The organism is Aeromonas sp. R3-1 (assembly GCF_040908345.1).
Taxonomy (GTDB): Bacteria; Pseudomonadota; Gammaproteobacteria; order Enterobacterales; family Aeromonadaceae; genus Aeromonas; species Aeromonas veronii.
Genome location: NZ_JBFODN010000090.1, coordinates 1 through 47,886, shown reverse-complemented (window position 1 = coordinate 47,886; position 47,886 = coordinate 1). Strand labels below are relative to the sequence as shown.

43 protein-coding genes are annotated in these 47,886 nt (G+C 58.4%); 18 read left to right on the top strand and 25 right to left on the bottom strand.

Going from position 1 to position 47,886, the window contains the following annotated elements:
• From yfaE to ubiG, 5 genes are all read right to left on the bottom strand, one after another.
• Positions 1–287 (bottom strand): class I ribonucleotide reductase maintenance protein YfaE (yfaE, locus tag AB5Y85_RS06050; protein WP_368221273.1); only part of this gene is annotated, 287 nt, incomplete at its 3' end.
• Positions 284–1,417 (bottom strand): class Ia ribonucleoside-diphosphate reductase subunit beta, encoded by a 1,134-nt coding sequence (gene nrdB / locus AB5Y85_RS06045; RefSeq protein WP_257686978.1) that lies wholly within the window; start codon positions 1,415–1,417, stop codon positions 284–286. The genes yfaE and nrdB, both read right to left, overlap by 4 nt.
• Before the next feature lie 80 nt (positions 1,418–1,497).
• Positions 1,498–3,765: a class 1a ribonucleoside-diphosphate reductase subunit alpha gene (gene nrdA, locus AB5Y85_RS06040; protein WP_019838757.1), complete on the bottom strand. Its 2,268-nt coding sequence runs from the start codon at positions 3,763–3,765 to the stop codon at positions 1,498–1,500.
• 605 nt (positions 3,766–4,370) lie between these two features.
• Entirely contained in the window at positions 4,371–5,066 is a 696-nt protein-coding gene (locus AB5Y85_RS06035) for an HAD family hydrolase (protein ID WP_368221272.1), read from the bottom strand.
• Positions 5,066–5,782: a bifunctional 2-polyprenyl-6-hydroxyphenol methylase/3-demethylubiquinol 3-O-methyltransferase UbiG gene (gene ubiG / locus AB5Y85_RS06030; protein WP_151285996.1), complete on the bottom strand. Its 717-nt coding sequence runs from the start codon at positions 5,780–5,782 to the stop codon at positions 5,066–5,068. Before ubiG ends, AB5Y85_RS06035 begins: the two co-directional genes overlap by 1 nt.
• A 198-nt stretch (positions 5,783–5,980) precedes the next feature.
• Between ubiG and gyrA the strand changes: the two genes are divergently transcribed.
• Positions 5,981–8,752: a DNA topoisomerase (ATP-hydrolyzing) subunit A gene (gene gyrA / locus AB5Y85_RS06025; protein WP_368221271.1), complete on the top strand. Its 2,772-nt coding sequence runs from the start codon at positions 5,981–5,983 to the stop codon at positions 8,750–8,752.
• A gap of 107 nt (positions 8,753–8,859) precedes the next feature.
• Here the strand turns inward: gyrA and AB5Y85_RS06020 are convergent, their stop codons facing one another.
• Complete coding sequence (locus AB5Y85_RS06020) at positions 8,860–10,257, bottom strand: alpha-amylase family protein (protein ID WP_368221270.1); 1,398 nt, start codon at positions 10,255–10,257, stop codon at positions 8,860–8,862.
• A gap of 262 nt (positions 10,258–10,519) precedes the next feature.
• Here AB5Y85_RS06020 and AB5Y85_RS06015 point away from each other — a divergent pair, with 262 nt between their 5' ends.
• Positions 10,520–10,675, top strand: a complete 156-nt coding sequence (locus tag AB5Y85_RS06015) for a hypothetical protein (RefSeq protein ID WP_005336695.1) — start codon at positions 10,520–10,522, stop codon at positions 10,673–10,675.
• Positions 10,676–10,854: 179 nt separating this feature from the next.
• Here AB5Y85_RS06015 and AB5Y85_RS06010 read toward each other — a convergent pair whose 3' ends face one another.
• Complete coding sequence (locus AB5Y85_RS06010) at positions 10,855–11,910, bottom strand: PA0069 family radical SAM protein (RefSeq protein ID WP_257686975.1); 1,056 nt, start codon at positions 11,908–11,910, stop codon at positions 10,855–10,857.
• Positions 11,911–12,083: 173 nt separating this feature from the next.
• On the opposite strand from AB5Y85_RS06010, the gene AB5Y85_RS06005 reads away from it, so the two are divergent.
• The 14 genes from AB5Y85_RS06005 to AB5Y85_RS05940 all read left to right on the top strand — a co-directional run bounded on the left by AB5Y85_RS06005 (position 12,084) and on the right by AB5Y85_RS05940 (position 29,035).
• Positions 12,084–12,671, top strand: a complete 588-nt coding sequence (locus AB5Y85_RS06005) for a tetratricopeptide repeat protein (RefSeq protein WP_257686974.1) — start codon at positions 12,084–12,086, stop codon at positions 12,669–12,671.
• A gap of 232 nt (positions 12,672–12,903) precedes the next feature.
• Complete coding sequence (thrS, locus tag AB5Y85_RS06000) at positions 12,904–14,832, top strand: threonine--tRNA ligase (RefSeq protein WP_005336690.1); 1,929 nt, start codon at positions 12,904–12,906, stop codon at positions 14,830–14,832.
• A 21-nt stretch (positions 14,833–14,853) separates the two neighbouring features.
• Complete coding sequence (gene infC, locus AB5Y85_RS05995) at positions 14,854–15,384, top strand: translation initiation factor IF-3 (protein WP_196783562.1); 531 nt, start codon at positions 14,854–14,856, stop codon at positions 15,382–15,384.
• 86 nt (positions 15,385–15,470) lie between these two features.
• Positions 15,471–15,668, top strand: coding sequence for a 50S ribosomal protein L35 (rpmI, locus tag AB5Y85_RS05990; protein WP_005336688.1), 198 nt, complete (start codon positions 15,471–15,473; stop codon positions 15,666–15,668).
• Positions 15,669–15,683: 15 nt separating this feature from the next.
• The gene (rplT, locus tag AB5Y85_RS05985; RefSeq protein ID WP_005336687.1) at positions 15,684–16,040 is read left to right on the top strand and encodes a 50S ribosomal protein L20; all 357 of its coding nucleotides are present in this window, start codon (positions 15,684–15,686) and stop codon (positions 16,038–16,040) included.
• Positions 16,041–16,419: 379 nt separating this feature from the next.
• Positions 16,420–17,403 (top strand): phenylalanine--tRNA ligase subunit alpha, encoded by a 984-nt coding sequence (gene pheS, locus AB5Y85_RS05980; protein WP_047434976.1) that lies wholly within the window; start codon positions 16,420–16,422, stop codon positions 17,401–17,403.
• A 12-nt stretch (positions 17,404–17,415) separates the two neighbouring features.
• A complete protein-coding gene (pheT, locus tag AB5Y85_RS05975; RefSeq protein WP_257686973.1) occupies positions 17,416–19,803 on the top strand; it encodes a phenylalanine--tRNA ligase subunit beta in 2,388 nt (795 codons plus the stop codon).
• 3 nt (positions 19,804–19,806) lie between these two features.
• Complete coding sequence (gene ihfA / locus AB5Y85_RS05970) at positions 19,807–20,103, top strand: integration host factor subunit alpha (RefSeq protein ID WP_005300715.1); 297 nt, start codon at positions 19,807–19,809, stop codon at positions 20,101–20,103.
• A 15-nt stretch (positions 20,104–20,118) separates the two neighbouring features.
• Positions 20,119–24,108 carry a transporter substrate-binding domain-containing protein gene (locus tag AB5Y85_RS05965; RefSeq protein WP_257686972.1) on the top strand — a complete coding sequence of 1,330 codons (3,990 nt, stop codon included), beginning with the start codon at positions 20,119–20,121 and terminating at the stop codon, positions 24,106–24,108.
• Positions 24,095–25,339: a response regulator gene (locus AB5Y85_RS05960; RefSeq protein ID WP_069527574.1), complete on the top strand. Its 1,245-nt coding sequence runs from the start codon at positions 24,095–24,097 to the stop codon at positions 25,337–25,339. The genes AB5Y85_RS05965 and AB5Y85_RS05960 overlap by 14 nt, the downstream gene beginning before the upstream one ends.
• A gap of 3 nt (positions 25,340–25,342) precedes the next feature.
• Positions 25,343–25,984, top strand: coding sequence for a GNAT family N-acetyltransferase (locus AB5Y85_RS05955; RefSeq protein ID WP_257686971.1), 642 nt, complete (start codon positions 25,343–25,345; stop codon positions 25,982–25,984).
• Positions 25,985–26,044: 60 nt separating this feature from the next.
• The gene (gene cobB / locus AB5Y85_RS05950) at positions 26,045–26,818 is read left to right on the top strand and encodes a Sir2 family NAD+-dependent deacetylase (protein WP_257686970.1); all 774 of its coding nucleotides are present in this window, start codon (positions 26,045–26,047) and stop codon (positions 26,816–26,818) included.
• A 91-nt stretch (positions 26,819–26,909) separates the two neighbouring features.
• Positions 26,910–27,386, top strand: coding sequence for a hypothetical protein (locus tag AB5Y85_RS05945; RefSeq protein ID WP_257686969.1), 477 nt, complete (start codon positions 26,910–26,912; stop codon positions 27,384–27,386).
• Positions 27,386–29,035, top strand: a complete 1,650-nt coding sequence (locus AB5Y85_RS05940; protein WP_257686968.1) for a diguanylate cyclase — start codon at positions 27,386–27,388, stop codon at positions 29,033–29,035. Before AB5Y85_RS05945 ends, AB5Y85_RS05940 begins: the two co-directional genes overlap by 1 nt.
• Before the next feature lie 87 nt (positions 29,036–29,122).
• On the opposite strand, the gene AB5Y85_RS05935 is transcribed toward AB5Y85_RS05940, so the two are convergent.
• From AB5Y85_RS05935 to potA, 13 genes are all read right to left on the bottom strand, one after another.
• Positions 29,123–30,127 carry a substrate-binding domain-containing protein gene (locus AB5Y85_RS05935; RefSeq protein WP_257686967.1) on the bottom strand — a complete coding sequence of 335 codons (1,005 nt, stop codon included), beginning with the start codon at positions 30,125–30,127 and terminating at the stop codon, positions 29,123–29,125.
• A complete protein-coding gene (rbsK, locus tag AB5Y85_RS05930; protein WP_257686966.1) occupies positions 30,127–31,059 on the bottom strand; it encodes a ribokinase in 933 nt (310 codons plus the stop codon). Before rbsK ends, AB5Y85_RS05935 begins: the two co-directional genes overlap by 1 nt.
• A gap of 108 nt (positions 31,060–31,167) precedes the next feature.
• Positions 31,168–32,043, bottom strand: coding sequence for a ribose ABC transporter substrate-binding protein RbsB (gene rbsB / locus AB5Y85_RS05925; protein WP_005351947.1), 876 nt, complete (start codon positions 32,041–32,043; stop codon positions 31,168–31,170).
• Between the two features lie 30 nt (positions 32,044–32,073).
• Positions 32,074–33,042 carry a ribose ABC transporter permease gene (rbsC, locus tag AB5Y85_RS05920; RefSeq protein WP_005336670.1) on the bottom strand — a complete coding sequence of 323 codons (969 nt, stop codon included), beginning with the start codon at positions 33,040–33,042 and terminating at the stop codon, positions 32,074–32,076.
• Complete coding sequence (gene rbsA, locus AB5Y85_RS05915) at positions 33,039–34,568, bottom strand: ribose ABC transporter ATP-binding protein RbsA (RefSeq protein ID WP_257686965.1); 1,530 nt, start codon at positions 34,566–34,568, stop codon at positions 33,039–33,041. Before rbsA ends, rbsC begins: the two co-directional genes overlap by 4 nt.
• Positions 34,569–34,604: 36 nt before the next feature.
• Positions 34,605–35,024, bottom strand: a complete 420-nt coding sequence (gene rbsD / locus AB5Y85_RS05910; protein ID WP_257686964.1) for a D-ribose pyranase — start codon at positions 35,022–35,024, stop codon at positions 34,605–34,607.
• Positions 35,025–35,257: 233 nt separating this feature from the next.
• A complete protein-coding gene (locus tag AB5Y85_RS05905) occupies positions 35,258–35,875 on the bottom strand; it encodes a glutathione S-transferase family protein (protein ID WP_257686963.1) in 618 nt (205 codons plus the stop codon).
• A gap of 247 nt (positions 35,876–36,122) precedes the next feature.
• Positions 36,123–37,241 (bottom strand): hypothetical protein, encoded by a 1,119-nt coding sequence (locus AB5Y85_RS05900; protein WP_257686962.1) that lies wholly within the window; start codon positions 37,239–37,241, stop codon positions 36,123–36,125.
• Between the two features lie 69 nt (positions 37,242–37,310).
• Positions 37,311–37,820, bottom strand: a complete 510-nt coding sequence (locus AB5Y85_RS05895; protein WP_257686961.1) for a hypothetical protein — start codon at positions 37,818–37,820, stop codon at positions 37,311–37,313.
• 449 nt (positions 37,821–38,269) lie between these two features.
• The gene (locus tag AB5Y85_RS05890; protein ID WP_257686960.1) at positions 38,270–39,337 is read right to left on the bottom strand and encodes an extracellular solute-binding protein; all 1,068 of its coding nucleotides are present in this window, start codon (positions 39,335–39,337) and stop codon (positions 38,270–38,272) included.
• Positions 39,338–39,418: 81 nt separating this feature from the next.
• Positions 39,419–40,189, bottom strand: coding sequence for a spermidine/putrescine ABC transporter permease PotC (gene potC, locus AB5Y85_RS05885; RefSeq protein WP_005336644.1), 771 nt, complete (start codon positions 40,187–40,189; stop codon positions 39,419–39,421).
• Positions 40,186–41,073, bottom strand: coding sequence for a spermidine/putrescine ABC transporter permease PotB (gene potB, locus AB5Y85_RS05880; RefSeq protein WP_257686959.1), 888 nt, complete (start codon positions 41,071–41,073; stop codon positions 40,186–40,188). Before potB ends, potC begins: the two co-directional genes overlap by 4 nt.
• Positions 41,060–42,163 carry a spermidine/putrescine ABC transporter ATP-binding protein PotA gene (gene potA, locus AB5Y85_RS05875; protein WP_257686958.1) on the bottom strand — a complete coding sequence of 368 codons (1,104 nt, stop codon included), beginning with the start codon at positions 42,161–42,163 and terminating at the stop codon, positions 41,060–41,062. The genes potB and potA overlap by 14 nt, the downstream gene beginning before the upstream one ends.
• 201 nt (positions 42,164–42,364) lie before the next feature.
• Between potA and AB5Y85_RS05870 the strand changes: the two genes are divergently transcribed.
• Positions 42,365–43,102, top strand: a complete 738-nt coding sequence (locus AB5Y85_RS05870; RefSeq protein ID WP_005351939.1) for a hypothetical protein — start codon at positions 42,365–42,367, stop codon at positions 43,100–43,102.
• Between the two features lie 16 nt (positions 43,103–43,118).
• Positions 43,119–43,805 carry a DUF2987 domain-containing protein gene (locus tag AB5Y85_RS05865; protein WP_206876929.1) on the top strand — a complete coding sequence of 229 codons (687 nt, stop codon included), beginning with the start codon at positions 43,119–43,121 and terminating at the stop codon, positions 43,803–43,805.
• A 103-nt stretch (positions 43,806–43,908) separates the two neighbouring features.
• Here the strand turns inward: AB5Y85_RS05865 and ttcA are convergent, their stop codons facing one another.
• From ttcA to ccoS, 5 genes are all read right to left on the bottom strand, one after another.
• The gene (ttcA, locus tag AB5Y85_RS05860; RefSeq protein ID WP_257686957.1) at positions 43,909–44,817 is read right to left on the bottom strand and encodes a tRNA 2-thiocytidine(32) synthetase TtcA; all 909 of its coding nucleotides are present in this window, start codon (positions 44,815–44,817) and stop codon (positions 43,909–43,911) included.
• Positions 44,818–44,891: 74 nt separating this feature from the next.
• The gene (uspE, locus tag AB5Y85_RS05855; RefSeq protein WP_129504042.1) at positions 44,892–45,839 is read right to left on the bottom strand and encodes a universal stress protein UspE; all 948 of its coding nucleotides are present in this window, start codon (positions 45,837–45,839) and stop codon (positions 44,892–44,894) included.
• A 151-nt stretch (positions 45,840–45,990) separates the two neighbouring features.
• Positions 45,991–46,746 carry an FNR family transcription factor gene (locus AB5Y85_RS05850; protein ID WP_005351934.1) on the bottom strand — a complete coding sequence of 252 codons (756 nt, stop codon included), beginning with the start codon at positions 46,744–46,746 and terminating at the stop codon, positions 45,991–45,993.
• Positions 46,747–46,814: 68 nt separating this feature from the next.
• Positions 46,815–47,501, bottom strand: coding sequence for a sulfite exporter TauE/SafE family protein (locus tag AB5Y85_RS05845; protein WP_005336631.1), 687 nt, complete (start codon positions 47,499–47,501; stop codon positions 46,815–46,817).
• Positions 47,485–47,673 carry a cbb3-type cytochrome oxidase assembly protein CcoS gene (ccoS, locus tag AB5Y85_RS05840; protein ID WP_005336630.1) on the bottom strand — a complete coding sequence of 63 codons (189 nt, stop codon included), beginning with the start codon at positions 47,671–47,673 and terminating at the stop codon, positions 47,485–47,487. Before ccoS ends, AB5Y85_RS05845 begins: the two co-directional genes overlap by 17 nt.
• Positions 47,674–47,886: the final 213 nt, after the last annotated feature.

Below are 47,886 nucleotides of genomic sequence, written 5' to 3'. Positions count from 1 at the left end.
GGTTTGCAGCAGCAGGGGAGGCACTCCCCTTGGGCGACGAATGCCAAGGGCACCGCAGGATAGTGCACCTTGCCAGCCATCAGCGGAGTGCGGCAGGCGCCGCAATAGCCGCTGCGACACTGGAATTCCACATGATGACCGTGGCGCTCCAGGGTCTCCAACACGCTTTCGCCGGGATGGGCGTGCAGCACGGCACCATCTCGGGTATGTACCCGTGGTGCCACGACCGCATGCTGTTCAGCAGGCGCGTGCGGGGCAGGGGTCAGCGTGTTGGTGGCGTCACTCACAGCTCGAAATCACCCAGGTCATCGGCATTGACTTCGCTGTCGATCTGACCGACCAGATAGGAGCTGACCTCTACCTCTTGCGGGGCGACCTGCACGTTGTCGGATGACAGCCAGGTGTTGATCCAGGGGATCGGGTTCTGCTTGGTGCCGGCAAAGGCTGGCTGCAGGCCGACCGCGCTCATGCGCAAGTTGGTGATGTACTCCACGTACTGGCAGAGGATGTCCTTGTTCAGGCCGATCATGGAGCCGTCCTGGAACAGGTACTCGGCCCACTCCTTCTCCTGAATGGCTGCTTCCTTGAAGATCTCGAAGCAGGCCTGTTCGCACTCGGCGGCGATCTCGGCCATCTCCGGGTCATCCTGGCCGGTGCGCATCAGGTTCAGCATGTGCTGGGTGCCGGTGAGGTGCAGCGCTTCGTCGCGGGCGATCATCTTGATGATCTTGGCGTTGCCTTCCATCAGTTCACGCTCGGCGAAGGCAAAGGAGCAGGCGAAGCTGACGTAGAAGCGAATTGCTTCCAGCGCGTTGACACTCATCAGGCACAGATAGAGCTTCTTCTTGAGCTCGCGCAAGGTGATGGTCACCTCGCGGCCAGCGACGGTGTGGGTCCCTTCACCATGCAGGTTGAAGAGGGCGGTTGCTTCGATCAGATCGTCGTAGAAGTGGCTGATGGAGCCAGCGCGCTTCAAGATCTGCTCGTTGGTCACGATGTCGTCGAACACCTGGGCGGGGGTGTTGACGATATTGCGGATGATATGGGTGTAGGAGCGAGAGTGGATGGTCTCGGAGAAGGCCCAGGTCTCAATCCAGGTTTCCAGCTCCGGAATGGAGACTAGCGGCAGCAGGGCCACGTTGGGGCTGCGACCCTGAATGGAGTCCAGCAGGGTCTGGTACTTCAGGTTGGAGATGAAGATGTGCTGCTCGTGCGGTGGCAGGGCCTGATAGTCGATGCGATCACGGGAGACATCCACCTCTTCCGGGCGCCAGAAGAAGGAGAGCTGCTTCTCGATCAGCCGCTCGAACACTTCGTGCTTTTGTTGATCATAACGGGCTACGTTGACCGATTGGCCAAAAAACATCGGCTCTTTGAGCTGGTCGTTTTGGGTTTGGCAGAAAGTTGAATAGGCCATGGTTACCAGAATATGTGAATAGAGAAAACAGGAGAGCGGGAGCTTCATGCTCCCGCCCGGTTATCAGTTCTTGCCGTGACTTAGATTTTGCAAGCCCCGCCAGCGCAACCGTCATCTTGCAGGTCGGTCTGGGCATCGTCTGCACCATCACGGGTGTTGTGATAGTACAGGGTCTTGAGGCCGTATTTGTAGGCGGTCAGCAAGTCCTTGAGCAGCTGTTTCATCGGGACCTTGTTGCCTTCGAAACGGGCAGGGTCGTAGTTGGTGTTGGCGGAGATCGCCTGATCCACAAACTTCTGCATGATACCGACCAGCTGCAGGTAGCCGTCAACGCTCGGTTGCTTCCAGAGCAATTCGTATTGATCTTTCAGGCGATCATACTCGGGCACCACCTGTTTGAGAATGCCGTCTTTGGAGGCCTTGACCGACACCAGACCGCGCGGTGGCTCGATACCGTTGGTGGCGTTGGAGATCTGGCTGGAGGTCTCGCTCGGCATCAGGGCGGTCAGGGTGGAGTTACGCAAGCCCACGGACTTGATCTCTTCACGCAGGCTTTCCCAATCCAGATGCAGCGGCTCGTTGCACAGCGCATCCAGATCCTTCTTGTAGGTGTCGATGGGCAGGATACCTTGCGCGTAGGTGGTCTCGCCAAACAGCGGGCAGGGGCCGAACTCGCGGGCCAGCTGCACGGAGGCTTTCAGCAGGTAGTACTGAATGGCCTCGAAGGTACGGTGAGTCAGGGCCAGACCGGAGCCATCGGAGTAACGGGCACCGTTTTTGGCCAGGTAGTAGGCGTAGTTGATGACGCCGATCCCCAGGGTACGACGACCCATGCTGCCCTTCTTGGCGGCGGCGATCGGGTAGTCCTGATAGTCGAGCAGGGCGTCGAGGGCACGCACGGCCAGATCGGCCATCTCTTCCAGATCTTCCAGCTTCTCGATGGCACCGAGGTTGAAGGCGGAGAGGGTGCACAGGGCGATTTCGCCACTCTCGTCGTCGATGTTGTTGAGCGGCTTGGTCGGCAGCGCAATCTCGAGGCAGAGGTTGGACTGGCGTACCGGCGCCACGCTCGGGTCGAACGGGCTGTGTGTGTTGCAGTGATCGACGTTCTGGATGTAGATGCGACCGGTACCGGCACGCTCTTGCATCATCAAGGAGAAGAGGTCTACCGCTTTCAGGGTCTTCTTGCGAATGGCCGGATCTTGCTCGTACTTGACGTAGAGCTCTTCAAACTTGTCCTGATCGGCAAAGAAGGCATCGTACAGACCCGGCGCATCGGACGGGGAGAACAGGGTGATGTCACCGCCCTTGATGAGGCGCTGGTACATCAGCTTGTTGATCTGCACGCCGTAGTCCATGTGACGAACACGGTTCTCTTCCACGCCGCGGTTGTTCTTCAGAACCAGCAGGCTTTCCACTTCGGTATGCCACAGCGGGTAGAACAGGGTGGCCGCACCGCCGCGCACGCCGCCCTGGGAGCAGCACTTCACGGCAGTCTGGAAGTATTTGTAGAAGGGGATGCAACCGGTGTGGAACGCTTCGCCGCCACGGATGGGGCTGCCCAGACCGCGGATGCGACCGGCGTTGATGCCGATACCGGCGCGCTGGGAAACGTAACGCACGATGGAGCTGGCGGTGGCGTTGATGGAATCCAGGCTGTCGTCGCACTCGATCAGCACGCAGGAGCTGAACTGGCGGGTCGGTGTACGCACGCCGCTCATGATTGGGGTCGGCAGGGAGATCTTGAAGGTCGAGACCGCATCATAGAAGCGCTTGATGTAGTCCAGACGGGTATCTTTCGGATACTTGGAGAAGAGGCAGGCCGCAACCAGCATATAGAGGAACTGCGGGCTCTCGTAGATCTCGCCGGTAACGCGGTTCTGGACCAGATATTTGCCTTCCAGCTGTTTGACTGCCGCGTAGGAGAAATCCATGTCGCGCCAGTGATCCAGATGGGTGTTCAGCTCTTCGAATTCGGCCTGGGTGTAGTCTTCCAGCAGGTGCTTGTCGTACTTGCCCATGTCCACCAGACGAGCCACGTGCTGGTAGAGGTGGGGCGGTTCGAACTGGCCGTAGGCTTTCTTGCGCAGGTGGAAGATGGCCAGACGGGCGGCCATGTACTGGTAGTCCGGGGTCTGCTCGGAGATGAGATCAGCCGTCGCCTTGATGATGGTTTCGTGAATGTCGGCGGTACGGATACCGTCATAGAACTGGATGTGGGATTTGAGCTCTACCTGGGAGACCGACACGTTGTCGAGCCCTTCGGCGGCCCAGTCCAGCACGCGGTGAATTTTATCCAGATCGATGGGTTCTTTGTGTCCGTTACGCTTCGTCACAAACAAGTTCATTGGCTGATGACCTTCAGTTGATTCCCGAAAAACCATCGCATAATGGCGCTACCCAGGCTCCGGCGGTGTGCGGGAGTTGGGTAGAGATTGTGCGATGAATCACAAGATGTAGTGTTATTTTAAGTTCGAGCTACAAGATAGTGAGGTCAGCCAGCCATTGCAATGTGTGGATAAGTGACGAGCTGTGGATAAATTGTGAGTCTTGCCCCATCAGTTAGTGACCGCTCACAGTGAGCGGGTTTTCATTCGTCCGCTCCGCTAAATGCAAGTCTCGCGATCGAAGATGGAAAATTTAAATAACTTTTTTTGCTTGCGAAACGGGGGGCTTTTTACTAGCAAACGGCGGCTGATTATCCCTTATGCAACAAGGGTCAAAAGCTGTCCAGTTGTCGCAGCCGCGGGTTCAGCGTGGCAAGGGCTTTGCATCAGATGACGGTGGTTTGTGGCCGCTTTGTGACGGCTGCGAGCTTGTCAAATGGGTATCCAACAGGCAGAAAGCTGCCTTTATTATCCATGAATAGACGAGTGATGGTGACGCAGGACGCGGGAGCGTAAAGGAAGAGATGCAAGGGCGAAGAGTCTCTTCGCCCCGTTATCGCTGCGCGTTACGCCTTGGCCGTCAACTCATAGCGCAGCCAGTGGTGCAGGGCCTGCACGGTATCAAACTGCAGATCGGCGCCCCACTGGGCGGGATCTTCCTCATCATTGAGATAGCCCCAGCCAGCGACCGCGGTGCGCATGCCAGCATTGCGGCCCGCTTCGATATCCCGCACATGATCCCCCACATAGAGGCAGTGAGCTGCTTCGACCCCCAGCTTCTCACAAGCAAAGAACATGGGGGTGGGGTCGGGCTTGCGTACCGGCAGGGTATCGGCACTGACAGTGACGCCGCAGCTGGCAAGCTCTGGCAGGGCTGCCAGCAGTGGCTCGGTGAGAAAGCCCGGCTTGTTGGTGACGATGCCCCAGGGGATCTGTTTTTCATCCAGCCACTCGATAAGGTCCACCATTCCCTCATAGGGGCGGGTACCGACGCAGAGATTGGCCGCGTAGTAGTCGAGCAGGGCATTGCGCAGGCGCGTGGCCCCCAGCTCCTCAAGCAGTTCATCGCCGAGGCCCGCTTTCAGCAGCCCGAGTGCCCCGTGGGAGGTGGTCTGACGAATGATGTCGTCAGAGAGCGGCGCAAAGCCTTCGCTGATCAGTACATGGTTGACGGCGGCCCCCAGATCCGGGGCTGTGTCGAGCAGGGTGCCATCCAGATCGAACAGCACGCAACGAAGAGGCAGCTGGTGAGAGAAGCTCATCAACCGTGCTCCGGGCGGACAAACTCCACCATATAGTTGACGTCGACATTCTTGCCGAGCTTGAAACTGTTGGAGAGCGGTGCATAGTGCACCCCGCTCATATCCCGCACCAGCAGGCCAGCTGCTTCACCCATGCGACACAGTTCGGCCGGGGTGATGAATTTTTTGTGATCGTGGGTACCCTTGGGCACCATCTTCATCAGGTATTCGGCCCCGATGATCATCATCAGATAGGATTTGGGGTTGCGGTTGATGGTGGAGACGAACACCCGGCCGCCCGGGCGCACCAGGGTGGCGATGGCGCGCAGCACGGAGGCGGGATCCGGCACATGCTCCAGCATCTCCATGCAGGTGACCACGTCATACTGGCCGGGGGCTTCTTCAGCGTGTGCTTCGGCAGTGATCTGGCGATATTCTAGCTCGACCCCCTGCTCAAGGGCGTGCAAGCGGGCGACGCCGAGGGGCTCCTTGCCCATGTCGATGCCGGTGACCCTGGCACCACGGCGGGCCATGCTCTCGGAGAGGATGCCGCCACCACATCCGATATCGAGCATGCGCTTGCCAAACAGACCGCCACTTTTGTCGGTGATCCAGTCAAGGCGTACCGGATTGATTTGATGCAGGGGTTTGAATTCACCTTCCATGTCCCACCAGCGGGAGGCGATGGCTTCAAACTTGGCGATTTCTGTCAGATCGACATTGGCATCACTGTTCATTTTTCGAAGATCCTGTGGCAGGGCGCCCGCTTCTGAGTCATGGGCGCAATCTATTGTCCTGGCGGGCATTATAACGGACGGACTTTGTCACACCAGCCCGATCTGATACCCGATTTGTGGCTTAAGGTATTTGGCTCAGTGTGTTACCATGTCGCGCTGTTTAAGCCAAAGAACAACTAATTAGGGATAAGGCTTTCTATGAGCGATCTGGCCAGAGAGATCACGCCGGTCAACATCGAAGAAGAGCTCAAGAGTTCCTATCTTGATTACGCCATGAGCGTGATCGTAGGACGAGCTCTGCCGGATGTGCGTGATGGCTTGAAACCGGTTCACCGCCGCGTTCTGTTTGCTATGAACGAGTTGGGGAACGACTGGAACAAGCCCTATAAAAAATCGGCCCGTGTGGTCGGTGACGTAATCGGTAAATATCACCCGCACGGCGATGTCGCTGTGTATGACACCATTGTCCGGATGGCGCAGGATTTCTCCATGCGTTACATGCTGGTCGATGGTCAGGGCAACTTCGGTTCAGTCGACGGCGACAGCGCCGCGGCGATGCGTTATACCGAAGTGCGGATGGCCCGCATCTCCCACGAGCTGCTGGCCGATCTGGACAAAGAGACCGTGGACTGGGTGCCGAACTATGACGGCACCGAGATGATCCCGGCGGTCATGCCTACCAAGGTTCCCAACCTGCTGGTCAACGGCTCCTCCGGTATTGCGGTGGGCATGGCGACCAACATTCCGCCTCACAACCTCACCGAGATTGTCAATGGCTGTCTGGCGCTGATCGAAAATGGCGACCTCACCATTGACGAGCTGATGACCTACATCACCGGCCCGGATTTCCCCACCGGCGGCATTATCAACGGTCGTTCCGGCATCGTGCAGGCGTACCGTACCGGTCGTGGCTCCATCTATGTGCGGGCCAAAGCTGAAGTGGAAGTGGACGAGAAGACCAGTCGCGAGACCATCATCGTTCACGAGATCCCCTATCAGGTGAACAAGGCTCGACTGATCGAGAAGATCGCCGAGCTGGTCAAAGAGAAGAAGATCGAGGGCATCAGTGCCCTGCGCGATGAGTCTGACAAAGACGGCATGCGCATCGTTATCGAGATCAAGCGCGGCGAGTCCGGCGAGATCGTGCTGAACAATCTCTACAAGCACACCCAGATGCAGACTACGTTCGGCATCAACATGGTGGCGCTCGATAACAACCAGCCCAAGGTGATGAACCTTAAAGAGATCCTGGATGCGTTCCTGCTGCACCGCCGTGAAGTGGTGACTCGCCGGACCGTGTTCGAACTGCGCAAGGCGCGGGATCGGGCACACATTTTGGAAGGTCTGGCGGTTGCGCTGGCCAACATTGATCCCATCATCGAGCTGATCCGCCACAGCGCGACCCCGGCCGACGCGAAAGCGGGCCTGGTTGCCAAGGGCTGGGAACTCGGCAACGTGGCCGCCATGCTGGAAAAAGCGGGCGACGACGCGGCACGGCCAGAGTGGCTGGAGCCTGAGTTTGGTATCCGTGAAGGTCAATACTTCCTGACCGAACAGCAAGCCCAGGCCATCCTTGACCTGCGTCTGCACAAGCTGACCGGCCTCGAGCACGAGAAGATCCTGGAAGAGTACCAATCTCTGCTGGATCTGATCGCCGAGCTGCTGCACATCCTGGCGAGCCCGGCTCGTCTGATGGAAGTGATCCGCGATGAACTGCTGGCCGTGCGTGAGCAGTATGGTGACGAGCGTCGCACCGAGATCAGCATGTCCAGTGCCGAGATCAACATCGAAGATCTGATCACCCCGGAAGACGTGGTGGTCACCCTGTCTCACCAGGGCTATGTGAAGTATCAGCCGCTCTCCGACTACGAGGCCCAGCGCCGCGGTGGTCGTGGCAAGTCGGCCACCCGGATCAAGGAAGAGGACTTTGTGGAGCGTCTGCTGGTGGCCAACACCCATGACACCATTCTGTGCTTCTCCACCCGTGGCAAGGTCTACTGGCTCAAGGTTTACCAGCTGCCGGAAGCGTCCCGTGGCGCCCGTGGTCGTCCGATCATCAACCTGCTGCCGCTGGAAGAGGGTGAGCGTATCACCGCTATCCTGCCGGTGAAGGAGTATGATGCCGAGAAGTATGTGTTCTTTGCCACCGCCAACGGTACCGTGAAGAAGACCAGCCTCTCCGACTTCAGCCGTCCGCTCTCCTCCGGTATTCGTGCCATCAACCTTAAAGAGGGTGATGAGCTGATCGGGGTGGATATCACCGATGGCAGCAACGAGATCATGCTCTTCTCCGACGCGGGCAAAGTCGTTCGCTTCGCCGAAGGCAGCGGTCGTTCGGAAACAGATCGCGCCGATGCGGATGTCAGCGATGACGTTGAAACCGACGACGATGCCGGCAACGACGATGATGGTAGCGACAACGGCGAAGGCACCGAAAGCAAGGGTACCTTCAAGGGTGTGCGTCCGATGGGTCGTACCGCAGCCGGTGTCCGTGGCATCAAGCTGGGCGCCGGTGACAAGGTGGTTTCCCTCATCGTTCCGCGCGGCGAAGGTGCCATCCTCACCGCCACCGAGAACGGTTACGGCAAGCGGACTGCGTTGGCCGAATACCCGACCAAGAGCCGTGGTACCCAGGGTGTTATCTCCATCAAGGTGGATGAGCGCAATGGCAAGGTGATCGATGCGATCCAGGTCGAAGATACCGACCAGATCATGCTGATCACCAACGGCGGTACTCTGGTGCGTACCCGTGTTGCAGAGGTGAGCGTCATTGGCCGTAACACCGGCGGTGTCCGTCTGATCCGTACCGGTGAAGACGAGACCGTGGTTGGCCTGCAGCGCATTGCCGAGAGCGACGAAGACGAGAACGACGCGCTGGCCGTTGACGGTGAGGTATCTGAAGGTACCGATACCGCGACCGGCACTGATGCAGTCGATGCAGTCGATGCAGGGGAAGCGGGCGACGAGTAATCGTCACCTGTTACCCGAGTAAAGTCTCTGATCAAAAAGAGCGACCTTGGTGGTCGCTCTTTTTATTTGTCTGCTTTTTATGACTCTCCGCTGATCTTAAGGCTGGATCACTCCTGCAGCCACATTTTGGCGCTGCGGGCGGGAATGGCGACCCGTACCCACTGGCTCTGCACGTTGACCACGGCCCCTTGGTCGAGCACGTCCCGATAGTTGCGATACCAGTTCATCTCGAACCTGGCGGTATCGAGCCAGTACTCCTGCTCATAGTCGCACTTGTTGATACCGACCAGCCCCTGTTTGCCCCGTTTGAACAGCACGAAGCAGTCACCGCTGCCGACCAGCTGCATGGGTTGACCCTGCACCGCATTGTGGAAGCGGATCATCCCCTTGAGATCGGCTCGCTGGTAGTAATCCTGCCAGCGCAGTCCATCCTTGGCCTGGGTCTCGCCGTGATCCGAATAGACCAGCGGCGAGCCGCCATCGCGGCCGAGCAGGTAGGCGTAGGCCAGCTTCTCGTCAGTCTGGCTTAAGATCTGATAGCGGAAGCCGTCGTTGGTGGGAATGTCGTGGGTCACGGTAAAGGTGACGGCGCGACTGCCCGGCAGCGCCTGACCATAGGCGCCCGGATCCGCCAGCAGGTTCATGCTGCCACCGTAACTGAAGGCACCACGCAGGGAGGCAAACAGCGGAAAGTCATAGGCTCCCTGGCCGCTGCTGTCGAGGTAGGGTTTGAGGAAGCGCTCGTAATCGGTACTGCCAGCACCCCCTGTGGTGATCACCTCACCAAACACGTGCATCCCCTGTTTGATTTCGGGGGTGAACACGGCATTGATCTGGTAATCGCTCATGTGTTTGACCGCATCGACCCGAAAACCCTTGATCCCCATCCCCTTGAGCGCCTTGAGATAGGCCTGTTGCTGGCTTACCACCCAGTTGTTGGGATCCAGATCCGGCAGCCCCTTGTCACCGGCACCGCCACAGAGACGCCAATACTGGACATGACCCGGATCGCTCCAGTCGCTGATGCACCCTTCGGGATGAAAATCCTGACCGGAGAGGTAGTTTTGCCCCAGATCGCCAAACAGTTTCTGGCGCTCGAAATAGGCCGGGTTGCTGGCGTAGCTTTGCAGCAGCTCGTTGCCGGGATAGTTGAGATCGCTGCGTTTCCAGCTTTCGTTGGCCATGTGGTTGAGCACCACATCGGCATAGACGGCGATACCTCGCGCCTTCATGGCGGCGATCAGCTGTTCGAGATCCTGCTTGTTGCCAAGAGGGGAGTCGACAAGACGCAGATCCTGCGGCTGGTAACGAGCCCACCACTCGTTGCCTGATGACTTGAGAGATGGCGAGATGAGTACCTGTTTGTAACCGGCCGACTTGATAAGGTCGGCTTTGGCGGTCACTTCACTGTACTTCCAGTTGAAGGCGTGCAGTATGACGTCGGCGTGCGCCAAGGGGGCGATCAGCATGCCTGCGATCGCCCATATTCCCGCTGTGTGTTTCATTATTGTGTCCCTGTTTTTATAGATGCCTGAATGGGCAACCCAGCTTTGGTGGGAACAGAGTGAGCTGCAATCCACAACCTGCAGATTTGTGACCGCTTTCAGGATGATTTCGCCGAATATGTGAACTGTTTCGGCTTTTCCTCGCCACCGCCAGTTGCCTTTTTACAACTGATTTTTTTGTCATTTCCCTGTCATTCCCAGCTGCTATCCTGCCGGGCGAGTGGTGCGTTGTTGCTATCACCTTCACCGTCAGGAGCTGCATATGACCAGTTGGATCACGTGGGAAATTTGGTGGAGCCGGGTATGGGGCGAATCAGAGGTGCCGCAGTATGAAGAGGATGAGCACGAAGTGGCTCATGAACCCTCGCGACTGCCGGTTGAAATGGTGCAACAGGGTCGGGATCAGCGCGCAGGCTAAGGCGTTAGCCTTCTCTTTAGCGGGTAGCGCTTTCTTGTGGCGACATGGCTACTTCGTTGGCCAATTTGGAAAATTGGGAAAGTGGGGTTTCCACAGGATGTGTCGCGGCAGGTCTTCCTTTCGACCTCTTGGAAGGCAAGGGTTGTGCATCTGATGTATGCAGGGCGTAAAAAGGGGGATTAGAAGAGCGACAGCTGCTCCCCGGGGCGGATAAACCCATCCAGCCTGAGCTGAATATGGCGTTTGCCCAGATCAAGGCGCTTGCTGATAAGGCGAAAGCGCTGGGCCAGCAGATCGGCAAAATGCCCCTCACCGCGCATGCGGGTGCCGAAGGCGGTACTGTTGAGCCCGCCACCGCGGCTGGCTCGCAACTGATTCAAAATAGCCTCCTTCTGGCCCGGATAGTGGGTATCGAGCCAGTCACCAAATAGCGGCGCCAGCTCGTGGGGCCGCCGTAGCAGGATGTAATCGGCGCAGCTGGCGCCAGAATCGGCAGCCGATTTGATGATCTGCTCCAGCTCCGGTTCATTGAGCCGTGGGATCATGGGGGCGGCCAATACCCCCACCTGTACACCAGCGTTGGCCAGCTTCTCGATCACTTTCAAGCGGCCGATGCCCGTGCTGGCGCGGGGCTCCAGCTGTCGGCGCAGGGTTTCGTTCAAGGTCGTCACCGACACCATCACCTGACACAGTCCCTCTCTGGCCAGCTCGGTCAACAGATCGAGGTCGCGCAAGATCATGGCGCTCTTTGTAATGAGCCCGACCGGATGGCGGTGGGCCAGCATCACTTCCAGCAACTGCCGGGTGAGGCGATAGCGCTGCTCGATGGGTTGATAGGGGTCGGTATTGGCGCCAATGAAGATGGTCTGTGGCTGATAGGCCGGTTTGGCAAACTCCCGGCGCAGCAGGTCGGCTGCATTGCGTTTGGCAAACAGCTTGCTCTCGAAATCGAGGCCAGGGGAGAGCTCCAGATAGGCGTGACTGGGTCTGGCATAGCAGTAGATGCAGCCGTGTTCGCACCCCTGATAGGGGTTGATGGAGCGACCAAAGGGGACATCCGGCGAGCTGTTGTAGCTGATGATGCTGCGTGCATCGATCTCCCGCACCTCGGTGCCAGGCACAGAAGGAGTAAAGGTGGCATCCCAATCGGACGATTGCCAGCCGTCATCAACCGCTTCGACAAGGGGGCCGCTAAAACGGTGATCGATATTGTGGGGGCTGCCTCGTCCTGCCATGGTGTGCACCTATACTGTTTATACATACAGTTATTTTGCAGGTGCACCGGATAAATGACAACAACTGCTGATCGACTGGGTGCAAAAAGGGTTGTTGTAGGGATCTCTTGCTTGATCGCAATGCTACATTTCGTTTACATAAACTAAATGAGAACTGGATCACGGAAATCATCATGAGACTCACCACTTCCCGCTGGCTGTTTATCTGTCTGCTTGCCCTCGTTATCTGGCGTCTGCTTCCGCTCTCCACCGAGCAGGAGATGGCTGCCGCCAACCGTGCCTGGCGTACCGGTCACTTTGATGAGGCGACCCGGATCTGGTCGCCACTGGCCGATCAAGGCCAACCTCGGGCACAGGCACTCATGGGCTGGAGCCATGAAGTGGGGCAGGGGAGCGAGCAGGATATCCATCAGGCCATCAGCCTCTATCGCCAGTCGGCGCAGGCAGGGGATCCCTTCGGCCAATATCGGTTGGCAGAGCTCTATCTGCGCGGTGTTGGGGTCAAGCGAGATCTGCGCCAAGCCTTTCACTGGATGGATCAGGCTGCCCGCAATGGCGATGTCCCGGCCATGCTGAAAGTCGGTGTACTTCATCTGATGGGGGTCAGCGGCAGGGTCGATTTGCCTCAGGCGAAACAGTGGCTCTTTCTGGCGGCACAAAAGGGCAACAAGCTGGCGCTTCAGGTGCTGCAAGAGCTGGCGCTGGCAGAGGAGGGGAGCAGTGACTTTGACTTCAACTGGCAATCCCAGCTTGGTGAATAGTCGGTAGGCGACTCATTTGACTGTAGAAAATATCTGCAAATCCGATACAGCACGCCCGACTTCTGGTAGCATGGGGCCGTTTTGGCTTGGTTTGTCACGTTAGACATGTGGTTTACGTGTCAGGCCGTCTTCGCAAAGTGCTGTGGAGAACCAAAACATCACCTTTTTGAATCTCTTTTCCATCCCGCATGTGACCTTTGGTAGGGGTCACCACTGTATAAGGAAACACATAATGCCAATCATTACTCTGCCTGACGGCAGCCAACGTCAATTTGCCCACTCTGTTTCCGTCATGGATGTGGCTGCGGACATCGGTCCCGGTCTCGCCAAGGCGTGCATTGCCGGTCGGGTAAACGGTGAACTGGTAGATGCGTGCGAGCTGATCGAAGCCGATGCTGCGCTGGCCATCATCACCGCCAAAGACGAAGAAGGTCTGGACATCCTGCGCCACTCCTGCGCCCACTTGCTGGGTCATGCTATCAAGCAACTCTGGCCCCAGACCAAGATGGCCATCGGTCCTGTCATCGACAACGGCTTCTACTATGACGTTGATCTTGACCGTACACTGACCGATGAAGATCTGGCTGCCCTGGAAGAGCGCATGCTGGCGCTGGTAGCCAAGGATTACGACGTCATCAAGAAGAAAGTCTCCTGGCAAGAAGCGCGCGATGTATTCGAGGCGCGCGGCGAGTCTTACAAAGTCGAAATCCTGGATCAGAACATTGCCCGTGATGACCAGCCAGGTCTCTATCATCACGAAGAGTACATCGACATGTGTCGCGGCCCGCATGTGCCCAACATGCGTCACTGCCACCACTTCAAGTTGCTGAAGATGTCCGGCGCCTACTGGCGTGGCGACTCCAACAACAAGATGCTGCAGCGTATCTACGGTACCGCCTGGGCTGACAAGAAGCAGCTCAAGGCCTATCTGCAGCGCCTGGAAGAGGCCGCCAAGCGCGACCACCGCAAGATCGGCAAGCAGCTCGACCTGTATCACATGCAGGAAGAAGCACCCGGTATGGTGTTCTGGCACAACGATGGCTGGACCATCTTCCGTGAGCTGGAAACCTTTATCCGCGGCAAGCTCAAAGAGTACGACTATCAGGAAGTGAAAGGTCCGTTCATGATGGACCGCGTCCTGTGGGAGCGTTCAGGTCACTGGGAGAAATACGCCCAGGCCATGTTCACTACCCAGTCCGAAAACCGCGAGTACGCCATCAAGCCGATGAACTGCCCGGGTCACGTCCAGATCTTCAACCAGGGTCTGAAGTCCTACCGCGATCTGCCGCTGCGTATGGCCGAGTTTGGTTCCTGCCACCGCAACGAGCCGTCCGGTTCCCTGCACGGTCTGATGCGGGTGCGCGGTTTCACTCAGGATGACGCTCACATCTTCTGTACCGAAGAGCAGATCATGGAAGAGGTCTCCGGCTGTATTCGTATGGTCTATGACGTCTACGGTACCTTTGGCTTCGAGAACATCGTGGTCAAGCTCTCCACTCGTCCCGAGCAGCGTATCGGCTCCGATGAGATGTGGGATCGCGCCGAGAAAGCGCTGGCCGAAGCGCTGGAGCTCAACGGTCTGAAGTACGATCTGCAGCCGGGTGAAGGGGCATTCTACGGTCCCAAGATTGAATTTACCCTGCACGATTGCCTTGATCGTGCGTGGCAATGTGGTACCGTGCAGCTCGACTTTGCCCTGCCTGGTCGTCTGGGTGCCACTTATGTGGGCGAAAACAACGATCGCCATGTACCTGTGATGATCCACCGGGCCATCCTGGGTTCTATCGAGCGCTTCATCGGTATTCTGACTGAAGAGTACGCCGGTCTGTTCCCGACCTGGTTGGCACCGACTCAGGCTGTGGTCATGAATATCACGGACAATCAGGCCGATTATGCGGTGAAAGTAGCCAAAGCATTGAATGATGCGGGCCTTCGCGCAAAAGCGGACTTGAGAAATGAGAAGATTGGCTTTAAAATCCGCGAGCATACTTTGAAGCGAGTACCTTTCATGCTGGTCTGCGGCGATAAAGAAGTTGAAGCCGGTAAGATTGCAGTACGGACTCGTAAAGGGGCTGACCTGGGCACTTATCCTGTTGAAGAGTTCATCGCTCTGTTGACCCAGGAAGTTCAGACCCGCGGACAAAAGAAAGTGGAGGAATAAGCTATAAAAGGCGGAAAAAAACTGGGCAAGCAACCGCAAGCCCGCGCTCACCGGATCAATGAAGAGATCCGTCTGAAAGAAGTTCGTCTGACTGGTCTGGATGGTGAAGCCATTGGCATTACCTCCATTCAGGATGCTCTGAACTTGGCCGCAGAGGCCGGAGTTGATCTGGTAGAGATCAGTCCAAATGCTGAGCCGCCCGTTTGCCGGATCATGGATTACGGCAAATTCCTCTACGAAAAGAGCAAAACAACCAAAGAACAGAAGAAAAAGCAGAAAGTCGTCCAGGTTAAGGAAATCAAATTCCGTCCTGGCACTGACGAAGGCGACTATCAGGTAAAACTACGCAACCTGGTTCGCTTTCTGGAAGACGGGGACAAGGCTAAGGTCACCCTGCGCTTCCGTGGTCGTGAAATGGCCCACCAGGATCTTGGTATCAAGGTTCTGGAGCGCGTCAAGAACGATCTGGAAGAGTTGGCCGTAGTCGAGTCGTTCCCGAAAGTCGAAGGCCGTCAAGCTGTGATGGTCCTCGCACCTAAGAAGAAATCTTAAGGCCCACAAGAAATTGACTCATGGGGCTTGCCCCATGAGTTGGTTCGCCTTGCGATTTTGTTGTCACTCACAATGCGGAGTATGAAATGCCGAAGATGAAAACCAACCGGGGTGCTGCAAAGCGCTTCAAGAAGACTGGCTCGGGTCGCTTCAAGTGCAAGCACAACCACCTGCGTCACATCCTGACCAAGAAGAGCAGCAAGCGTAAGCGTCAGCTGGGGCCGAAATTCATGGTTTCTGCTGCCGACCACAAACGTGTTGTCGCTTGTCTGCCGTACGCATAAGGGGGGATGTGAAAAATGCCAAGAGTTAAACGTGGTGTGACTGCTCGAGCTCGTCACAAGAAAGTAATGAAAGCCGCCAAAGGTTACTACGGCGCCCGTTCCCGTGTTTACCGCGTAGCGGTACAAGCGGTAACCAAAGCTGGTCAGTATGCCTACCGTGACCGTCGCCAGAAAAAGCGTCAGTTCCGTCAGCTGTGGATTGCGCGTATCAACGCTGCAGCCCGTCAGAACGGTCTGTCCTACAGCCGTCTGATCAACGGTCTGAAGAAGGCTTCTATCGAGATCGATCGTAAGATCCTGTCCGATATCGCCGTTCACGACAAAATGGCTTTCACCGCCCTGGTTGAAAAAGCTAAAGCAGCTCTGGTTTAATCCAGTTCTGTTATAAACGCTAAAAGGAGGCTCAGGCCTCCTTTTTTGTGTTTGTCATTCACGGTTTCACATTACTTTTCCCTTTCTCCCATCCATATTCTGTCCACTGTTTTACACGCGCTACAGTTTTCTCCATACAAGGCGATATGTGCGAGATGACCTGTTAAACAAATGGCTTATATGCCAACAAACTAGGTGTTTGTTCTAATATTTCAGGAGTGGCGGTGAGTCGATGAGACTCGCTTGATATAACAAAATGATTTGTAGGGAGAAAAGCCCACCTTAACTATGGTCAGCGAAGGGGCTTTTTTTGTATTATTCCCCTCTTGACCTTATTTAGCCTAAAGGCTCCTGTACCGGGAGTGGTGACGAGGAAGACATGCAACAGCTTGAAGAAGTAGTCGGCCAAGCCAGAGCCGAAATTGAGGGCGTGAGCGATATCGCGACCCTCGACGAAATCCGGGTCAAATATCTGGGTAAAAAGGGCTTTTTTACCGAGCAGATGAAGGGCCTGGGCGCCTTGTCTGCCGAAGAGCGTCCCGCCGCGGGCGCCGTGATCAACCAGGCCAAACAGCAGGTTCAGGATGCGCTGAACGAGCGTCGTGAAGCACTCGAAGTCGCCGTGCTGAACCAGAAGCTGGCTGCCGAGACCATCGACGTCAGCCTGCCGGGCCGCCGCATCGAGAATGGCGGTCTGCACCCGGTAACCCGCACCATCGAGCGCATCGAGCGCCTGTTTGGCGAGATGGGCTTCAAGGTTGCCCGTGGTCCCGAGATTGAAGATGGCTTTCACAACTTCGATGCGCTGAATATTCCGGCTCATCACCCGGCGCGTACCGATCACGATACCTTCTACTTCAATCCTGATCTGATGCTGCGTACCCACACCTCTGGTGTGCAGATCCGCACCATGGAGCATCAGCAGCCGCCGATCCGCATCATTGCACCGGGCCGCGTCTATCGTAACGACTACGACATGACCCACACCCCGATGTTCCATCAGGTTGAAGGCCTGCTGGTTGACGAGCATGCCAGCTTTACCGAGCTGAAGGGCATTCTGCACGACTTCCTGCGCAACTACTTCGAGGAAGACCTGACCATTCGCTTCCGTCCTTCCTACTTCCCGTTCACCGAGCCGAGCGCCGAAGTAGACGTGATGGGCAAGAACGGCAAGTGGCTGGAAGTGCTGGGCTGCGGCATGGTGCACCCGAACGTACTGCGTTCGGTCGGCATCGATCCGGAAAGATACTCCGGCTTTGCCTTCGGCATGGGCGTTGAGCGCCTGACCATGCTGCGTTACGGGGTCAACGACCTGCGTGCCTTCTTCGAAAACGACCTGCGCTTCCTCAAGCAGTTCAAGTAAGGGCGAGAGAACATGAAATTCAGTAAATCCTGGGTGATGGAGTGGGTCCGCACCGAGTTGAGTGACAATGCACTGGCCGAGCAGATCACCATGGCCGGTCTGGAAGTTGACGCCGTGGAAGCGGTGGCTGGCCAGTTCAACAATGTGGTGGTGGGTGAAGTGGTCGAGTGCGCCCAGCATCCGGACGCCGACAAGCTGCGGGTGACCAAGGTCAACGTGGGCGAGGCCGAGCTGCTGGACATCGTCTGCGGTGCGCCGAACTGCCGTCAGGGCCTCAAAGTGTGTGTGGCCAAAGTAGGGGCGACCCTGCCGGGTGATTTCACCATCAAGAAAGCCAAGCTGCGTGGCCAGCCGTCTCACGGCATGCTCTGCTCTTTCAGTGAGCTGGGTATCGACGTTGAAGCCGATGGCATCATCGAGCTGCCGGCAGATGCCCCCATCGGTACCGATATTCGCGACTACCTCAATCTGAACGACGTCTCCATCGACGTGGATCTGACCCCGAACCGTGCCGATTGCCTCGGTATCGCCGGTCTGGCCCGCGAAATTGGCGTGCTCAACAGCGTGGACGTGGTCGAGCCGACCTGGGCACCAGCTGTTGCCACCATCGATGCAACTTTCCCGATCCGGGTTGAAGCAACCGCCGATTGCCCCCGTTATCTGGGGCGCGTTATCAAGGGGCTAAACCTGCAGGCCCAAAGTCCGCTCTGGATGCAAGAGAAGCTGCGCCGTGGCGGCATTCGCTCCATCGACGCCATCGTCGACATCACCAACTACCTGCTGCTGGAATACGGTCAGCCGATGCACGCCTTCGATCTGGCTACCCTGGAAGGGGAACTGGTGGTGCGTCGTGCCCACGCCGATGAGCCGATGACCCTGCTCGATGGCAACGAAGTGAAGCTCAAAGAGACCACCCTGGTGATTGCTGATGCCAAAGGCCCTGCCTGCATGGCCGGGATCTTCGGCGGTAACCGCACCGGTGTATCCGAGACCACCACCGACATCCTGCTGGAGTGCGCCTTCTTCGCGCCGCTCTCCATCACCGGCCATGCTCGTGCTTACGGTCTGCACACCGACTCTTCCCATCGCTTCGAGCGCGGGGTTGATCCGCAGCTGCAAGCCAAGGTGATGGATCGTGCCACCCGTTTGCTGCTGGATATCTGCGGCGGTGAAGCCGGCCCGGTCATCGAGGTCAAATCCGATGCCCATCTGCCGAAAGCGGCACCCATCAAGCTGCGTCGCAGCAAGCTCGACAAAGTGATCGGTATCAGCGTGGCTGATGCTCAGGTGGTCGAGATCCTCACCCGCCTTGGCATGCAAGTCACTGTGGATGCTGACGGTTGGACCGCGCTGGCACCCTCCTGGCGTTTCGATATCGCCATCGAGGAAGATCTCATCGAGGAAGTGGCCCGCATCTACGGCTACAACAACATCCCGAACCTCAAACCCGCCGCCTCTCTGGCGATGGTGGAGCAGGCAGAAGGGCAGGTGACCTTGAAGCGCGTGCGCGACCTGCTGGTTGACCGCGGTTTCCAGGAAGCGATCACCTACAGCTTCGTCGATCCCAAGACCCAGCAAACCCTGTTCCCGCAGAGTGACGCCATCGTACTGCCGAACCCGATCTCGGTCGAGATGTCCGCCATGCGCGTCTCTCTGTTCCCGGGTCTGGTGCAGGCCGTTGTTTACAACCAGAACCGTCAGCAGCCGCGTGTGCGTCTGTTTGAACAGGGTCTGCGTTTCATCAAGGATGAAAGCGCCGAGAATGGCATCCGTCAGGAGCCGATGCTGGCCGGTATCATCACTGGCAACCAGAGCGACGAGCACTGGGACATCAAAACCCGCGCAGCCGACTTCTTTGATTTAAAAGGGGATCTGGAAGCGGTGCTGGACTTGACCGCCGAAGGGGCCACCTTTACCTTCGAGCGCACCGAGCACAGCGCCCTGCACCCGGGCCAGAGCGCAGCCATCCTGCGCAATGGCGAGATCATCGGCCACATCGGCGTGATCCACCCGAGCCTCGAGAAGAAGCTGGGCCTCAAGAGCCGCGCGGTGATGTTTGAGCTGGAGCTGGACAAGCTGACCCCGGCCAAGGTGCCTGTGGCAGCCGAAGTTTCCAAGTTCCCGGCGAACCGTCGCGACATCGCCGTGGTGGTCGATCGTCAGGTTCTGGCAGGTGATGTGCTTGCGGTAATTAAAAAAGTTGGCGGAAATCAGGTAGTTGGAATAAACTTGTTTGACGTATACCAGGGTGCTGGTATGGCAGAGGACAAGAAGAGCCTGGCCATCAGTCTTGTATTGCAAGATACCCAGCGCACCCTGGAGGAGAAAGAGATTGCCGAGACCGTAGACAATGTCGTGCGGGCCCTTGGTGAAGAGTTGAATGCATCCTTGAGGGATTGATCTATGGCGCTTACCAAAGCCGACATTGCAGAGCACCTGTTCACCCAGCTCGGGATGAGCAAGCGTGAAGCCAAAGATATGGTGGAAGCCTTCTTTGAGGAAATCCGACAGGCGCTTGAGCGTGGTGAACAAGTCAAGATTTCAGGCTTCGGTAACTTTGACCTTCGTGAGAAGAATCAGCGTCCCGGACGTAACCCCAAGACGGGCGAGGATATTCCTATCAGCGCCCGCCGCGTGGTGACCTTCCGGCCTGGCCAGAAGCTCAAGGCCAGGGTAGAAAATGTTGAACCCAACGAGTGATAAAAAGCCAGGCAGATGCCTGGCTTTTGTTTTCAGATGACCAAATTCCCCGTTTTTCTTCTGGGTGCCGTACTGGCACTGCCATTGCACGCCAAGCCTTTGCAGACCACAGTGCTGCCGTTGGCGCCGGCGACCCAGGCTTATGTAAATTCACTGAGTCAGCTTTCGCTCTGCTATCCTGCGACGCTTCCTCCACCATACCTGATGGCCGAGGGGGGACTGCTCAAGGATCGTCTCGCCCGGTTGCAGGAGCTGTTCCCGATTCCGCTGGTGCTCAAAGAGTTGCCCGATTGGCAGACATTGCGCAACGGGCTCGCAGAGGGTGACTGCGACATCATTCCCTATGTCGGAACCCGCAAGAAGGCCGTGGAGGGCATGCGGTTAAGTCGTCCGATGATGGAGACCGATGCAGCCATCCTCTACAAGGGAGAAAATCTCAAACAGGCCCGCTTTCTGGTCTACTCGGTGGCAGACTCTGCCCGCCTGCTGCACGAGCTCTATCCCCAGGCACGCATTATTTCCCTAAAAAGCGGAGAGAAGGTCTACGACGCGCTGCAGAGTGGCAAGGGTGATGCCTATCTGGGGGACTATCTGCAACTGCGCTATCTGATGCGCGAGTTTCCGGCCGATGGTTTGCGTCTGCGCCGCCTGTTTGGTGAGGATCGGATCATCAGCTATCGCCTGATGATGCGTGATCAGCCTGAGTTGGCCAATCTGGTGGACACCCTGATCCGTCATATGCCGGCCGGTACTATCTATACCGATCTGGCTCGCTATCTCGATCAGGGGTCGCTTTACGTCAACCAACCCCACTTCAGCGATACCGAGCAGGCCTGGTTATCCGGCCGCGGTCGTACCATTCGCCTGGTGGTCAATCCCGAGTTGATGCCCTATAGCGGCGTCAATGATCTGGGGGAGGCGAAAGGGTGGAGCGCGGATGTGCTGCGCTGGGTCACCCAGGAGACCGGCCTGAAATACAAGCTGGTGCCTGCCGCCAGCAAGGCTGAGGCCGTAGAAAAGCTGCGCCGTGGTGAGGCGGATATGATGGCCGGCTTGCCGGAATCCCCGGCATTGACGGATCAGTTCATTTTCAGTCGGACGATCTCCACCAACCGGTTTGCCTTGATCAGCAAGCGCAAGCTGGCTGCCGATCGCATCACCCAACTCAAGCGGCAGCGTATGCTGGTGCCGGAGTCCCTCTACGATCCCTCCTTGCTCGCCCTGCTCGGTGATCAGGAGTGGGTTCGCACCGATGGCCTCGAGCAGGGGCTTGCCGCGATCAAACAGGGCAAGGCTGACGCCATGCTGAGCGAGCTATATCAGCTGCAATATCCCCAGCGTACCAACTTGCTGGAAGGGCTCGATATCGAGGAGCTGGAAGATCGCTTCAGTCTTGGCTTTGCCATCAACAAGAGTCAGACCGAACTGGCCGGGGTGATGGATCGCAACCTGATGGCACTGACCAGCACCCAGATCGACGAACTTAACCAGCGCTGGCGCCGCTTGCTCGTCGTGCAGCAGCCCGGCGTGAGCTACGCCGCCTGGTTTGGCTCCATCGCCATGGCACTGCTGATCAGCAGCATTGTCATCGGCGGGATCTGGCGTTCCCGCCAGCAACTGGCACGGGAGGTGGCCCAGCGTCACGCCGCCGAGAAGGCGCTGGCCATCGAGAGCGAGCTGCGGGAAACCATGTTTCAGGCGTTGCCGGTGCCCGTCTATCTGCGCAATAGCCAGGGCAAGGTGATCAAATCCAATAAACAGGGGCGACGTCTGGCCCTGCGCTATTCGCAGCAGTTGATGCTGCCGCCGGTGCAGCCTCAGAAGAGTGAAGGGGAGTTGGTGCTGGGGGATCAGGTCTTCGCCTATGCCCAACATCCGCTGCGACTGGACAAGCAGGCACCTGCCACCGATCTTATCGCCCTGTCGGATATCAGTGTGCTGCGTGAGCAGGCCCGTTTCCTGCGTCAGGCAGAGCGCCGCCTGCGCGCCCTGACCAATACCGTTCCCGGTGTGGTGCTGCAGTTTATGTTCGAGCGGGGACGGGTAGGGGGGATCGAGTTTATCAGCCGGGGTTGTTACGAGCTGCTGGGGCTGGCGAGTCAGCAGATCCGTCGTGAGCCCAAACGGGTGCTCATTATGCTGGAGCGTGAGGATCGCCGCCGGGTAAGCCGTGAGATGTTCGCCATGTTGCAGGCTGGCAAACCCTTCGCGTTCACCATGCGCTATCACCATCCGACCAAGGGTGTGCGCTGGTTGCAGCTCTATGGCCGTGGCCGCAGTCAAACACAGGGTTGGCGAATTTATGCGGTGATGCAGGATGCCACTGCCAGGGTCGAGCAGGATCAGGCACTGCAGCACTCCCATGAGCAGGCGCAACAGGCAGTTCTGGCCAAGGGGCGTTTTCTAGCCGCCATCAGCCACGAGATCCGCACGCCGATGAACGCCATGCTCGGCTTGCTGGAGTGGCTGGCCAGCACTCCTTTGTCGAAAGAGCAAGACTCTGCGCTGGCGCGGGTGCGTCAGGCGGGAGATGAGCTGCTCGGCCTGCTCAACGATGTGCTCGACTTTAGCCGCAACGAGAACAGCAAACTCTCCCTCTCGCCCCAGCCCACCGATTTTGCCGAGCTGTGCGAGCACGTGGCGGCAGTGCACTGGACCAAGGCGCGGGCCAAGGGGCTGCAACTGCGCCTTAAGTTGGATCCGGCTCTGCCAGCCCTGCAGACCCTCGACCCTCACCGGGTACGGCAAGTGCTCCACAACCTGCTCTCCAATGCCATCAAGTTCAGCCTGCGTGGGGAAGTGGTGCTCTGGGCCGAGGTGGTCGCATCGACCTTGCGCTTCGGTGTGGATGATCAGGGGCCGGGGATCACCGCCAAGATGCGCACCACGCTCTTTATGCCGTTCGAGCAGTTTGCCGTTGAAGGGCAACTGCGGGCGCCGGGCACAGGTCTTGGTCTGGCGATCTGCAAGCAGTTGATCGAGCAGATGGGGGGGCTTATCGATGTCGAGGGACGCGTCGGAGGCGGTAGCCGCTTCTATTGCGAGTTGCCCCTGAAGCGGGTGCAGCAGGCGCCGGACTGGCAGCCCAATGTGCGGCAGCTGGCACTCTCTTTACCCCACGATGAGACGCAAGCACTGTCGCCCTGGCTCAGTCGATTGGGGATCGCCACCGTCAGCAACGCCGTTGATACGCTGCAAGCGGAGGTGGACGAGAAGGGGCTCTACTATTGGGCCTGGCAAGGGGAGTCCTGGGTGCCCGGGACCATCATCACCCTGCTGCAGCCACGGCTGACCCCGGATCAACCGGTCGCAGGCACCCAGCCCGGGCTCGGCATGCGGGTACTGCTGGTTGAAGATCACGATGTCAATCGCGAGCTGATCAGCCTGCAACTGGGCCAACTGGGTGCCAGCGTTATCACTGCCGCCAACGGGCAGCTGGCGCTGGAGATGCTGGCGCAGCAGGAGGTGGATTTTGTGCTGACCGATCTGCAGATGCCGGTGATGAACGGAGCCGAGCTGTGCAGGCAATTGCGCCAATCCGCCCGTTGGGCCCGTCTGCCGGTCTATGTGATCACCGCAGATCTCAGTGATCAGGCGGCAAGGGAACTGCAATCCTGCGGTTGCGATGGCCATCTGGACAAGCCGGTCGCCCTCAAGGAGCTGGCGACCTTGCTGCGCCATATTGCCAAAGAGGGGAGCAATGTTGTCGCCCCGACACCGGTTGCCTCGCTGCTGACCGATGAACTGGCCGCCCTTTATCTCAAGGCTACCTGTGATGATTTGGCCGAACTTGAGCGCTGCAGCACAGAAGAAGATGAAGTTGGCGTGAATGCTGCTTTACACAAGTTGAAGGGGGCCGCCAGAATGGTAGGGGCGACTGCGTTGGTGGCAGTCATTGAAGAGTGGCAACAGGCGCCCCATCCGATGCTGCAAGCCAGATTGAACCGGGCACTGGATGAGTTCAGCCAGCAGTTTTCAAAGAGGGCTCAAGATGATCATCACTGATGAAGAATTACTGGCGTTGCTCGATTCGGAAGAGCATGAGGCGGCAGGATTTTGCCCCATTGTGCTCTATGCCCTCGATAGCACCGCCCATGAGTTGGCCAGCACCATGACATTGCCCTCCTATGTCACGCTGCACCGTACCCGACCGGATGCCTGCTGGCAGTGGGAAGGGTTGTTTGCAGCAGGTGCCATTGCCCTTTACGACCCTGCCGCTCATCAGCAGGCGGACTACTTCCCCCAGTTGCAGCAGCATGAGGGAATTTACGCTATCGGCGAGGATTGGCTGGGGGGGCTTGCCGCCAGTTACCGTAACTGGTGCAACTGGCTGGCCGCTAACAAGGTGTTGCTGCTCGAGGATCACCCGTTTCAGGGGATGCAACTGCAACAGACCATCGCCGGGTTGGGGCTCTCCTGTCAGTGGGTACAGGATGAATCGGCCTGCCTTGCGGCATTGTCGGCGGGCGACATCAGCCTGCTGGTCTGCGATCTCAGTCTGGTGGAGCAAGATGCCATCAGTCTGCTGATGAACCAGCCCCAGTTGCAGGAGGCCGGGCTGCCCATCGTGCTGCTTTCGGCCCATGAGCAGACGCTGATCGACGGTGCCCGCCGCCTGCTGCACGATGCCGGTTTCAATATTCTGGCGGCGCTGGCCAAGCCGCTTGATTGCGACGAGCTGCTCAGGTTGCTGCGTCGACTCTATCTGGGCCCGCTGCGTCAGCAGCGCTTGAGCGGCCAGCGCCGCTCCATCCGCCGGTGGCAGGGGGAGGTCCAGGGTCAGCTTGGGCTGCTCTCCAGTCCCGCGACCCCTCATCCGGTCTGGCTGGCGGTAACGGGTTTACCCAGCCGCTGGGAGGCGCTCAAGGATTGGCTGACGGAGCAGTCGCGTACCCCAGCCGAACTGACCCTACTGATCCACCGTCGTGACCACCTGCTCGGCAATGCCGATCGCTTTGCGCTGGTGCTGCAAGCCAGTCTGGCGGGGAGCAAGCTGGCGCTGCTGCTCGATAACAGCCAGCATCTGCCATTCGATCTGCTGGAGCGTTTGCCGCTGCAAGCCTTGCTGCTGGGGCAGGGGATCTTGCCGGAGATGGAGTCCTTGACCGGTGACTCCCTGCTGGGACGCTTTATGGCCAGGGTTCGGGAGCTGGGGATCGCCGTCTATCTGGATGATCCTTACAACCTGCTCGACGTCGAGGTGTGGCGAGAGCGCGGTATGACGGGGCGCTGGTAAGCCATGCCGCGCTACCTCTGCTGGCCCATGCACCGGGAGCGCCTTGGCAAAGGACTGGAGGGCTGGCCCCATCCGGTTTCCCGAGCTGCGCTGCCACTGGCGATGCAGGTCTCCGGGGTGCCTTGCCTGCTGCGCGAGCTGCATGGGGTGGCGCCTGCCCGCATGCTGGCCGCTTACGATGCATTGAGTGAAGAGAGCATCTATCTGCGCTTTATGCGCCCGAAACGGACGCCGCCACCGGAACAGGTAGCCCAATTTCTCAATTACCATCCTGAACAACAGATTTCGCTGTTGCTGACCGATCTGGCTGGTGAGCCGCTGGCTCAGGCGCAATCAATCCGCCGCCGCCTTCATCCCGATCGGGCAGAGTTCTCCTGCATCGTGGCGGATCACTTCCAGCACAAGGGCGCGGGGAGGCGCATTCTGCTGGCGCTGGCACTGCTGGCCAGGGCGGACGGGATCCGGGAGTGGACGGCGGAAGTGCTGGCCCAGAACCGCCCGATGCTGACCCTGCTCAAGCGCCTTGGTTTGCCGCTGACCCTGGTGACCGGGCGGGAGATGGTCTTTGTCAGGCTGGATCTGTCGGTACTGGATGCCTGCTTGCCCGTGCCGCCAGCGGTGCCGCTTAAGACCAAGGGCGAATAGTGACACTTTTTTCCCTGTGCTAAGGTCACATTTATTGTGCGGGGATAGACGGAGCAGCTTATGGCGCAGTCATACAAACATATCGTGATCCTGACCGGCGCGGGGATCTCTGCCGAATCCGGCATCAAGACTTTTCGTGCCTGCGACGGTTTGTGGGAAGAGCACAAGGTCGAGGATGTGGCGACCCCCGAGGGGTATGCCCGGGATCCCGAACTGGTGCTGCGCTTTTACAACTCCCGCCGCAAACAGCTGCAACAGCCCCAGGTTCACCCCAATCCGGCCCACTATGCGCTGGCCCGCCTCGAGCGACTGCTGCCCGGTTCGGTGACTCTGGTCACCCAGAACATCGACAATCTGCACGAGAGCGCTGGCAGCAAGAACCTTATCCATATGCATGGGGAGCTGCTCAAGGTCCGCTGCCCCGAGTCCGGTCAGGTGATCGAGTGGCGCGGGGATCTCCATCAGGACGAGCTCTGCTCCTGCTGCCAGTTCCCCCAGCCGATGCGCCCCCACGTGGTCTGGTTTGGTGAGATGCCGCTCGGGCTGGATCGCATCTACAGCGCGCTTGCCCAGTGCGATCTCTTTATCTCCATCGGCACCTCTGGCGCCGTCTATCCGGCCGCCGGGTTTGTCCATGAGGCGGGCCTCAACGGGGCACACACCATCGAGCTCAATCTCGAACCGAGCGAGGTAGGTAGCCAGTTTGACGAAAAGCGCTATGGCCCAGCCTCCCTGCTGGTGCCCGCCTATGTCGATGAGTTGCTGGAGGCGTGCGGCATTCATCAACCGAGGCAAGTCGAGGGGCACAACTGGATGGAGATGCGCGGTCCCTGAGCTACTGTGCGACGGGACAGTTGCAATGGTTCGGTGAAATCGCCACACTGGCAACCATTTAAAAAATGGGACGCAGTTGGCGCAAATTACCATGACCGCAGTCAAGCAATGGATCGCTTTTTTTCTCCTGATGCTGGCCAGTGCCAGTGCATCGGCCTCCATCCCCCTGATGACCATGGTACTGCCAGATGGCCAGCAGGTGACCCTCGATGAGGCGGCCCTCTCCGCCTTGCCACAGACCGAATTCACCACCACTACTCCCTGGACCCAGGGCGCCCATCACTATCGCGGGCCGACCCTGTCAGCCGTACTGGCGGCGCAAGGGATCCCGGATGCTAGCAAGATCGCCGTATCGGCCCTCAACGGTTATCAGCAGGTGGTGGATCTGGCACTGTTCGACGGCGTGCCGCTGACCCTGGTGCGTCAGGAGGACGGCAAACCGCTGACCCGGCGCAACAAGGGGCCGCTTTGGCTGCTCATCCCGTTCACCACCTATCCCAAGCTGGACGTCCCTGCCATTCACAACTGCATGGTGTGGCAGGTGACCCGCATCGAGATCGTCGATTGATGGGGCTATCCCGCCAAAATCTGCTGTTGGTTGCGGTATCGCTGCTGTTTCTGCTCTCGTCGGGCAGCAGCCTCTATCTGCAGTATCGGCAGGAGCAGCTGGTCGATACCTTCTACCGCAATGTCCACTGGAACATCAGCCAGGTGATGCTCGAATCCCAGCGTTTCCTCTACGACCTGCAGCTCTATCGGGCTGGCAGACAGTCGATGGAGACCCTGAGCCTCGATTACGATCTGCTGTGGAACCGGCTCGACATCTTCCTCATCAGCAGTGAAACCGCCGAGATGCGCCAGCGGCACGGGCTCGGCAAAGTGCTGGCCACCCTGTTCGAGCAGATCAAGCAGCTGGAACCCCAGATGGAGGCCGGTGCGCTGCGCGAGGGGGCTGAGCTTGCCCGCTTGCAGGAGGCGATCGCCAACCAGACCCGTCTCATCGAACAGATAGGGGATCAGATCCTCTCCGGCCAGGAGCGGGAGCATTCGGTCAGCCAGATCCGCAACAGCCTGTTCTGGCTGCAGATATGGCAACTGATCCTGTTGCTGACTGGCGGCGCTCTGGTCGCTGCCCTTATTCGCGCCAATCTGGCGAACCGTCGGCTTGCCCTGCTCGATCCCCTGACCCAGCTTGGCAACCGCCGTGCCCTGCAGGAGCAGCTCTCTCGCGCTCTGCATGCCGATGATGTGAGCGCCCTGGTGGTGCTCGATCTCAAGCGCTTCAAGCAGGTCAATGATCTGCTGGGTTATCAGGTCGGTGATCGGCTGTTGCAGATGGTGGCCAACAAGCTGCAGCAGGCCCATGGTAGCCACGCTTACCGGCTCGGCGGTGACGAATTTGCCGTGGTGCTGACCAAGGCGAATGATGCGCTGGAAACCGCCATTCATGAGCTGGTGGATCTGCTCCATTTCGAGTTCGTGACCCGGGAGTGCAGCTTCGATCTGGCCTGTCGGCTCGGGGTCGCCAAGGCGCAGCAACAGGATGCCGCCCGGCTGCTGGATCAGGCCATCCTGGCCCTCAACCAGGCCAAGCGTAGCCAGGAGGGGGCGATCAGCTGGTTTGAGCCAGCCATGCTGCAGCAGTTGCAGTTGAGTCAGCAGCAGCTTCATCAGCTGCGAGAGTGGCTGGCGGGGCGCGAGCCTGCACCGCTGCAAGCGGCATTGCAGGAGCTGACGGACGGACAGGGCAACGAGATGTGGCAATTGGCGCTTGAGTGGCGTGAGCAGGGAGTCCCATGCCATATGCGCTGGCTGCAGGAGTGCGGGGTGCTGGGGCCCGTGTTGGCCCGTGTGCTGCAAGCGCACGAGGCGCAGTATGCCGATGGTCGGGCACTGCTGGTCCCGCTCGACAATCAGGCCCAGCAGACCCATCTACTGGCCTATTTGCCGGAGGCTTCCCGTACGCCGCTAGTGTTGCTGGTACCGACGCTGCAGCCGGATGGTGCCTTGCTGGCGGGATTGCGGCAGCAGGGTTGCACTCTGGCGCTCAGAGAGATTGGCAGCACCACCTCGGCGCAGCTGGCTGCCGGCTGGCCAGTCCGCTACTGGCTGCCGCAGGGTGATGAAGATGGCGAGTTGCTGCAACCGCTGGCCAGACGATTGGGGCTGGTGCCACTGCAAGTGCTGGCGGTCAGGGAGACCCGGTCGCTGGCCTGAGGGCAAAAAGCGGTATTGCACTGGCAAGAGACAAAATGAAACAAGGCGACCTCGAGGTCGCCTTGTTTCATTTATTGCCCCTGAACGTCAGGTGCGAGGGGCGCAGGATTGCCTGATCACCAGGTCCGGGTCGACGGTGATCAGGTGATTCTCCACCGCTTCGCCGTTGATCCGCGCCAGCAGGCGGGTGACGGCGAGGCGCCCCAGCTCCTCTTTGGGCTGGTTGACGGTGGTGAGTGGCGGCGACATAAATTCGGCCAGCGCCACATTGTCATAGCCGACGATGGAGATATCCCGCGGGATCACCAGCCCCGCCTGATGGGCGGCACTGATGGCTCCCATCGCCATCATGTCGTTGCAGACGAAGAGGGCGGTGGGGCGCTCGGGCAATGCCAGCAGACGAGTCATCGCCTGATGGCCGCTGGCGCAGTCAAAATCACCCTCCTGGATCCACTCCTGATTGACGATGAGACCCGCCTCCTGCAACGCCTGTTCAAAGCCAGCTTGGCGCTGGTTGGCGGGGGCGCGGCTATGGGGGCCTGTGATGCAGCCGATGGCGGTATGGCCCCGCTCAATCAGATGGCGGGTTGCGAGATAACCGCCGTGGAAGGAGTTGTCGGCGATCAGATCCACATCCTCACTGACCAGCCCCCAATCCATCACCACCACCGGCAGGCTCTTGAGCCAGTCGAGCTGATTGAACACCTCTTGCTGTCCTTCGCTACACATGATGAGCAGGCCATCGACCCGCTTGCGCAGCATCATCTTGAGGTAGGAGAGAGCGGTTTCCGCCTGACCTTCGGTGTTGCCCAGCATCAGGTTGTAGCCCTGCTCGAAGCAGTAACGCTCCACCCCGCGCACCACCTCGGCAAAGAAGGGGTTGCTGGAGGTAGTGACCAGCATGCCGATACTGTTGGTCTCCTTCACCTTAAGGCTGCGGGCCACCAGACTCGGGGCATAGTTGAGCTCGCGCATGGCCGCAAAGACCCGTTCGCGGGTCTCCTCGGCCACGAAACGGGTCTCGTTAATGACGTGGGATACGGTGGTGGTGGAGACCTGGGCCCTCGCCGCCACCTCCTTGATATTGGCCATCAGTGCCCCTGTGCAGTCTGCTCAAGCAGGAAGGTGTCGACCTCCTGCTTGCTCGGGATGGAGCTCTGGGCGCCGAACCGGGTGACGGAGAGTGCCGCCGCCCCGTGGGCAAAGCGCACCGCGCTGTGGAAATCGGCACCCGCCAGTTCCGCCGCCAGCAGGGCGCCGTTGAAGGTATCGCCTGCGGCTGTGGTATCCACCGCCTTGACCCGAAAGCCCGGTATCAGCTGTTGCTGCTGGGCGTTGCTGCAATAGACCCCCTGCGACCCCAGGGTGATCATCACGTCCGCAATGCCCATCTGGTGGAAGCGGGCGGCCGCCTCGCGGGCACTCGCTTCGTCGGTGACTTTGACGCCGGTCAACAGCTCCGCTTCGGTCTGGTTGGGGGTGATAAGGTCGACCAGTGCCAGCAGCTCGCTCGAGAGCGGACGGGCAGGGGCGGGGTTGAGCACCACCCGGGTGCCGTGGGCGCGAGCCAGCCGTGCAGCTTCATGGACGCTCTCGAGCGGCACTTCCAGCTGCAACAGCAGGGTGTGGGCGTCGGCGAGCATTGCTTCGTGGTTTTTCACCACGGCAGGGGTGATGGCACCGTTCGCCTCGGCGGAGATGCCGATGCTGTTCTCCCCCTCATCGCTCACATAAATGATGGCGATGCCGGTCGGGAGCTTGGGATCGAGTTCGACGGCGCTGACGTCGATGCCATCTTTGGCAAAGCCGCTCTTCATCTGGTGGCCGATGGCGTCATCACCGATGCGGGCGATAAAGGAGACGGGGGCGCCAAGGCGGGCGGCAGCAACCGCCTGATTGGCCCCCTTGCCACCCGGGACAACCTGATAGCTGTGGCCGGTCAGGGTTTCACCAGGGCGAGGAAAGTGGGGAACGCGCAGCACATGGTCTGCATTGACACTGCCCAGAACGACGAGACGATTCATGTTGACTACTCCTGATGCATCTTGGCTTGAACACTGTGATGGAGTGAGCTCAAGCCGGGAGGCACCTGAACGAGAGGGAAAAGGGGAGGCGAACCTCCCCTCGAGAACTTACTTGCTGACCACTTGCAGCGGTACCGGAATGGATTTCTCTACCGGTTGACCTTTCAGCACCTTGTCGGCAGTCTCGACGCCGATGGCACCGATCAGGGCGGGTTGCTGGGCCACGGTGGCGGCCAGTTTACCCTTGGCAACGGCGGCTTTGCCATCGTCAGTACCGTCGAAGCCGACGATCATCACCTCTTTACCGGCAGCCTGCACGGCGCGGATGGCACCCAGCGCCATCTCGTCGTTCTGGGCAAAGACTGCTTGAACGGTCGGGTGGGCCGCCAGCAGGTTTTCCATGACGTTCAGACCCTTGGTGCGGTCAAAGTCGGCAGGCTGGGAAGCCAGCACCTGCAGCTTGTTGGCTGCCACGGCCAGGGCAAAGCCTTCACCACGGTCGCGGGCGGCGGAGGTACCGGCAATCCCTTCCAGCTGAATGACCTTGGCGCCGGTACCCAGTTTTTCGGTGATGAAGTCACCGGCCAGCTTGCCGCCTGCCACGTTGTCGGAGGCGATATGGGCCTTGACCTCACCCTGCGCAGCACCGCGGTCCAGAGTCAGTACCGGGATGTTGGCGCGATTGGCCAGACGAATGGCGTTGCCGACCGCTTCGGAGTCGGTGGGGTTGATCAGGATGGCGCCGACTTTGCGCACGGTGAGATCTTCCATGTTGGAGAGCTCTTTGGCCGGGTCATTCTGGGAGTCCAGTACCACCAGCTCGTAGCCAAGCTCTTTGGCTTTGGCTTCGGCACCCTCTTTCATGGTGACGAAGAAGGGGTTGTTGAGGGTGGAGACCACCATGGCCAGGGTTTGATCGGCGGCATGGGCGGTGCCCAGCACGGACATGATGGCGGCAGCGAGCAGGGTATTGAGCTTTTTCATCATTTCATTCCTTGTGTGTGGCTTGTCTTATCAACGATTGCTTTTGTTATCGATCATCACGGCAAGCAAGATCACGCTGGCCTTGGCGATCATCTGGTAATAGGAGGATACGTCGAGCAGGTTGAGGGCGTTGTTCAGGAAGCCGATGATCAAGGCACCGATCAGGGTCCCCATGATGCGGCCCTTGCCGCCCATCAGGCTGGTACCACCCAGCACCACGGCGGCGATGGCATCCAGCTCGTAACCCATGCCCGCTGTCGGCTGGGCAGAGGAGAGGCGAGAGGTAACGATAAGCCCTGCCAGCGCCGAGAGCGCGCCGCACAGACCATACACCGCCAGCTTCACCCGATCCACATTGATACCGGAGAGGCGGGTGGCGGACTCGTTGCCGCCCAGCGCGTAGATATAGCGACCGAGGCGGGTATGGTTGAGCATGAACCAGGCGAGCAGGAAGACGATGGCCATCAGCCAGATGGGCACCGGCAGACCGAACAGGTAACCGGTACCGAGCCAGGCAAAGTGATCGGCGCCGTCACTGAAACCGGTGGAGATGGGACGCCCCTCGGTATAGACCATGGTGATACCGCGCAGGGCAGTCATGGTGACCAGGGTAGCGATAAATGCCTGCACCTTGCCCTTGGCAATGATGAGGCCGCTGACGCCGCCCAGCAGGGCACCGGCACCCAGAGTGAGGGGCACCACCAGCCAGATCGGCAGCTCCATGGCGACCATGGTGGCCGCCAGCGCACCGCACAGGGCCAGTACCGAGCCGACTGACAGATCGATACCGGCGGTAAGGATAACCAGCGTCATGCCGACCGCCATGATGGCGTTGACCGAGGTCTGGCGCAGGATGTTGAGCAGGTTGTCGGCGGTGAAGAAGTTGGGGCTCAGAAAGGAGACCACACCAATCAGGACCAGCAGCGCGACCAGGGATTTGTTCTCGATCCACCACGCCTTGCTCATGACGCCACGGCGGGAAAGGGTTTGGGTTGTCATTGGGATGCCTCTTGCTCTGCTTGCCACTGTTTACCGACTGCCGCCGCCATCAGCTTCTCCTGATTGGCATCGCGGGTGTTGAACTCTGCGCTGATGCGCCCTTCGTGCATCACCATGATGCGATCACTCATGCCGAGCACTTCCGGCATCTCGGAGGAGACCAGGATGATGCTCATCCCCTCCTTCTTGAACTGGTTGATCAGCTGATAGATCTCCTTCTTCGCCCCCACGTCGACGCCGCGGGTCGGCTCGTCGAGGATCAGCACCTTGGGCCGGGTCAGCAGCCCCTTGGCTATGGCCACCTTCTGCTGGTTGCCGCCGGAGAGCAGTTTTATCAGCTGATCCTGACTCGGGGTCTTGATGTTGAACAGGCGCACATAGTCGCTCACCGCCTGCCGTTCGGCCTTGCCATCGATCTTGCCGTTGCTGATGAACTCGTCGAGGGCGCACAGACTCATGTTTTCGCGCACCGACAGCTCCAGCACCAGCCCATCGCCCTTGCGATCTTCAGAGATATAGGCGATGCCTGCGGCCAGCCCATCAGCCGGGCTTTTGGGCACCAGAGCATGACCGTCCACTGCCACTTCACCGGCGCTGATGGGGCTGGCGCCGTAGATCAGCTTCATCAGTTCGGTACGGCCGGAGCCCATCAGGCCGCTAAAGCCCAGAATTTCCCCCTGACGCAGGGAGAAACTCACCCCGCGCACGCCGGGACCGGCCAGATCTTTCACCTGCAGGCTGACGGGGCCAAGCTCGCGCTCAAGACGCGGATACTGCTCTTCCAGCCGGCGGCCCACCATCATCTCGATGATCTTGTCTTCATCCAGATCGCTCACCGCCTTCTCGCCAATCCACTTGCCATCGCGCAGCACAGTGACCCGATCGCAGATCTCGAAGATCTCTTTGAGGCGGTGTGAGATATAGACGATGCCGCAGCCTTGTTCGCGCAGCTCACGGATAACCTTGAACAGCTGCTCGGTCTCGGTATCGGTCAGCGCATCGGTGGGTTCATCCATGATGATGACGCTGGCATCGAACGACAGCGCCTTGGCGATCTCTACCATCTGCTGTTCGCCGATGGAGAGATCCCCGAGTCGGGTATCCGGCCCATGCTTGACACCAAGTCGCGCCAGCAGGCCGCTTGCCCGCTCGCGCAGTTGTTGGTGGTCGATGCTGCCAAAACGGGTGCGCGGTTCGCGACCGAGGAAGATGTTGGCGGCAATCGACAGCTCCGGCAGCAGGTTCAGCTCCTGGTGGATGATGCTGATCCCCTGATCCTGAGAGTCGCGGGGGCCCTTGAAGTGGACCGACTGACCGCGGTAGCTGACGCTGCCCGTATCGGCCTGATAGATACCGGTCAGCACCTTCATCAGGGTGGATTTGCCGGCGCCATTTTCACCGAGCAGGGCCATCACCTGGCCCGGATAGACCCGCAGACCCGCTTCGTCGAGGGCACGCACACCGGGGAAGGTCTTGACGATCCCGGTCAGCTCCAGAATGGGGGAGAGGGGGGAGGTTGTGCTCATTTGCAGCTTCCTTGAAGAGGCCTTCTTTGAAGAATGTCAGAACGCCACACCGGCGCAGAGGATCAGGTTGGCGTAGGGAGTCACCTCGCCGCTGCGCACGATCGCCTTGCTCTGGCGGGAGCGGGTTTTGAACTCCTCATGCAGGCAGTATTCGATGGCGATGGGCTTGCCCTGGGCGGCTGCGTGGGCCTCAAGCTGATCGACCAGCGCCTGATGGGCGGCGGGGCTGATCTGCTTGATCTCGCCTGCCATGATCACCTTCTCCACCACCAGATCGGTGAGCAGGGCGGTCAGTACGGTTGCAAGGCTGGGGGTCCCCGCCATCAGCGCCAGATCGATCCGCTCCGGCCCTGCCGGAATGGGTAAGCCTGCATCGCAGACGGTGATCTCGTCGGTGTGGCCCATCTGTGCCACCAGAGCACTCAGGGGAGCATTGAGCAGTACGCCTCGTTTCATACAGCACCTCATCAGGCCTTGGCCCGTCAATCTGTGAACCGCTAGGCAACCGGTTACGCAACCGGTTGCGTCATGGCGCAAAGATAGGCTTTTTACCGGGGAAGGGCCACGGCAAAACCACGGAAATGTGAAAACGATCTCAAAGGCGGGAGAAGAAGTGCAAGGGAGGAGGCAGGAAGGGTGTCAGCAGAGCCCTGGCACCCTTGTTATTCATCGAGCTATTGATTTTATGGTTAGTTGGCCAGTGCCTTGGCGACCGCCGAACGGCTCAGCATGCGCTGATAATGATCGGCAACCTTGGGGAATTCACTGATCTCGACCCCATCGCTTTTCAGCCAGCCCGCGACCACGAACAGATAAATGTCTGCCACGCTGAACTGCTCGCCCAGCACCCAGGGGCCTGCCAGATAGTGCTGCTCAATCTGGGCAAAGCCATCGCGCATATTGCTGGCGACTTTCTGCTGCATGGCGGCAATGGCCTGCTCGTCATCCGCCCAGCGGCTGCCACGGCGACCGTGGGCGTGGGAGACATGCACGGTGGAGGCGAGGAAGCTGTTGACCTCCTGCATGCGGGCCAGCAGGAACGGGTTGTCCAGCGGCGCCAGCTTGGCTGCGGGGAAGCGCTGCGCCACATAGAGCAGCAGGGCCGGGGTCTCGGTCAGGGTGCCCTGATCGGTGACAAGGGCTGGCACTCGCCCTTTGGGGTTGATGGCAAGATACGCGGGGTCACGCTGCTCCCCTGCGGCGAGGTTGACGAGACGGGGTTGGAACGGGGCATTCGCTTCCAGCAGGGCAATCTGCACGGCCATGGCACAGGTGCCGGGAGCGAAATAGAGGGTCAGATCGGACATGAATACTCCTGATTGGCTCAGGCCACCCGCGATATCGGCGAAAGATTGTTTCGCGTAGCACCACGGGCAGTCATGAAAAAAGAGAGGGGGCAACGTTTGCCCCCCAACCAATCTACACCCCTAAGGGACGATGAAAAAGTGCAGAATTAATCGGCTTTGGCCAACTTGCCTTTTTTCGGCCAAAACTTCGAACCAGATAGTGCTGAGTTTTATTGGAAAAGACTGAGGGACGCTGTGGATTCATAAGTTAGCCACCAACTCGCTTTTCCATCCACTCTACGGCTTCATTGATGTCAGCAATTACCAGACATGGATAGTCGTTTGCCAATTGGAGATGCTTTTGCTGAAGCAGTGACCTTAGAGGTTTTTCCGTCATGAAGGCACTACAGTAACCAACTGCGGCTGCCGCATGTTGAAAGTCGTAGAAATCATTCGCTTCCAATTTTCTTCTTTTGTCCCAGCGAACTGCTGCATGGCATAGGGCAGAAACATGAAGACTCGGCAATCTCAGTGCCACGGACTTCTCTTTCACTAAGTTTCCGAAGACTGTGTGCCATTTCTGTTCACGCTCAAGTATTTCATGAACCGAGCACGAAGGCGAAACGCCCGATACTCTTTTGTATTCATTTTCCAACCACATGCGTGGTACATGCATGAACAGACTTAATGCACCGCGGATTTCATTAAGGTATAGCTGTTTAAAGTTCTTCACCTCATTTTGGTGATTTTGATTTAGCTCATTCAGCTTGTCAGCCATTTCACCAAACTTCTCGGGTGGAAAGAAGGTGTCGTCCTCGAGATAGGAAAGTACTTCAACTAATGGAATATTCCACATATGGTCAAAAAATGACTTTTGAATGACGAGTTCTTCTACCGGAGGAAAAACTGTCTCAGAAGGGTGCACTACGCCTAACACATAACTGAGTTTCGACCATATGAGGTCTTTGGGCTCATGATATTGAGCTCCGTTGGGTGTCAGCATGGTAATGACACTAATCAGCTCTTGTGCAACCCGTTGTTCGTATGGGGCGATTGTTATGCCATGGCTGAATTCATCAATTAGCTCTGCAGTCGCTTGCCGAGTTGTTAGATCTTGCTGTTTAAGCAACTCCAAAAACACGGATTCACTAATCGGGCAGAGAATTTTGCCGCTCGTTACAGCGCTTCTTATCGTGCCGAGCAGCCTATAGGCAGCCTGAATATTAGACCGCCCCATGTGTGCATCACGAAGTAGCACCCAAAAGCGTTGATCGAGATATATCTTCTCCATGTCTTGGATTGACTCAGCAAGCCCCAATGTTTTTGCTTTGACATATTGTTCTATAGAAATCTCAGGATGTTGCCTGTGAAACTCGAGTGAATGCATGGGATTACCTAGGAGATTAATGTCTTAATGTGCAGAGAACCGGCAAGCAGTGTCGGCTTGAATGCAATGTTATGTTCGATTTAGGTCAATTAGTGCCTGTTTTAGCAGGTCTGACAATGCCTGTTGGTGAGCGATAAACTCGGCTTCATAGAACTCAAATTTTGGTTCTTCATTATAATCAAGTTGTTTTCTGTCTCGTAGTTCTTCCAGCAAGAAAACTGAATCCTTGGATATAAACAAAACCCCTATATCCGTTGCTCTAGATAAAGCAGCGGATGCTTTGATGTACTCCAAATAGAGTTCTCTTTCCTTCTCTTCAGACAGTCCAGTCCCTTGGCCATAATCTTCCTTGTGAACTCGGAAGTATGTAATTTTATCGTAAAGAGCATTAATGATCTCTTCATATGCTTGTTCACGGCGTGTGATTTGAGATCTGTAGCTTTCCAGCCTAACGGCATAGTCATGTTTTATGGATTCTCTTAGTCTTTCGAGTATCCAATTTTTGCCAAGGAAGATAAGTAGCGCAGCTAAGCTTACGCTGCTAATTGAGCTGAGCAATGCTATTGAGATTGATTCCATATGAACCTAGAACATAACCATAGTTAGATGGAAGGCGTATTAATCCATTTATATAAATATCTATATGACGCCGTATCACATTCTGTGAATGAGAAATTAAATTACTTTAAAATCATAATATTACTAACATGTGTTAATTGTCTAGGTATGTTCGCTTGAATCGGCTTCATGTCTGCTGTTAGCCGTTCTGCTACCGCATTCAAATCCTCCAATCTGCTGTGTATCACGACATCGTCTTGCTGCACAGTTCAAGCAGCATCACCAACCCTGATCTGCATACTCATTCGGTTGGTGTTTGGCTATTGGGTTACTAATCCCGCGGCTCCATAAAATGCAGCAGGTGCCGGTGCATGGCTCGTTGTGGCTAGGCGTCGCAGATCCGAAAGACGAAAAAGGGGGCAATTGCCCCCTTAATCCATTAAACCCGTCAGGGCCGATTAACCGCCGACTTAACCCGCCTTGGCCACCATGGCTTTAAGTTGCAGGAAGTACTGCTCGTAGAGGCGGGAGGCGTCCCCCACATCGGACTGAAATTCCCCCTTGCGTTTGGTCTCGTCGCTCGGGAAGACCATGGGGTTGTTGCGAAACGCCGGGGTGAGCAGGGGAATGGCATCCTTGACCGGGGTGGGGTAGCCAATTGCCTCGGCCACCTTGGCGGCCACATCGGGGCGCATCAGGAAGTTGATCAGGGCATGGGCCTCTTTCACATGCTTGGCCTTGGCCGGGATGGCGAGGTTGTCCATCCAGAGCACGGCGCCTTCTTCGGGGTAGGTCATCTGGATGGAGGGGTATTCGCGCTGGGCACCGTAGGCCGAGCCGTTCCACAGCATACCGATATTGACCTCACCGGCGATAAAGGGGTCGGCCGGGTTGTCGGAGTTGAACGCCTTGACGTTGGGCATCAGCTTTTTCAGGTATTCGAACGCTTCGGCGATCTGCGCCTTGTCCTGGGTGTTGGGGCTATAGCCCAGTTGCACCAGCGCGATATGGAACACCTCGCGGGCATCGTCCATCAGCAGCAGGCTCTCTTTCCACTCCGGTGCCCAGAGCTGCTTCCAGCTGGTGACCGGCTGCTCGATGATGTCGGTGTTGGTGCCGATCCCGGTTGCGCCCCAGATATAGGGGATGGAGTAGCGGTTGTCCGGGTCGTACTCATGGTTGAGCAGGGTGGGGTCGAGGTGCTTGAAGTTGGGCAGCTGGGCGCGATCCAGCGGCTGCAGCATCCCCTCCTTGGCCATTTTCGAGATGAAATAGGTGCTGGGCACCACCACGTCATAGCCGTCGCCATGGGTTTTCAGCTTGGCGTAGAGGGTCTCGTTGGATTCGTAGGTGGAGTAGATCACCTTGATGCCGGTCTCTTGCTGGAACTGTTCCAGCAGGCCGTCCGGCACATATTCCGACCAGTTGTAGAAGTAGACCACTTTGTCATCGGCCGCGTGAGCGCTCTGGCTCAGCAGCGGGTTGGTGAGGGTGAGGGCGGCTGCCAGCAGGGCGCCGGCCTTGTGTTGGATTGTCATCAACAACTCCTTGGGGTTATGGGGCCTTGCGGCCCACCGTGACAGAGTTCGCCAAAGATGGCGGGGACGAAACGGGCAGGGTCAACCCTGCCGTTTACGCAGTAACAGTTGCGCCAGCAGCACCATCCCGAGAGAGGCGACCAGCATCAGGGTGGCCAGGGCGTTGACCTCGGGGGAGACCCCCACCTTGACCATGGAGTAGATCTTGAGCGGCAGGATCTCGTAGGCCGGGCCGGTAACAAAGGAGCTCACCACCACGTCGTCCAGCGACAGGGTAAAGGAGAGCAGCCAGCCCGCCATCACCGCCGGCAGGGCCAGCGGCAGTATGATGCGGCGCAGGATGATCCACTCGCCAGCCCCCAGATCCCGCGCGGCTTCCAGCATCCGCACATCAAAACCGCACAGCCGCGAGTAGACGGTGATCACCACAAACGGCAGGCAGAAGGTAATGTGGGCGATCAGCAGCGACCAGAAGCCCAGCGCAATGCCGGTCACCACAAACAGGGTCAGCAGCGAAATGGCCATCACGATATCGGGGGACATCATCACCACGAACAGCATGCCGCTCACGTACTGTTTGCCGCGAAAGCGGTAGCGAAACAGCGCTACGGCGGTGAGGGTGCCGATCAGGGTGGCCGCGGTGGCGGTGAGGGCGGCGATGGTCAGGGAGTGTTGGGCCGCCTGCATCAGGCTGGCGCTGGCAAACAGCTTCTCATACCAGCCCAGGGTAAAGCCGCGCCAGTCGATGCCATATTTCGACAGGTTGAAGGAGTTGGCGATCAGCACCCCGATGGGCACATAGAGATAGCCAAACACCAGCAGCAGAAAGAGGGCTTTCAGTGCGCGCATCATGCCAGCTCCTCCTTCTTGCTGAGCAGCTTGCCTGCCCGCCAGTAGCAGTAGACCAACAGCGCCATCAGCACCGTCAGCATCACGCTGATGGCGGCGCCAAAGGGCCAGTCACGGCTGTTGAGGAACTGGGTCTTGATCAGGTTGCCTATCAGCAGGTGCTTGGCGCCCCCCAGCAAGTCGGAGACATAGAACATCCCCATGGCGGGCAGGAACACCAGCAGACAACCGGCGATGATGCCGGGCAGGGTGAGGGGCAAGATGATCCGCACCAGCCGCTGCCAGCCGTTGGCGCCGAGATCTCGCGCCGCCTCCAGCAAACGGCCATCCAGCTTCTCGATGCTGGAGTAGAGCGGCAGCACCATAAAGGGGAGCAGCACATAGACCAGCCCGATGATGACGGCCACCTCGGTATACATCATCTGCAGCGGCCGCTCGATAAGCCCCAGATCCAGCAGCCAGCCATTGATCAGCCCCCGGGTGCCGAGCAGCACTTTCAGGGCATAGGTACGAATGAGGGAGTTGGTCCAGAACGGCACCACCACCAGAAACAGCAGCAGCGGGCGGATACGCGCTGGCAGATGAGCCAGCAGCCAGGCAAAGGGGTAGCCCACCAGCAGGCAGATGGCGGTGGCGAGCAGCGCCAGCCAGAGGGAGTGGAGCAGCACCTCTAAATAGAGGGGGTCCAGCAGGCGGCCATAGTTGCTCAGGGTAAAGAGCGGCGCGATAAGCTCGGATTCGTCACGGGTCAGGAAGCTGACTCCGATGATCATCAGGTTGGGCAGGAAGACGAACAGCGTCAGCCAGCCCAGGATCAGCGCGATGGCCCCGTTGCGAAAGCCGTTGTGGGCAAAGCTGTGCGGTACCCGCAGATTAGTGAGGCTCATAGGGCAGCACCACCTCCCAGCTGTCAACCCAGTGGATCGCCACCTCCTGACCGAGACGGTAGTCAAAGTCGGGGTCATCCTCGTCGAAGAACTCGGAGATAAGCAGCTGTTTGCCACTTTCGAGCTCGATCACCGAGTCCAGCGTCGCCCCCTTATAGTTGCGCTCGCGGATATTGCCCCGTAGCGCACCGCTCTGATCGTCATCCTGATCTAGAATGCGCAGATCTTCCGGGCGAAGCAGCACCAGCACCTTGTCGTCAGGCTGGAATGGCAGTGTGGTATGAAGCAGGCATTCGCGCCCCTCTACCTCGGCCTGCCAGACACCGGGTTCGCGCTGGCTGATCAGCTTGCCATCCATCACGTTGATCTCGCCGATAAAGCGGGCCACGAACAGGTTGGCTGGCGATTCGTAGATATCGCGCGGGGTGCCGCGCTGGATGATCTTGCCGCCCTCCATCACCAGGATGCGATCAGACATGGTGAGCGCCTCTTCCTGATCATGGGTAACGAAGACAAAGGTGATGCCCAGGCGACGCTGCAACGCTTTGAGCTCGCTCTGCATCTGCTTGCGCAGCTTGTAGTCGAGCGCCGAGAGGGATTCGTCAAGCAGTAGCAGGCGGGGCTTGTTGACCACGGCGCGGGCGATGGCGACCCGTTGCTGCTGGCCGCCGGAGAGCTGATCCGGGCGGCGGTTGGCCAGCTCGGTAAGCTGCACCATGGCGAGGGTCTCCTCGACCCGCTGACGGATCTCGCTGGCCGGTACTTTCTGCATCTCGAGGCCAAAGGCGACGTTTTCAAACACCGTCATATGGGGGAAGAGCGCATAGCTCTGGAACACGGTGTTGATGTGCCTGTGTTCGGCGGGGATATGGGTGATCTCGTCACCGGCCAGATGGATGGTACCACCATCGACCGATTCGAGCCCGGCCAGCAGGCGCAGCAGGGTGGTCTTGCCACAGCCGGAAGGGCCCAGCAGGGTAAGAAATTCACCGTCATAGATTTCAAGGTCAAGGTCACTCAGGATCACCTTGCCATCGTATTTTTTGCTGATCTTGTTCAGCGCGACAATTACCTGTGGATTGTTCATCATCCGCCAGTCTCACCCCAGCCAGTGGCCATCGTGTTGAAAGAGGGCCGCATTCTATGCAGCCGACACATGAAATTAAAGGCTTTTTGGCCCGAATTAGCCGCAAGTGCGCAGGAAAAACGGCTACGAATAGCAGACCAAATCGCTATAATGTGCCACCTGATTTGGTCGTTTTCGATATTGGATAGTCAATTGAGTAATAAAATGCGTATTGGCGGCTCCCTTGAGCAGTCTCTGAACCAGGGCTATCGCCTTGATCTGAAAGGGGTCATCCAGGAGGGATGGCAACAGACCCGCCGTACCGGATTTGGCCTGCTGCTGGCGATTGTCGGGGTGACGGCGATCTGGATCCTGCTAAGCAATGTGCTGCTGTTGCCCTATCTGGGGGATGACAGCCAGATGAATGTGGCCATGGTACTGAGCCTGCTGATGACGGTGGTGATGGCCCCCATGACCAGCTCCCTCGATATGCTGGGGTTGCAGCAGTCGGTCGGGGTGCGCGCCCGGGCCAACCAGGTGTTCGACTTCTTCCGCCACTTTGTACGCCTCGGCATGCTGAGCCTGCTTGGCAGTCTGCTCACCAGCCTGTTTGGCCCGCTATTCGATCTGCTGGGATTGCCCGCCGTACTCTCTTTCATTCCCTCGGCCCTGATCGGTATGGGGCTGCTCTTTACCGTCCCGCTGGTGCTGGAACGCGGCCTGACGCCGCCCCAGGCCATTCTGGTCTCTCTCAAGCTCTTTGCGCGCGGCTGGCCCAGCATTGTGCTGTTCCACGGTGTGATGACCGCGCTCTTCTTCCTGGCTCTGATCCCCATGGGGTTGGGACTTATCTGGGTGGCACCGCTCTATTTCAACTGCAAGGGGATCCTCTATCGGGATCTCTGCGGGGTGGGGGTAGAGGTTAACGAGGTGACAGAAGGCCCCAACCATTTCAATGCATGATGCAAAAGGACGTTGAATGACCCGTCGATATGGAGTGACCAAGGCTGTGCGCCAGAGCCTGCTGGCCACGCTCTTGCTGCCAGGGCTGGCGCTGGCTGAGCCGGTGCTGGCTCTGCAATACAGCACCTTCTACAGCCAGATGAAGACCTTTGCCAAAGGGGAGTTTGGTCACGCCAGACTGGGGTTTTATCTGACCGATCCGCAAAATGGTCAGCGCTGTGGCCTCACTTTTGCCCGAGTTGCAACCGACAGCAAGGAAGTGGCGGGCGAGGTAACGGTCGATAGCGAACTGCGCCTGCCTTTTGATGAGGATCTCAACCTCGACAAGGGGATCGTGACCGTCGGCCTGAAAGAAGAGCACGCCACATGCGATATGACGGTACAGGTGATGGCCGATGCGCCGAACGGGCCCGAACTGCCACTGGCCGAGCTGGCGGCCCGTCAGCAGCAGATGCAGTCCCTGCTCGACAAGATGGCGGGCATGGTCGGCAAGCACTTCCTGCCGAAGATGGAAGGGGTACGCATTACCCTGGTGCAACAGAGCGGCACCGCCTATCTGATTGATGGCGCCCGTCAGGAGGCGCTGCCCTGGCAGGAAGGCCACCTGCTGCTGAGCAATGAGCAACTGGCCGCGTTCGCTGCCGGGCAACTGCGCCTGCAGGGTGACGTGCTGCGACTGACCCCCTGGCTGCATAAAGGGTGAGATCGGTCGCGCTGTCACCGCAGTGACAGGCCAATCCAGAAAGCAAAAAAGGAGCGATCATCGCTCCTTTTTTATTGCGTGGCGTTTGCCCTGTGACGGCGGCTTAGCGCACTTCAATCACATCCAGCATGTCCATCTCGTCGATATCCAGCAGCGGCGCCTTCGGCATCTCGGGCGGATCAAACGCCTTGTCGCCGCCATCGATGATGCCGGAGTCACGGTTGATACTCTTGAAGTCAAACAGCTTGTGGTCGAGCAGGTGGCTCGGGATCACGTCCTGAATGGCGGTGAACATGGTCTCGATACGACCGGGGAAGCGGCGATCCCAATCCAGCATCATCTGCTTGATGGCCTGACGCTGCAGGTTCTCCTGCGAGCCGCACAGGTTACACGGAATGATGGGGAAGGCTTTGACGTCTGCGTAGCGGATCAGATCCTTCTCTTTGCAGTAGGCCAGCGGGCGGATCACCACGTTCTTGCCATCATCGCTCACCAGCTTGGGCGGCATGGACTTGAGCTTGCCACCGTAGAACATGTTGAGGAACAGGGTCTCGAGGATGTCGTCGCGGTGGTGGCCAAGGGCAATTTTGGTGCAACCCAGCTCCTGGGCGGTGCGGTAGAGAATACCGCGGCGTAGCCGTGAGCAGAGGGAGCAGGTAGTTTTGCCTTCCGGTACCTTCTCCTTGACGATGGAGTAGGTATCCTCTTCGACGATCTTGTACTCGATGCCGAGGGAATCCAGGTACTCGGGCAGCACGTGCTCGGGGAAGCCGGGCTGCTTTTGATCCAGGTTGACGGCAACCAGATCGAAATGGATGGGGGCGCTGGCTTTGAGGCTCATCAGTATGTCGAGCATACCGAAGCTGTCCTTGCCGCCGGAGAGGCAGACCATGACCTTGTCGCCCTCTTCAATCATGTTGAAGTCGGCAATGGCCTGACCCACGTTGCGCCGCAGGCGCTTCTGCAGTTTGTTAAAACTGTATTTTTCTTTGGCGTTCAGCTCTTCTAGCATGCTCGTAAAACCCGGGACACAAATAAGCGCGTTATTATAGCCATGTCCCGGGGGAGGGCAAGGTGCCAGGCACCTTATGATTGATTGCGACGACTGTCGACCGGACAGCTGTAGTCCGCCGGTTTGAGGATCAGGATGTCGCAGGAGAGGCGGTCAATCACATGTTCGGCGGTATTGCCGAGCAAAGCTGCAGAAAGCCCGGTACGGCCGACGCAGCCCATGATCATCAAGGTTGCTTTGAGCTCTTCGGCCATATCCGGCAACACCTCTTCCGGTAGCCCCTCTGCAACCCGGGTCCAGAGATGACCGATCCCGAACTTGTCGGCATGGCTCAGCAGCAGGCTTTCATGGTGTTTGCGGATCGCTTCGTTGTAGGCGTTGGGATCAAACTCCGGCAGCTCTATGGCCACGTTGACCGGGGTGCCCGGGTAGGTATTGACCAGATAGAGATTGGAGCCCAGCAGCTCGGCGATATCGCTTCCCTCCTGGGTGATCCGTTCGTTGAGCAGTTTCTGATCCGGATCGTCGCTTGAGCAGTTGATGGCGGCGATGATGTTGCCGCCCCGTTGCCAGTGCCCCTCCTTGACCAGCAGCACCGGACAGGGGCATTTGCGCAGCAGGTGCCAGTCGGTGGGGGTAAAGATGAAGGTTTGCAGGAAGCTGTGATGGTGAGTGGCTTTGACCACCAGATCGTGGCGCTGCTCCAGCACTTCCTGAATGACACACTCGAAGGGACGATTGTGCCAGACTACTTTCACTTCGCATTCGATCCCCTGTGCCCGATAGGGGATCAGGATCTCGTCCAGCCACTCACGTCGCTGTGAAATGACGCCGTCGCGCATCTCTTGCCGCTCGTCCACCGAGAGCATGGCAGTCATTTCATACGAGAAGTCATAGATGGTGAGCAGCAGGGTCAGATGGGCGTTTTCGTCCAGCTCGGCGACTTTGACTGCCCGTTCGAGGGCGATTTGACGCTCCTCTTCTGGATTGATAACCACCAGAATATTCTGATATTTGACCATCTTCTCCTCCTTGGAAAAGTCCAATGACAGCAGAATCTTAGCCATTACAGCTTAGCGCAGGAGGAGGGTATGGGGAACGTACCGGATCACATTCCAGAGGAAAGGATCCGGCAGGGAAAGCAGGAGAAAAGCGGGAGGGTAAGCGGAAAAATCAGCCGCAGGGCGGGCGAGTAGCTCCGGCCATCATGCCAAGGGCGACCTGATCCAGCACGGTAATGTATTTGCCTTTAACGCTGATGAGACCGGACTTCTGGAAACGGCCGAGCAGACGACTGATGGTCTCGACGGTCAGACCCAGATAGTTGCCAATGTCACCACGGGTCATGGAGAGACGGAACTCCTTGGCGGAGAAACCGCGCTCGGAGAAGCGTACCGACAGATTGTGCAGGAAGGCGGCGAGGCGCTCTTCAGCATTCTTCTTGGAGAGCAGCAGGATCATCTCCTGATCGCCCATGATTTCGCTGCTCATCAGACGCATGATCTGCTGGCGCAGTTTGGGCATCTTGCCGGAGAGATCATCCAGCACTTCAAAGGGGATCTCGCACACCATGGCCGTTTCCAGCGCCTGGGCGAAGGAGGGGTGGGCCTGCTTGTTGATGGCATCAAAACCGACCAGATCGCCAGCGAGGTGGAACGCAGTGATCTGCTCATCCCCTTGCTCGGTGATGGTGTAAGACTTGATGGTCCCGGAACGGATGGCATAGAGCGATTTGAACTCATCGCCAGCCTTGAACAGCTCTTCACCCTTCTGGATCGGCTTCTTGCGCTCGATGATGCTGTCCAGCTGATCAAGCTCGTTGTCGTTCAGAGTGAAGGGAATACAGAGCTGACTGATGCTGCAATCCTGGCAATGAATTGCACAGCCACCGCTCTGGATACGTCTGCCAGGTTTCTTTTCCGGGATCATAGGCTCATACGAATAATTGATTTATATCAAACAAGTTTACCATCAACTCATCCGTTTTGGATAGGGTTTCAAAAGGAAGCAATGCCAATCCAGAAGGTATGCACCCCGAACAAAATGAGCAGCAGGGCACCGCCAAGGCGCAAACTGCGCAGGGTGAGCCAGTATCTCAGGCGGTCGGCAAGCCCCCCCAACGCAAACAGGGTGGGCAGGGTGCCGAGACCAAAAAAGAGCATGATGAGCGCACCGCCACTGGCCGAACCGGCCGCCGCGCTCCAGGTCAGCATGGAGTAGACCAGCCCGCAGGGCAGCCAGCCCCACACCATGCCAAAGGGCAGTGCCTGAAGCGGTGAGGTGAAGGGGATAAATTTGCCCGCCAGCGGTTTGATTCGGGGCCAAAGTCTGGCGCCGAGCCGCTCCAGCAGCAAGATCCCTTGCCACCAGCCCGCCAGATAGAGACCAAGCGCAATCATCAATAACGCCGCCACCAGACGTAAGCCGGCAATAGCGTGTTTGCCAGCGCCCAGCTCACTGGTGGTGGCGAGCAGGCCGCCCACCAGTGCACCAGCAATGACATAGCTCAGGATCCGGCCGAGGTTGTAGTTGAGCAGATAGGCGAGTCGCCCCCAAAAATGCTGCTTGTTGGCTGGGATCGCCATGGAGAGCGCGGCAGAGACACCCCCACACATGCCGATGCAGTGAGCGGAGCCTGCCAGTCCGACCAGCAGGGCGCCGGCCAGATCAAGGTTGTGGGTCATGGTCAGCAGGCTTTACGGGTTTGTGGGCAGGTTGCTCTTCGTCAAACAGGATGTTGGAACCCTGCCGGTCGAGATCTTCAAACTGCTCGGAGCGAATGGCCCAGAAGAAGACGACCCCGGCGATGATCACAAACAGGATGGCGATGGGGATCAGGACAAAAATTATATTCATGAGAGGTACCTTGGCGTTCATCCTTGGCAAGCGTCCCCTATGGTAACCTTGTTCGGGCAGGGGGCCAGCCGGTATTAGTTAGAAATGTGGCCTGCATCGGAGGCAGGCCACATTTTCAGATATTTTCCGCCACCAGTCTCATCGGTTGAGGCGCATGGAGTTGGTCACCACGATGAGCGAGCTGAGCGACATGCCAGCCGCCGCCAGATAGGG

Coding starts and splice junctions, on each gene's coding strand:
- nrdB (WP_257686978.1), bottom strand. CDS start 1,417: ATGGCCTATTCAACTTTCTGCCAAACCCAAAACGACCAGCTCAAAGAG.
- nrdA (WP_019838757.1), bottom strand. CDS start 3,765: ATGAACTTGTTTGTGACGAAGCGTAACGGACACAAAGAACCCATCGAT.
- AB5Y85_RS06035 (WP_368221272.1), bottom strand. CDS start 5,066: ATGAGCTTCTCTCACCAGCTGCCTCTTCGTTGCGTGCTGTTCGATCTG.
- ubiG (WP_151285996.1), bottom strand. CDS start 5,782: ATGAACAGTGATGCCAATGTCGATCTGACAGAAATCGCCAAGTTTGAA.
- gyrA (WP_368221271.1), top strand. CDS start 5,981: ATGAGCGATCTGGCCAGAGAGATCACGCCGGTCAACATCGAAGAAGAG.
- AB5Y85_RS06020 (WP_368221270.1), bottom strand. CDS start 10,257: ATGAAACACACAGCGGGAATATGGGCGATCGCAGGCATGCTGATCGCC.
- AB5Y85_RS06015 (WP_005336695.1), top strand. CDS start 10,520: ATGACCAGTTGGATCACGTGGGAAATTTGGTGGAGCCGGGTATGGGGC.
- AB5Y85_RS06010 (WP_257686975.1), bottom strand. CDS start 11,910: ATGGCAGGACGAGGCAGCCCCCACAATATCGATCACCGTTTTAGCGGC.
- AB5Y85_RS06005 (WP_257686974.1), top strand. CDS start 12,084: ATGAGACTCACCACTTCCCGCTGGCTGTTTATCTGTCTGCTTGCCCTC.
- thrS (WP_005336690.1), top strand. CDS start 12,904: ATGCCAATCATTACTCTGCCTGACGGCAGCCAACGTCAATTTGCCCAC.
- rpmI (WP_005336688.1), top strand. CDS start 15,471: ATGCCGAAGATGAAAACCAACCGGGGTGCTGCAAAGCGCTTCAAGAAG.
- rplT (WP_005336687.1), top strand. CDS start 15,684: ATGCCAAGAGTTAAACGTGGTGTGACTGCTCGAGCTCGTCACAAGAAA.
- pheS (WP_047434976.1), top strand. CDS start 16,420: ATGCAACAGCTTGAAGAAGTAGTCGGCCAAGCCAGAGCCGAAATTGAG.
- pheT (WP_257686973.1), top strand. CDS start 17,416: ATGAAATTCAGTAAATCCTGGGTGATGGAGTGGGTCCGCACCGAGTTG.
- ihfA (WP_005300715.1), top strand. CDS start 19,807: ATGGCGCTTACCAAAGCCGACATTGCAGAGCACCTGTTCACCCAGCTC.
- AB5Y85_RS05965 (WP_257686972.1), top strand. CDS start 20,119: ATGCCTGGCTTTTGTTTTCAGATGACCAAATTCCCCGTTTTTCTTCTG.
- AB5Y85_RS05960 (WP_069527574.1), top strand. CDS start 24,095: ATGATCATCACTGATGAAGAATTACTGGCGTTGCTCGATTCGGAAGAG.
- AB5Y85_RS05955 (WP_257686971.1), top strand. CDS start 25,343: ATGCCGCGCTACCTCTGCTGGCCCATGCACCGGGAGCGCCTTGGCAAA.
- cobB (WP_257686970.1), top strand. CDS start 26,045: ATGGCGCAGTCATACAAACATATCGTGATCCTGACCGGCGCGGGGATC.
- AB5Y85_RS05945 (WP_257686969.1), top strand. CDS start 26,910: ATGACCGCAGTCAAGCAATGGATCGCTTTTTTTCTCCTGATGCTGGCC.
- AB5Y85_RS05940 (WP_257686968.1), top strand. CDS start 27,386: ATGGGGCTATCCCGCCAAAATCTGCTGTTGGTTGCGGTATCGCTGCTG.
- AB5Y85_RS05935 (WP_257686967.1), bottom strand. CDS start 30,127: ATGGCCAATATCAAGGAGGTGGCGGCGAGGGCCCAGGTCTCCACCACC.
- rbsK (WP_257686966.1), bottom strand. CDS start 31,059: ATGAATCGTCTCGTCGTTCTGGGCAGTGTCAATGCAGACCATGTGCTG.
- rbsB (WP_005351947.1), bottom strand. CDS start 32,043: ATGAAAAAGCTCAATACCCTGCTCGCTGCCGCCATCATGTCCGTGCTG.
- rbsC (WP_005336670.1), bottom strand. CDS start 33,042: ATGACAACCCAAACCCTTTCCCGCCGTGGCGTCATGAGCAAGGCGTGG.
- rbsA (WP_257686965.1), bottom strand. CDS start 34,568: ATGAGCACAACCTCCCCCCTCTCCCCCATTCTGGAGCTGACCGGGATC.
- rbsD (WP_257686964.1), bottom strand. CDS start 35,024: ATGAAACGAGGCGTACTGCTCAATGCTCCCCTGAGTGCTCTGGTGGCA.
- AB5Y85_RS05905 (WP_257686963.1), bottom strand. CDS start 35,875: ATGTCCGATCTGACCCTCTATTTCGCTCCCGGCACCTGTGCCATGGCC.
- AB5Y85_RS05900 (WP_257686962.1), bottom strand. CDS start 37,241: ATGCATTCACTCGAGTTTCACAGGCAACATCCTGAGATTTCTATAGAA.
- AB5Y85_RS05895 (WP_257686961.1), bottom strand. CDS start 37,820: ATGGAATCAATCTCAATAGCATTGCTCAGCTCAATTAGCAGCGTAAGC.
- AB5Y85_RS05890 (WP_257686960.1), bottom strand. CDS start 39,337: ATGACAATCCAACACAAGGCCGGCGCCCTGCTGGCAGCCGCCCTCACC.
- potC (WP_005336644.1), bottom strand. CDS start 40,189: ATGATGCGCGCACTGAAAGCCCTCTTTCTGCTGCTGGTGTTTGGCTAT.
- potB (WP_257686959.1), bottom strand. CDS start 41,073: ATGAGCCTCACTAATCTGCGGGTACCGCACAGCTTTGCCCACAACGGC.
- potA (WP_257686958.1), bottom strand. CDS start 42,163: ATGATGAACAATCCACAGGTAATTGTCGCGCTGAACAAGATCAGCAAA.
- AB5Y85_RS05870 (WP_005351939.1), top strand. CDS start 42,365: ATGCGTATTGGCGGCTCCCTTGAGCAGTCTCTGAACCAGGGCTATCGC.
- AB5Y85_RS05865 (WP_206876929.1), top strand. CDS start 43,119: ATGACCCGTCGATATGGAGTGACCAAGGCTGTGCGCCAGAGCCTGCTG.
- ttcA (WP_257686957.1), bottom strand. CDS start 44,817: ATGCTAGAAGAGCTGAACGCCAAAGAAAAATACAGTTTTAACAAACTG.
- uspE (WP_129504042.1), bottom strand. CDS start 45,839: ATGGTCAAATATCAGAATATTCTGGTGGTTATCAATCCAGAAGAGGAG.
- AB5Y85_RS05850 (WP_005351934.1), bottom strand. CDS start 46,746: ATGATCCCGGAAAAGAAACCTGGCAGACGTATCCAGAGCGGTGGCTGT.
- AB5Y85_RS05845 (WP_005336631.1), bottom strand. CDS start 47,501: ATGACCCACAACCTTGATCTGGCCGGCGCCCTGCTGGTCGGACTGGCA.
- ccoS (WP_005336630.1), bottom strand. CDS start 47,673: ATGAATATAATTTTTGTCCTGATCCCCATCGCCATCCTGTTTGTGATC.